The sequence below is a fragment of the Bradyrhizobium sp. sBnM-33 genome, from assembly GCF_032917945.1.
In the GTDB taxonomy this organism is placed as follows: Bacteria; Pseudomonadota; Alphaproteobacteria; order Rhizobiales; family Xanthobacteraceae; genus Bradyrhizobium.
The window spans coordinates 3,720,195-3,777,865 of sequence record NZ_CP136624.1 but is presented as its reverse complement, the minus strand read 5'-3'; the positions used below and the strand labels follow the sequence as shown (position 1 = coordinate 3,777,865).

Annotated in this window: 43 protein-coding genes and 2 pseudogenes (1 of these 45 only partly in view); 26 read left to right on the top strand and 19 right to left on the bottom strand. The window is 56.0% G+C overall.

All coding sequences use genetic code 11. The features are described 5' to 3' along the window. Nucleotides 1–472, top strand: the 3' portion of a protein-coding gene (locus tag RX328_RS17270; protein ID WP_317258803.1) for a cache domain-containing protein. The gene continues 605 nt to the left of window position 1, outside the view; only the last 472 of its 1,077 coding nucleotides appear in the window; the start codon falls outside the window, past its left edge; it ends in the stop codon at nt 470–472. Nucleotides 473–2,052: 1,580 nt separating this feature from the next. Next, nucleotides 2,053–2,816, top strand: a protein-coding gene (locus RX328_RS17265) for an IS5 family transposase (RefSeq protein WP_317258502.1) whose coding sequence is annotated in 2 segments (ribosomal slippage) — nt 2,053–2,388 and nt 2,391–2,816 — 762 coding nt in all. Because the reading frame shifts where the segments join, the coding sequence is not laid out codon by codon here. A gap of 1,830 nt (nt 2,817–4,646) precedes the next feature. Here the strand turns inward: RX328_RS17265 and RX328_RS17260 are convergent. From RX328_RS17260 to RX328_RS17250, 3 genes are all read right to left on the bottom strand, one after another. Further along, nucleotides 4,647–4,910, bottom strand: a complete 264-nt coding sequence (locus RX328_RS17260) for a hypothetical protein (RefSeq protein ID WP_213256530.1) — start codon at nt 4,908–4,910, stop codon at nt 4,647–4,649. 47 nt (nt 4,911–4,957) lie between these two features. Further along, a complete protein-coding gene (locus tag RX328_RS17255; RefSeq protein ID WP_213256528.1) occupies nt 4,958–5,185 on the bottom strand; it encodes a cold-shock protein in 228 nt (75 codons plus the stop codon). Nucleotides 5,186–6,050: 865 nt separating this feature from the next. Next, entirely contained in the window at nt 6,051–6,395 is a 345-nt protein-coding gene (locus RX328_RS17250; RefSeq protein WP_213256526.1) for a hypothetical protein, read from the bottom strand. A 1,756-nt stretch (nt 6,396–8,151) separates the two neighbouring features. Here RX328_RS17250 and RX328_RS17245 point away from each other — a divergent pair. Further along, nucleotides 8,152–9,099 (top strand): DUF707 domain-containing protein, encoded by a 948-nt coding sequence (locus RX328_RS17245; protein WP_213256524.1) that lies wholly within the window; start codon nt 8,152–8,154, stop codon nt 9,097–9,099. A gap of 120 nt (nt 9,100–9,219) precedes the next feature. Here RX328_RS17245 and RX328_RS17240 read toward each other — a convergent pair whose 3' ends face one another. The 7 genes from RX328_RS17240 to RX328_RS17210 all read right to left on the bottom strand — a co-directional run bounded on the left by RX328_RS17240 (nt 9,220) and on the right by RX328_RS17210 (nt 17,052). Next, on the bottom strand, nt 9,220–10,503 hold the full coding sequence (locus RX328_RS17240) for a protoporphyrinogen/coproporphyrinogen oxidase (RefSeq protein ID WP_213256522.1): 1,284 nt from the start codon (nt 10,501–10,503) through the stop codon (nt 9,220–9,222). A 71-nt stretch (nt 10,504–10,574) separates the two neighbouring features. Beyond that, complete coding sequence (locus RX328_RS17235; protein ID WP_213256520.1) at nt 10,575–11,624, bottom strand: NAD-dependent epimerase/dehydratase family protein; 1,050 nt, start codon at nt 11,622–11,624, stop codon at nt 10,575–10,577. Beyond that, nucleotides 11,624–12,886 carry a class I SAM-dependent methyltransferase gene (locus tag RX328_RS17230; protein WP_249727225.1) on the bottom strand — a complete coding sequence of 421 codons (1,263 nt, stop codon included), beginning with the start codon at nt 12,884–12,886 and terminating at the stop codon, nt 11,624–11,626. Before RX328_RS17230 ends, RX328_RS17235 begins: the two co-directional genes overlap by 1 nt. A gap of 67 nt (nt 12,887–12,953) precedes the next feature. After that, nucleotides 12,954–14,255, bottom strand: coding sequence for a DUF4910 domain-containing protein (locus RX328_RS17225; RefSeq protein ID WP_213256518.1), 1,302 nt, complete (start codon nt 14,253–14,255; stop codon nt 12,954–12,956). Beyond that, the gene (locus RX328_RS17220; RefSeq protein WP_317258754.1) at nt 14,252–14,908 is read right to left on the bottom strand and encodes a dTDP-4-dehydrorhamnose 3,5-epimerase family protein; all 657 of its coding nucleotides are present in this window, start codon (nt 14,906–14,908) and stop codon (nt 14,252–14,254) included. Before RX328_RS17220 ends, RX328_RS17225 begins: the two co-directional genes overlap by 4 nt. Continuing rightward, nucleotides 14,898–15,680, bottom strand: coding sequence for a glucose-1-phosphate cytidylyltransferase (gene rfbF / locus RX328_RS17215; RefSeq protein ID WP_213256517.1), 783 nt, complete (start codon nt 15,678–15,680; stop codon nt 14,898–14,900). Before rfbF ends, RX328_RS17220 begins: the two co-directional genes overlap by 11 nt. Nucleotides 15,681–15,876: 196 nt before the next feature. Continuing rightward, entirely contained in the window at nt 15,877–17,052 is a 1,176-nt protein-coding gene (locus RX328_RS17210) for a glycosyltransferase (protein ID WP_213256515.1), read from the bottom strand. Nucleotides 17,053–17,754: 702 nt separating this feature from the next. Here RX328_RS17210 and RX328_RS17205 point away from each other — a divergent pair. The 6 genes from RX328_RS17205 (at nt 17,755) to RX328_RS17175 (ending at nt 26,355) form a co-directional block, all read left to right on the top strand. Next, nucleotides 17,755–19,161, top strand: a complete 1,407-nt coding sequence (locus RX328_RS17205) for a hypothetical protein (protein WP_213256513.1) — start codon at nt 17,755–17,757, stop codon at nt 19,159–19,161. Then, nucleotides 19,158–21,188, top strand: a complete 2,031-nt coding sequence (locus RX328_RS17200) for a glycosyltransferase family 4 protein (protein WP_213256511.1) — start codon at nt 19,158–19,160, stop codon at nt 21,186–21,188. Before RX328_RS17205 ends, RX328_RS17200 begins: the two co-directional genes overlap by 4 nt. Nucleotides 21,189–21,256: 68 nt before the next feature. After that, nucleotides 21,257–22,303 (top strand): glycosyltransferase family 2 protein, encoded by a 1,047-nt coding sequence (locus RX328_RS17195; RefSeq protein WP_213256510.1) that lies wholly within the window; start codon nt 21,257–21,259, stop codon nt 22,301–22,303. A 5-nt stretch (nt 22,304–22,308) separates the two neighbouring features. Then, nucleotides 22,309–23,775 (top strand): flippase, encoded by a 1,467-nt coding sequence (locus RX328_RS17190; protein WP_213256508.1) that lies wholly within the window; start codon nt 22,309–22,311, stop codon nt 23,773–23,775. Between the two features lie 758 nt (nt 23,776–24,533). Next, nucleotides 24,534–25,316: a class I SAM-dependent methyltransferase gene (locus tag RX328_RS17180; protein WP_213256506.1), complete on the top strand. Its 783-nt coding sequence runs from the start codon at nt 24,534–24,536 to the stop codon at nt 25,314–25,316. 73 nt (nt 25,317–25,389) lie between these two features. Then, entirely contained in the window at nt 25,390–26,355 is a 966-nt protein-coding gene (locus RX328_RS17175) for an IS481 family transposase (protein WP_317258655.1), read from the top strand. Between the two features lie 13 nt (nt 26,356–26,368). Here RX328_RS17175 and RX328_RS17170 read toward each other — a convergent pair. The 3 genes and pseudogenes from RX328_RS17170 to RX328_RS17160 form a co-directional block, all read right to left on the bottom strand. Beyond that, a pseudogene (locus RX328_RS17170) lies at nt 26,369–27,102 on the bottom strand (IS5 family transposase). Nucleotides 27,103–27,374: 272 nt separating this feature from the next. Further along, nucleotides 27,375–27,539, bottom strand: a complete 165-nt coding sequence (locus RX328_RS17165; protein ID WP_409410863.1) for a DUF3551 domain-containing protein — start codon at nt 27,537–27,539, stop codon at nt 27,375–27,377. A gap of 403 nt (nt 27,540–27,942) precedes the next feature. Beyond that, on the bottom strand, nt 27,943–28,707 hold the full coding sequence (locus tag RX328_RS17160; protein WP_213253523.1) for an FkbM family methyltransferase: 765 nt from the start codon (nt 28,705–28,707) through the stop codon (nt 27,943–27,945). 501 nt (nt 28,708–29,208) lie between these two features. Here RX328_RS17160 and RX328_RS17155 point away from each other — a divergent pair. From RX328_RS17155 to RX328_RS17145, 3 genes are all read left to right on the top strand, one after another. Next, a complete protein-coding gene (locus RX328_RS17155; protein ID WP_249726750.1) occupies nt 29,209–30,321 on the top strand; it encodes a glycoside hydrolase family 16 protein in 1,113 nt (370 codons plus the stop codon). Between the two features lie 376 nt (nt 30,322–30,697). Further along, the gene (locus RX328_RS17150; RefSeq protein WP_213253522.1) at nt 30,698–31,780 is read left to right on the top strand and encodes a glycosyltransferase family 4 protein; all 1,083 of its coding nucleotides are present in this window, start codon (nt 30,698–30,700) and stop codon (nt 31,778–31,780) included. A gap of 245 nt (nt 31,781–32,025) precedes the next feature. Next, nucleotides 32,026–33,057: a glycosyltransferase family 2 protein gene (locus RX328_RS17145; RefSeq protein WP_213253521.1), complete on the top strand. Its 1,032-nt coding sequence runs from the start codon at nt 32,026–32,028 to the stop codon at nt 33,055–33,057. 11 nt (nt 33,058–33,068) lie between these two features. Here the strand turns inward: RX328_RS17145 and RX328_RS17140 are convergent, their stop codons facing one another. Next, on the bottom strand, nt 33,069–34,451 hold the full coding sequence (locus RX328_RS17140) for an NAD(P)-binding protein (RefSeq protein ID WP_249726748.1): 1,383 nt from the start codon (nt 34,449–34,451) through the stop codon (nt 33,069–33,071). A 369-nt stretch (nt 34,452–34,820) separates the two neighbouring features. On the opposite strand from RX328_RS17140, the gene RX328_RS17135 reads away from it, so the two are divergent. Beyond that, complete coding sequence (locus tag RX328_RS17135; RefSeq protein WP_213253519.1) at nt 34,821–35,924, top strand: glycosyltransferase; 1,104 nt, start codon at nt 34,821–34,823, stop codon at nt 35,922–35,924. Between the two features lie 41 nt (nt 35,925–35,965). Here RX328_RS17135 and RX328_RS17130 read toward each other — a convergent pair whose 3' ends face one another. Beyond that, entirely contained in the window at nt 35,966–36,736 is a 771-nt protein-coding gene (locus RX328_RS17130; RefSeq protein WP_312018066.1) for a metallophosphoesterase family protein, read from the bottom strand. Nucleotides 36,737–37,117: 381 nt separating this feature from the next. On the opposite strand from RX328_RS17130, the gene RX328_RS17125 reads away from it, so the two are divergent. The 7 genes from RX328_RS17125 (at nt 37,118) to RX328_RS17095 (ending at nt 44,756) form a co-directional block, all read left to right on the top strand. Beyond that, nucleotides 37,118–37,732: a hypothetical protein gene (locus RX328_RS17125; RefSeq protein ID WP_213253518.1), complete on the top strand. Its 615-nt coding sequence runs from the start codon at nt 37,118–37,120 to the stop codon at nt 37,730–37,732. A gap of 67 nt (nt 37,733–37,799) precedes the next feature. Then, entirely contained in the window at nt 37,800–40,058 is a 2,259-nt protein-coding gene (locus RX328_RS17120; RefSeq protein WP_213253517.1) for a polysaccharide biosynthesis tyrosine autokinase, read from the top strand. A 3-nt stretch (nt 40,059–40,061) separates the two neighbouring features. Further along, complete coding sequence (locus tag RX328_RS17115; protein ID WP_213253516.1) at nt 40,062–40,781, top strand: hypothetical protein; 720 nt, start codon at nt 40,062–40,064, stop codon at nt 40,779–40,781. Nucleotides 40,782–40,858: 77 nt separating this feature from the next. Continuing rightward, the gene (locus RX328_RS17110; protein ID WP_213253515.1) at nt 40,859–41,224 is read left to right on the top strand and encodes a hypothetical protein; all 366 of its coding nucleotides are present in this window, start codon (nt 40,859–40,861) and stop codon (nt 41,222–41,224) included. A 397-nt stretch (nt 41,225–41,621) separates the two neighbouring features. Further along, entirely contained in the window at nt 41,622–42,287 is a 666-nt protein-coding gene (locus RX328_RS17105) for a sugar transferase (RefSeq protein WP_213253514.1), read from the top strand. A 685-nt stretch (nt 42,288–42,972) separates the two neighbouring features. Further along, entirely contained in the window at nt 42,973–43,950 is a 978-nt protein-coding gene (gene galE / locus RX328_RS17100; RefSeq protein ID WP_213253513.1) for a UDP-glucose 4-epimerase GalE, read from the top strand. Nucleotides 43,951–44,102: 152 nt separating this feature from the next. Beyond that, nucleotides 44,103–44,756 (top strand): transglutaminase-like cysteine peptidase, encoded by a 654-nt coding sequence (locus tag RX328_RS17095; protein WP_213253512.1) that lies wholly within the window; start codon nt 44,103–44,105, stop codon nt 44,754–44,756. 86 nt (nt 44,757–44,842) lie between these two features. On the opposite strand, the gene RX328_RS17090 is transcribed toward RX328_RS17095, so the two are convergent. From RX328_RS17090 to RX328_RS17080, 3 genes are all read right to left on the bottom strand, one after another. Continuing rightward, nucleotides 44,843–46,234, bottom strand: coding sequence for an O-antigen ligase family protein (locus RX328_RS17090; RefSeq protein WP_213253511.1), 1,392 nt, complete (start codon nt 46,232–46,234; stop codon nt 44,843–44,845). A gap of 39 nt (nt 46,235–46,273) precedes the next feature. Continuing rightward, nucleotides 46,274–47,476, bottom strand: coding sequence for a polysaccharide biosynthesis/export family protein (locus RX328_RS17085; protein WP_213253510.1), 1,203 nt, complete (start codon nt 47,474–47,476; stop codon nt 46,274–46,276). A 1,220-nt stretch (nt 47,477–48,696) separates the two neighbouring features. Further along, entirely contained in the window at nt 48,697–49,878 is a 1,182-nt protein-coding gene (locus RX328_RS17080) for a hypothetical protein (protein WP_213253509.1), read from the bottom strand. A 1,066-nt stretch (nt 49,879–50,944) separates the two neighbouring features. Here RX328_RS17080 and RX328_RS17075 point away from each other — a divergent pair. The 4 genes and pseudogenes from RX328_RS17075 to RX328_RS43690 all read left to right on the top strand — a co-directional run bounded on the left by RX328_RS17075 (nt 50,945) and on the right by RX328_RS43690 (nt 54,165). Further along, nucleotides 50,945–51,151: a hypothetical protein gene (locus RX328_RS17075; RefSeq protein ID WP_213253508.1), complete on the top strand. Its 207-nt coding sequence runs from the start codon at nt 50,945–50,947 to the stop codon at nt 51,149–51,151. A 1,466-nt stretch (nt 51,152–52,617) separates the two neighbouring features. After that, nucleotides 52,618–52,893, top strand: a complete 276-nt coding sequence (locus tag RX328_RS17070) for a hypothetical protein (RefSeq protein WP_213253506.1) — start codon at nt 52,618–52,620, stop codon at nt 52,891–52,893. A gap of 722 nt (nt 52,894–53,615) precedes the next feature. After that, a complete protein-coding gene (locus tag RX328_RS43695; protein WP_409410862.1) occupies nt 53,616–53,858 on the top strand; it encodes an ATP-binding protein in 243 nt (80 codons plus the stop codon). Further along, nucleotides 53,810–54,165 (top strand): annotated as a pseudogene (locus RX328_RS43690) (ATP-binding protein). Before RX328_RS43695 ends, RX328_RS43690 begins: the two are co-directional and overlap by 49 nt. 720 nt (nt 54,166–54,885) lie before the next feature. Here the strand turns inward: RX328_RS43690 and RX328_RS17060 are convergent. Further along, nucleotides 54,886–55,068, bottom strand: coding sequence for a hypothetical protein (locus RX328_RS17060; protein WP_213253505.1), 183 nt, complete (start codon nt 55,066–55,068; stop codon nt 54,886–54,888). A gap of 1,575 nt (nt 55,069–56,643) precedes the next feature. Between RX328_RS17060 and RX328_RS17055 the strand changes: the two genes are divergently transcribed. After that, on the top strand, nt 56,644–57,018 hold the full coding sequence (locus RX328_RS17055) for a DUF6894 family protein (RefSeq protein WP_213253504.1): 375 nt from the start codon (nt 56,644–56,646) through the stop codon (nt 57,016–57,018). 161 nt (nt 57,019–57,179) lie between these two features. After that, complete coding sequence (locus RX328_RS17050) at nt 57,180–57,446, top strand: hypothetical protein (RefSeq protein WP_213253503.1); 267 nt, start codon at nt 57,180–57,182, stop codon at nt 57,444–57,446. The last annotated feature ends 225 nt before the right edge of the window (nt 57,447–57,671 follow it).

The following is a 57,671-nucleotide window of genomic DNA, read 5'->3' as shown; positions in this document are numbered from 1 at the left end:
GAAAGGCCCGGACGAGCAGGGTCACGAGATTGCCGCCGCCGCTGCTCATATTGCGGGTCCTGACTGGACCGTCGTGGTCGAACAATCCCTGTCCGAAGCTTCGGGCCTAGCCTTGTGGCGGACTGCAGAGCTTCTCCTCGTCGGCACCATCTTCTCTGGCTTGCTCGCATATGCGCTGGCGCATCGGATGACCGGGCCGATCCGGCTGCTCGAGGAGGAGACGGAGCGCATCGGAGTTCAAGCTTTCGATCACCGCATCACCATCGAGACAGGAGATAAGTTTCAGCGACTGGCCGAAAGTTTCAACAGGATGGCTGCCGACTTGGCTCTCGCTCAGGAGCACCAGGAGCGCATTGCGAGCCTCAAGCGGTTCCGCGCCCCGCAGGTCGCGGATCTTGTCGATGGAACAGGCGACGACAGCGTATTGGAGGGCCGCCGCACGGAAGTGGTTCCACCACCCAGGCAGGGCTAATTAACGTAAGGGCGACTCAGAACCGGATACAGTTAGAGGCAAGGACATCACGCGCGACAGGTCAATCTTCGCTCGTGCATCCCGAGCATAGTTTCAGAATTAGAAGGACATCCAAGTTTGCTGCTTCTGCTAATTTGGTCCGATGCTGAAAGCTTTGTCAGGCGGCCTGTTTTTGGTGGCTCCCCAGCCGACATCCGGACAAGAGGATTGGAATGATCCGTCAACGCTTAGCCGGGATACCCACACAAGTTGTTGTGCCATCCGTTTCTCGGGCAGCCGTGCTGCACGGCTTGGCGGGAACTATCTTTGTGCCAATACCGTCTGCTGCGGGCTTTGCAAGTCCTGTTGATGAACTGGGCGACTGCTCAGCAATCCCGCGAACTTCAGCCGGCGCCGCCGGTGGTTGAGTTTGGCCCGAAATCGGTGGGGAGGGATGCGTCCCTCCGATATCATTGTTGTTGGCGCCAGGCGGCTTGCCCACCCCGGTGTAGCCGCCTATCACACCGCCCGTCGTCGGAGGATTGGCGGCCGGTGAAGCCGGACTAGCACTGTTCGTAGGTGCTCCGCCTCCCATCGGCCCTGCTGGAGCTCCTCCGCCTACAGCTCCGGCCGGCGGGCCGCCTCCAACGGCACTACCCGAACCAGCTGATGTGCCCACCCCCACACCGCCTCGTCCATCGCCCACTCCAGCCGCACCTGCACCGGCCGTGCCTGCGCCTGCTGCACCCGCGCTTCCATCACTGCCCGCCCCCTGACCTAAGGCGGTTCCGATCGGAAGCAAGGCGATGCAAGCGGCTAGTACGAGTGAATGAGGAAAACGCATGACCGGCTCCCTTCGTTGATTTCACAACGGGAACCCAAGGGATTTGTTCCTTGTAGTATGCCTTCACAACCCTCGATGCAGGCGCGCCGAACCTCTGTTGGGGTTCGCGTCGCATGTCCCCATTCGCAATTCAAGAACATACCGGAGGCTTCTGGCTCCGAGGCTTTTGAGGAGCAGCCAGGCCACGTAAGGCGATGCGAGCACGGCTTGACCGCATCGGAGGCGTTATCTCTCTACAGCGTTAAGGGACCAAGCGGGATCCCGGGCGCAAAATGAAAACCACTGAACCGTCACTGTCGGATCTGCGAATTCGGCGTACCCTTCTGGGACAGCTAATCCGTGACGTCCGCAAGATCGCCGGTTGTCAGGCTTTCGAGACGGCGTCACCCTTCGGCGGGCGCGTCAGTCAAATGAGGAAGCAGCACAGCGTCGGCGAAGCTGGAAGCTGTGTTTCCTACATGCCGTGAGACTGAGTGCATTGGCAAGGCCAATGTTAACGAGCTCGGCGTAGACGCCACTTCGCCAGCAAGCCATGATCGTGTCGCAACCCTGTCGGTCCTACACCCACCCTTGATTAACGATCAATTTTCCTCAAACCTTTTCAATCATCGCTGGTTCGCAATTGTCTTTCTCGGCTCCGCTTTGCTGCGAGCCGCCAAAAGACGGCTGACGCCCGCTTAGCTCCTAGGTGGTGTGGACTCTAAGGATTCCTTTTTAGGAGCAAATCAGATTCAAGGCTGCTTTTGGGGAGGCAGCCTTGGGTGTGATGGACCGGTTGGTTTTGAGCGACGCGGCGTGGGAGCGGATGGCGCCGCTGATCATCGGCCGACCTGACCAGAAGGGTTCGACGGGCCGCGACAATCGGATGTTTGTGGAAGGTGTGCTGTGGATCGTGCGTACGGGCTCTCCCTGGCGTGATCTTCCGGAAGCGTTCGGGGAATGGAACAGTGTATTCCGTCGCTTCAGTAGATGGAGCGTCAAGGGTGTTTGGTGGCGCATCTTTGAGGCGATGTCCGATGATCCGGATTTCGAATATCTGATCGTCGACTCCACCATCGTCCGAGCCCACCAGCACGCTGCCGGGGCCAAAAAAGGGGGTCTGAAGATCAGGCGCTCGGCCGCTCGCGCGGTGGCCTGAGCACCAAGATACATCTGGCCGTTCGAGGCTTGGGATGTCCCGTGCGGTTCATCCTTACCGCAGGTCAGAAGGGCGATGCACCGCAAGCCGCCGCATTGATCGAGGGATTGGCCGCCGAAGTCGTCATGGCCGATACGGCCTATGACGCCGATCACTTGCGCCAGGCCATCGCTGCCAAAGGCGCGCTCGCCGTCATCCCTAACAATCCGTCACGCGCGCTCAAATATCCGCTCGACAAGCATCTCTATGCCCAGCGCCATCTCGTGGAATGCTGCTTCTCAAAACTCAAGCAATTCCGCCGCGTCGCAACCCGCTTCGAAAAGACTGCCCGAAACTACCGTGCCGTCGTCACTCTCGCAGCCATCATCTTATGGATGCGGTAAGTGTCCACACCACCTAGACCATCGACGGCAAGCTTTCCATTAGATCCGATCTGCATGTGTCCAAACTTGCAACTTCTGATTGTCTGTTGTCTTTCATGTCACCCAGCATCATTTTTCCTAAACGCGTCCATGCAGGCCAAGAAGCCATCGTAGCCGTAGCCCAAGCTTTGCACCGCGATGAGGCGCTGCATTGGTCATCTACAATTTGCTTCACCGTACTTTATGTAGTCAAAAAATTGACGGCGCATCACCCAGTAGCCACCATTGATGTACAGCCCAAGCTGTCGTGCGGGTGTAACGCTCTTTGAGTCTCCGTTCGCAGCATACTCAACGGCGTGGAAAGCTCATACTTGGCTTCACCGCAATCAAACTCATGACGTTCTCAGGTTTCACGAACCCATCGACCATATCATTCAGCGGAGCGTAATCTTCCAATCATCGATATCCGGCGAAAGAAGCTTCAGCGCTTGACCTCCCTTCGTCAGAACAAAATCGTTGCTCACCGCCTCGCTTTAATTCACACAGAAATCTTGATATGGCCGGCTCTATAGCCAACGCGAGAATGAACTCCGTGTGGCCATAACGCGCGTAATACTTCATTGTGTGCCGGATGATCGGCCTAAGACCCAGCGGAAATCATTGGCTTTGGATATCCTGTGAAAAATCGCGCGGCCGAAGATCTTCCTCCGCAGAATATTACTACTTCCAGTGACTGACTTCGCATTGCTCTGAACTGACGTGAGGTTCAGTTCTATAAGCGAAGCTAGTAAGGGTCATGGCGCCACAATCTTGTTCACCAATTAACCTAAATGGGTAGGATAATACGGCCAAGGCTACCCCATGCGTTCTATGGCAAGAACGGTAGGTCGCAACTCCTCAAACCCTAAACTGCGTGTGCGCAACTCAGTTAGCTCGCCGCGGCCAAGCTGCTGCACGGCCGCGATCAGGCTTCCCCCTGATCACCAAGCGCGGGGCTATGGCAATGCTACCTCGCATCGCCAAACGCGCGACGATGATGGCCGGTCGGCACGTCCGAGCCAGGTAGTTCAACCACCAGCGCGATCTCGGGCGCAAGTTAGCTCGTAACAAGGGCACATGGGCGCCTCGGCGTGCAATTGAGATTGGGAAATCCGAAGAGCATGTTTACGACCAGTTTCACCTGTTCAGCTCGGATTTGGTGCGGGCCAATTCTGCTTCGGTTCCCGATTTAACTTTTCTCTTCACATCAATCTTAACGGGGGAATTTCGTTGCACCTCGTCCAGGACAAAATAACTTGGCGCACGTTTCCGAATCCATCTTGGCGAGCCTTCCAGTAAAACAAATGCCCCTGGCGGCTCTTTCGCAGCGAGCTTTACAGATGATTGCACAAGGCGAGAACAACCGTTTGCCGGGGAGCTTAGATCCAGCTGCGTCATGGATGCAGGTCTGGCATCTATGGGCCATCGTCATGCCGCGAAGATCGATTACGGGCCGACTAGTGCATGGAAAAGTTTGGCGACGCCACGACGGCCGGCATTGGATCTACAAGAAGTTCGTCGAGTTCGCGGAAGAGCGAGCTGATTGAGAAACGCCTGGTTGGCAGAACTACAATGTCGAAGACGGCACTGTTGTTCTTTAGCGCTAAACCCGGTGTATTTGCTTGCCAGGTGAGAAACATCACCAATGCGGGCGCACGGATTGAACTAGCTCGCGTCAATCTACTGCCGCTGAAGTTTGAACTTTCCTTATAATTTTCATACCGTGCGCAAGTGCCGTCTTGTTTGGCGGTGGCGCGGTTCTACCGGCATAGCCTTCGAAAATTGATCCCGGAGGGCGCACGGCGGCGGATATCAATCCGAGATTTCGAACTCGAGTTGGCTCTCTTCGGTACAACGAGCGATCGCAATGTTGCATTGATCGCGCTCCGCTTTCCCATATTTTACGCCTTTGACGGTCCAATTTGCACCGCCGTGCGATACCGGAACAACACGCTCAACAAAGATTTCTAGGAAACCCTCGCACCTTGGATCACTGGCTCTGATCCTTTCCGCAAGAGCTCTCTCCAAAGCCGCGCGCCGAATCAGCGTGCGTTTTGGGCTGGCCTTCTTTATCATTGCAAATCTCATTTCGCTCCCCCGGTTTCGAGGATCGCACTCTGGATCTACCGTTCCGAGGCGACCTTAATCACCGGTTCAGCCTCAGATTCTTGCCAGCCCCTTACCCTGACTGTCGTAGATGTCAAATATACTTTCTGACCTTGGCGTAGGCCTGCCAGGCCGGCCTGCCGCCCGCGCGAAATATGAACAAAAATGTCCCGACCATCCGCATCTAATCGAATAAAACCATATCGCTTGGACGGGCTAAATGGTTTGACAGTGCCGGTTGTCATGATTTTCCTAGCGCGTCGCCTCATTACACGGCAAGGCAGGTGGCGATCTCGCTTTCTTACCAGGCGATCAGAAACCGGTTTGAGATGCTCGATGTGCTAGCCTCGCAATTTTGTGGCTGAAACAGCGGCCAAAAAAGCGCAGAGATTGCCGATAAGCCGTAAAACCGTCAGCCTGATGTACTCGAAAAGCGTTGGTCCGAGCCGTCCTCTCAAAATGGCCCGATATCGGCCGCGCCTGGAACATTTTGTTTACGCTTTAGTTTTCCCCTTGACTGACAAAGCTTGTGCGGCGAGGGACGGCCGATGTCAGAGTCTAAATTCGGCTATTTCGATGCTCGATCAGCAATCAGCGTTGTTGATCAAGCCGACGGTGTGATCGTAACGAAAGCCCGACGCGCGCCCGGCCTCCGATACTCGTCACCATGGCCGTGGATCCAGGCCCTCGCCATCAGCATTTCGGTGTGGGCAATAATCGCTTGGCTTGTGTTGCTGAGGTAAATCAGACGCCGGCCCGGCTTTGCGGGGCAACCTCCCTTATTAGACGCATGATTTCCGCGAGATAGATTTGCGCACTGGATTTCCGGGAAAACAGCGCCGCCCTTTTTCGGCATTGTCGCACGACGGCCTTCAGTCCGTGACAAACTATGATCGCGGCCGCCAGCCATCGCCGTCGTCGGGCCACGTAAGCAATCGCATTCCCTCCGACGTTCATCAGACTTGCCGCATTGACACGAGATGACGGGGCAACAGCTGCCTTGCCTCCAACAGTGGAATCTTAAATCCCTCCGTGTTGGAAGGGAACGCCAGCCATAGCGCGCCTTCGAAGAGCGCGGCCAGATCGTCGTCGCCAAGAGGGCCGGCGTGATTAATGTTGGATCGCTGATAGTCGGGCGCATGCACAGAAAAAATGCTCGATGTCGCGCGATGACGACAGGTTCGCTGCCACCGTATCAAGTCCCCGAGCCTGCTCGAGGATGACATGGACGTTCTTGTGCTTCGCGCTGCTGCCGAGCAAAAGTATATAAGGACGCTTCAAAACCTTGAGGAGTGGAATTTCTGCCCGCTTCGCGTCCCATCGCAGCGCGTGCTCGTGGCCGTTGAGCGCGATGAAGATGTTTTCCCGTGATATATGACCAACATATCTGCGGAAAAGTACGACACGGTCGCGACCCTGCTGACTCGCCTGCCGATCAACGGCAGCAATGTGCAATAAGCCATGCCGACGGCGCGTGAGTAGCTTTCCGGCTGGATGAACGGATTTGCATCGTGAATGATATGATGTCGCGCCAGCGCCGGACCGAAATTTCCAAGGCTCAGGACGCCGGATGTTCCATACCAAGGCAGAACCAATTGGTCCTAGGCATGACCCGAGCGAATTTTGTTTGCCGAACATCGATCTGCGAAAGCGCACATCTTGCGTCCGCACGGGTATAAGTCGAAATCCAAGCCGCCTGGCGACATGGCGTCTTCGGAGGATATTCGTCAAGCGAGAGAACCATTTGATGCGCATAGCATTAATCGCCGGTCGTCCCTTGGGTCATGAAGCGGCCGTTGATGGTCCAAATCGACCTTCCGTCAACTCCGCCGTTAGAACTCTTCAAAGTTGAATCTCGATAGCAGGTTTGACGCTGAGCATCCCCCGTCTACTTTTCAGAAAGCAGATCGGACCAGAAACAAAGTAAGGTAAAGGCGGTCACATCGATCAAGGAATGACCGGAGTGCTGTTCTTGTTCATTTTCATTTTTCAAGCTGGAGTGTCAGCCAACAACCCGCTCCGCTTCAGCGATGGCGCAGGAGAACATGATAAAATAAAGAGGCCGGAATGAAGTCAACCAAGTTGGCCGTCCCCATCAAACTGGTCATACCAGCGACCCAAACGGGATGGCGCAGATAGTGTCCATACAGCGAGCAAGGGCCTCACGTGCTTCGTCAGCCCCCCTGCTCTCCCACTTGGCCTGGCGAGATCCACGCCATGGGATTTCCGTCTGAGGCCGGGTGAACTTACCGATATTCCCTTCTAAGTCGCCCTCGTCGAACACGCAGCCCGTCACATCATAGCGATATCGCAAGGCCGAGGTAAGCAGCTGCGAGAGATGCCGGGCGGCTGGACAGCTTGTGAACCGTTTTGAAACCGGTGAGCAGCCACCATTCCGCCTGATGCCCGGTTCAACATTGACGGGCTCTATTCTAGATGAGTCCTCCTCGAAATGTTCACCGAGAACCTGACGTCGTGCATCGTAGAGGTTTGCAGCGGAGCGCCGTGTAATTCGCCGGCGCGATCCCTGAACACTGGATCCCCGGTTGCGTCGAATTGCGATCATCTCCCGAACAGATGCATCTGCGGATTCTACCGGCGCGGCATCGTTGCTGAATTCCCTCGGTTAAGCCGCCATGCGAGGATCGCAAGCTGTCATCGAGGAAGCTAAAGCAGGGATCCGATCTCATTTCGAACCTGCGCATCGTTGGTCAACCGAAGCGTATAGAACACATCGTGGGTCATAGGTATCGCGCGCGGAATTGATCGCAGACCCATTCGGATCGAGCATATGAACAAAGCCAGGGCAGCGATCGCGGCCGTTGGCCTTCGCCAAAAGATCATCGAGCCCCTTCATTGCCATGTCCCGGCCTTGCGGATCCAGCCGAGGTCAGCGGCCCTTTGGCGAAGCAAAAGATCTGTCGCGCCTGAACGCGAACACGCCGGGATGCGGCCCGTCAGGCTGCCCTCAATATGGAGGCGCGCCACAAAGCGCTGCGCCCCATCCGGGGGGTGGTCTGATAGCCGGCAGACCAGCCAATCGGAAGATCTGCAAGCCGACATGTGCAGCAAGGCCTGTTTCCCTGGCCACGAGAAATCATGACAATAATGAAAAAAAGGTGAAACCTTGACCTTGGGTGTCAGCCACGCGTAGCATTGTTGCTGTGTGGCAGCCAAATGATGTTGTGAATGACGCGGAAGGGAGGCACAGTTGGAACTAGAAGGTTCAGGTTCCAAACGCGATCTCGTTTTTGCCCGCGTCGGAAAAGGCTCTCTGCACAGGAACTGGGCTCCACCGGATCTGAGCAATCGTAATTGGGATCTGCAGCTCAGCACTTATCTCGACGATAATGCTGCCTTCACTCAAGGAGACTTTCCTCTCTCGGTGGATCGCGGCACGAAGTGGGACAGCGTTTTCCGTTTCTTTCGCGACAGTCCCGGGCTACTGGACCAGTATGAATATGTGTTTTTTCCGGACGATGATCTGGTATTCCAGACCGGTGACATAGGCAGAATTTTTGGGCTTTGCCGTCATTACAATTTGTATATAGCGCAGCCCGCCTTGGACCCTTCCAGCTATTATTCCCATCCCATCCTGCTCAAGTGCCCCGCCTTCAAGCTGCGCTTCATCAACTACATCGAACCAATGGCGCCATGCATAAAGGCGTCGTACCTTCGCGATTTGCTGCCGTATGTCGAGAAGCACTTCACGGGTTGGGGCATCGATCACATCTGGGCGTTGCTGATGGCAGATCCTCCGTTTCGCGCCGCTGTTCTTGACGAAGTCTCCGTGGTGCACACGCGTCCGTTCGAGACGGGCGCAATATACGCCTCGTTCAAGGCGATGAAGGCCGATCCTCGGGTCGAACTGAAGGAGGTCATGGAACTGCACGGCAGCGAACTGGTGGGCATGGTGGTCTATGGCGGGGTGCTGCGCGGAGGGGGTTTCCTCGGTGGACCTTCTTCCCGCATCGTAAATGGTCTATCGCTCCTGGCTTCCTCATTCCGGGCCAGAAATGCACAGACGTTCCGCACCGCCATGGGATCGCTGCTGCGCGCGGCGACGATGATGGATTACCGGCCAAGACAACTTCGCGCCGCGAAGGACGGCATTGGCGAAGGCCGCACCTACATCGGAGTCGATGGTCCCGCCCATTGAGCCAATCCAGAGTTCGACCTTGTCGGGGGGATTGCAACGACACTGACGGTTCAAACCGGGCAAGCGTCAGTGACAAGATTGTTGATGTTTGCCGCGCAGACACTTTCACGCCGGACGAGGTCAAGTAACGGCTTCCGTTTTCACGCCTCGCAATGCGCCTTTAGCCGCGCGTTCGCCGCTGAGGAAGGCATGATCGGTCCAGATATAACCCCAGTCGCCGAAACGGCCGCAATAGCGCACGTCGACATCGTCGAGATACCCGTGCACGATCGCCAGCGCCTTTGGCCGGTCATGGTCGAAGATGATGTTGCCGAAGGGCAGCCACATGCAGCTTTTGTGGATGATCTCAGAGCGATCCTTGACGAGCCCGCATTTGATCAGGCCGTCAATCGCAGGCTCGATCCAGTCCTCCGGCTTGCCGGTCAGCGGGCGGTACTTGTCGCTGAAATAGATCTCGCACTGGAAGCCACTGCAGCCGGGCGGCACGTTGTTGGGCGAGAGGTTTCCACGATGGCTAACGCGGGCGAAGGGAATGTCCTCGTCATAGAAGTAGGACCATTGCGGCTTCACTTCAACCCGGCGGTTGAGACCGATGTTGACGACGGCCACCTGCGAACAGGCGAGAAGGGCGGCGGCGTCCAACACATCCTTCGGGGCGCCCTTGATCAGCGGCACGACCTTGGGAAGCGGGATCGAAGAGATCAGATTCTCGTACGGCGCTTTCGATCCATTGCGGAACGTCAGCTCGCGTTGCTTCGGATCGATTTGCGTCACTTCGTGATTGCACAAAATCTCGGCCATCGGGATGAAATGGTTCAGGAAGGACGCGAAGCCGCCGTGACTCGGGTAGCGGAATTCGTTTACGTAGAAAACATCTGAGGGCTCGTGCTGCAATGCGCCCTGCAGGACTTCCTCCAGCTTTGGCCTGTAGAGGCGTGGGCCGAGCCAGTCCGTCGTCATGTTCCTGGCTTCGGTGGTATGGTACTTGACCGTATATATAGCCGGGAAGTTCTCCGTAAACGTCCTGCCAAAGGCTGCGAGCAGCCAATCCTCGTAGTTCTGGATCACCGGCTTCGGATTGTTGCTAGCCTCAACAAAATCCTTGATGCAATTCACCACGAGGGCGACGGGCAGCCCGTGAAGATTGACCTGCGCGGGATGCTTGATCCAATGGCCCCGCCAATAATTGTTACAATAGACATGGCCGACTTCGTATTGGCCATCAACTGACTTGGCAAACAATTCTTTAACGCGGGGATTATCGGTGAAGGATATGTGGACACCTTCGTCGAATACGAACCCGTCGCCGCTGTCGAAGCTGGAGGTCAGGCCACCAGGCTTTGCGCGTGAATCATAGAGGCGCGGCCGGATACCTTCTTCGTTCAGCGCGTTCGCTGCTCCCAAGCCAGCCACTCCGCTGCCAAGAATGACAAATCCAGAATCCTTCATCGGTCGCATGCCCTTTGATCTAGCTCTTATGACTCAGCCCAGCGCAGATCTTGCGTCAGCTGGCCCGTGCCTACGTAGCGTTCAAGAGTTTTCAGCCGGACCAGATCGGAATTCCTGAATTCGCGATCTGCGAAGCCGATCTCGACGAGCCGGTCCCGCAAACCCTGGACCGTCTGCGGCAATGTCGCGATCGGCTGGTGTTTCGGCGCGAGCTCGGCGAAGCGCGAGAAATCGACCTGGTACGATCGCCGGTCGGGCTCGGCGTTCGGGTTCATCGACACGCTCGTTCCTGGAATCTCATGCGCGACGGCTTCGGCCAGCTGCGCAACTTGGTAGTTCCACACGTTGGATCCGACGTTGAGCGCAAGACACGGGCCGCCCGATGTCGCGGGTCTCTGCACAGCCCATTCGATCGCGCGGGCCATGTCTGACACGTTGATCAGTGGTCGCCATGGCGTTCCGTCGCTGAGCACCTTGATCTCGCCCGATGCGATCGCGCTCGCGACGAAGTCGTTGAGAACGAGGTCAAGGCGAATTCGGTCGGAGGCGCCGCATGCCGTCGCAAAACGCAGGCAGGTGACCACCATCTCGCCAAGCTTCGTATCGGCGAGAGCGCGCTCAGTTGCGATCTTCGATCGCGCATAGGCAGTCAAGGGATTCAGCTCGTCAGTTTCCGACATCGGCCGGCCGGCCGCGAAGCCGTAGACGCTGCAACTTGAGGCGAACACGAAATGCCCGACACTGGCTTGCTGCGCCATTTCGGCAATGCGGCGGCTTGCGCGGTAGTTGATCTGATCCGTCGGCTCCTCGAAGCTTTTGCCCATCGGATCGTTCGACACGGCGGCGAGGTGAACGACCGCATCAACGCCCTTGAGGATCGCGGCCGGCAACTCGCGCGTGTCCCCGAACTGCTGCGCCGTCAGATCGAGTTCTGGAAGCGGTCGCCGCGTGGTCAGGCAGCGCGCAAAATAGGCGTTATCGAAGCCAATCAGCTCCGCATCCGGCCAGCGCGACCGCAGATGGCGGACGACGACCGGGCCTACATAGCCCATGTTTCCGGTGATGAGGATTTTCATCATACGCTCGTCACGGGCTTCCTGGGGTCTTGGGGCGCCGGTCCATTGACGATGACTGCGCGGGGGATTGGGAGGATGAATTTACCTCCAGCCTCCGCAAAGCTGCATTGCTGAGTCATGATCTCGGCCCCGAAATTCCAGGCGAGGATGAGCAGATAATCCGGGCGATCCGTGGCAAGCGCCTCGACGGGGCGGACGGGGATGCGCAGGCCGGGCATGTATCTACCGACCTTGTGTGGATTCCGGTCCACCACATAGTCGATCACATCGCCGTCAATCCCGGCAAAGTTCAGAAGGGTTGCGCCCTTGGCCGCGGCACCGTACGCTGCCACGCGTTCACCCTTCGCGACTAGGCCATGCAGGAGCCCCCGCAGCTCATCGCGAAGTTCCGCGACCCGTTGTCCGAACCCCTTGTAATATTGCAGCGTGCTCATCCCGAGCTCCGCTTCCTCCCTCATCATGGCCTCGAGCCGGCTAGTCTTACCGGGCTTCCTGCCGACCGTAAGCCGAAGCGAGCCGCCGTGGATGCCGATGCGCTGCACGTCGTTGAGATGCAAGCCGTGACGTTCGAATAACGGGTCCAGCGCCCTCAGCGAATAATAGAAGACATGCTCGTGGTAGATAGTATCGAAGGCTCCCGCGTCGATCAGGTCGCGCAAGTATGGAAATTCGAACTCGGCGACGCCATCGTCAGCCAGCAGGATGGCGAAGCCTGCGACAAATGCGTTGATGTTCTCGACATGCGCAAGAACGTTGTTCGCCAGCATCACATCGGCCCGCTTTCCCTCCGCAACGAGCTGGTTCGCCGTATCAGCGCCGAAAAAGGCCTGCAGCGTTTCGACGCCGATGTCGCGCGCGGCCTGGGCCGGCCCCTGTGCGGGATCGATCCCCAGGACAGGCACGCCGGCAGCCAGGAAGTTCTTCAGCAGGTAGCCATCATTGCTGGCTACTTCCACGACCAGGCTGTCACGTCCAAGCGCATAAGTCTGCAGCAGTGCAAGCGCATGATGACGGCTATGCTCGAGAAGCTCCGGCAGAAAGGACGAGAAATAGGGATAATCCCTCCCAAATAAAACTTCCGGGGGGATCGTTTCGCTCACCTGAACGAGACTGCATGACTCGCAGAATATCACCTCAAGGGGGAACTTGTCTTCAGGCTGCCCGACGTTGCTCGGCTCAACGAGCGCATTGGCGAGCGGCTGAAGTCCCAGGTCGAGGATAAGGTGGAGACTGGAAGATCCACACGAGCGGCAATGGATCAAGCGTGTCATGGCCGGATCCGGAGCTCTCGCTGGCTTAATTTGCTGTAGGAATCGGCGAGCAATGCTGTCATCGGTTAGCCTCGATGATGAGATCGGCGTTTCGCGCAAGGTCGGCGGCGCTGCGGATCTGTTCGAAAGGCAGGCGCGACCGCTCGGCCATGTCTAGCAACGAATGCTGACCATCGGCAAGATTGAGCACCCAGAGCAGGGCGGCCTGCGGGATGTCCTTCTGGCCGCTGATTGCCCGGTATAGGCCACGTCTGCCCAGCTGTGGCTCGCCACGGCCGTCTGTACGCACGTACACTCTGTTCTCGTCAAGGAGATCGACGATGGCCCGGAGCATCTCATATGAGTCCGCAAGCGCGCCGGGTGTAATGAACGAGAGATCGTCCGCGGAGGTGTGATACTCCGGGAAGGTTCCGTTCGGAGACCGCATGAAGCATCCCACCGGCAGGTCGTATCCCGGCGAACAGTATTGGCGCTCGTCGTAGCCGATCGGGCTGAACGGCAAAATGTTGAACGCCTTGCCGCTCCGCTCGAGAATGTGGCTCACAGCGCCGTCGATCGCGGCGTCTGCGCGGCGGCTCTGCTTGTAGTTGAACGGACCCGGGTCTCCGACGCAGGTGAGGATCAGTCCGTGCTTGATCAGCTTGGCGCGGTCGCCATGCGCCGCGAGCCAAGTGATGGCGCCTATCGTCGCGGGAGCGAAAAGGAAACGGTAGCTCAGATGCCTTTTCCGGCTGCGCACGTGCGCGGCGAGCGCGGTGGCGACGACGATTCCCGAGAGATTGTCGTTGGCGAGGCTCGGATGACAGCAATGTGCCGAGATGAGCACTTCGTCGTCGATTTCGCCGGGAATATACAACTCGCCGTAGGTGAGTGACCCGGCTTCCAGCGTGCTGTCGATGACGACGCGATAGAGCCGATCCTGCATGCTTTCCCACTGAGTGTGAGCGAGACAGAATCCCCAGCTGTCCGCGTAATAGCCTGTTCTATAGGGGATGAGGCCGGGTTGCTCCGGAAGTGTATGGATGTGAGCGCTCAGCTCGTCCCGGCTGACGATCCGGTCCACAGGGCTGCTGTAGCCGACAAGATGCAGGTTGCAGGCGCTAAAGTCGACGAGAATGCGCCCGTCGAGATCCTCGATGCGTGCGCTTCGGACGTTCCACTCGCGGGGAACCTCCCAGTCGAGCACAGGCGTTCCGGTCGCGACCTCATGGATGCTGAGCGGAATCTCGCGCGCGATCCGGGCGAGCGTCTGGCGAACGCCGTCGCCGGTGAGGCTGCGGTTCATGGGAAACAGGTAGCTGGCGAGCGCGTAGAGGTCGCGGCCGTCCGGCACGTGTTCGGTCCGGGCGAGGCTTGTCATGTTTGCTCCCCGGGCCACCAGGGCAGTCGGAGCGAGAGATCAGGCCAGCACATGTCTCTTTCAGAAATGGCGGACGCGGGCAGCGGCCAGCGGATCGCAACGGCGGGATCATCGTGACGAAAGCCGTCGTAGAGTTCGGGGACGTATTTCTCTCCCATCAGATACTCAACTACCGCGGCATCCGTGAGCGTCTGGAAGCCATGAGCAAAACCTTTCGGGATGTAGACCATGAGATCGTCGTCGCCAGACAGTTCCTGCGCGAACCATCGGCCCCGTGTCTCAGACGTCGGACGCAGATCGACGATGACATCGTAAATGGCGCCTTGGCTGCAACGAACAATCTTGGCATCTGCGTGAGGCGCACGCTGGAAGTGCATGCCGCGAATGCTGCCGCGCCGCAGCGTGCGGGATGTGTTCCCCTGCACTGGTGCGAATGCGATCTTCTGGCTTCGGAACGTCTCCGAGCACCAGACGCGCGCGAACGAACCTCGGTCGTCTCTTACGGTGTTCAGGTGAATGAGCCAGGCGCCTGACTCGCCTATCTGTTCAAATCTCATGGCGGATCGCGGCGTGAAGCTATGGACCAAGCCCTTCCAGATAGGCGCGCACACCGGTCTCGCGGACTGCGAGGGGGCGGCGGCCTCATCTGCCACTCCAGGTTTTCCAGGGAGGAGATCCGCTGTCCCAGAGCTCGTTCAACACCGTCTTGTCTCTGAGGGTGTCCATCGGATGCCAGAATCCGGTATGCCGATAGGCGCATACCTGTCCCTGGCGTGCCATGCGGTTCATGGGATCATGTTCCCATATCGTGTCATCCCCATCGATATAGTCGATCACACCCGGTTCGGCGACGAAGAAGCCGCCGCTGATCCACGCGCCATCACCGCGTGGCTTTTCCGTGAAGGTGTGAACCGTGTCGTCGCCCTCGCGCAGGACCATGGTGCCGAACCGCCCGACCGGTTGGACCGCTGTGACGGTCAGCAACTTTCCATGCTGGCGGTGGAAGCTGGTCAGGGCGGTGATGTCGACGTTGCTGACGCCATCTCCATATGTGAAGCAGAAAGTCCCATCGCCGATATGCTCGCTGACGCGTCTCAGGCGCCCTCCCGTCATCGTGCTCACGCCGGTATCGATGAGGCAGACTCGCCAAGGATCGACATTGTCGGAGTGGAACGTTGCTGTATGGTTCTTCAGATCGTAAGTCACGTCGAGATGGCGCGACGAGTAGTTATGAAAATATTCCTTGATCACATGCGCCTTGTAACCGAGACAGATGATGAAATCGGTTATGCCGTGGACCCCGTAGCCTTTCAAAATGTGCCACAGGATCGGCTGGCCTCCTATTTCAACCATCGGCTTCGGGAGAACGCCAGTCTCCTCTGAGATCCGTGTTCCAAGTCCGCCTGCAAGTATTACGGCTTTCATAAAAAACGCTCCTGCCGACGCAAGACCTAGGGCGGACTATATTACCCAGCGATCGGAAAATGCCCACATCCTTAATGAGCTAACGCTCATGGTCTGGCGGATCTCGGAAGATAGGCCGGCGGAGCTGTGCGACGCAGCCCAGATATTCCCTCATTGATCTGAGGCCGTCAATTGGTTCAAAGCCACAAATTCATTATCAAGTTTTGTGCTGGTTAACGGATCTTCGCAGCGATTCCGCCAACTGAGAGTACAGAACGCGCGTATCATAAAGCGTCCGCACGGTATCTGACGCAGCCTTTCCCAATGACTCGCGATGTTCCCATGCGTTCATAATTCCGGCGGCCAAACCCTTCACATCGCCAACCGGCACGAGGCGACCATTTATGCCGTTAGTGACGAGTTGTTCAAAGGCTCGAATCTGGCTGAGCACGACGGCTGCGCCGCAGGCCATCGCCTCCAGGGCCGCCAAGGCGACGGCTTCATTGTCCGATGGCATCGCGTATACGCCACAGCGGCGGAAATAATCGCGTATCTCAGCACGACCGACAAAACCACGAAACCTTACGCGAGATGACAGAGCCAGATCAGCCGCAAGCCTCTCCAGCATGGGCTTGTCCGGTCCGGTGCCAACAATATCCAGGGTCCATTCCTCGGGTAACTCCGCCATGGCCTGGATGAGATCACTTGTGCGTTTCTGCTTATCGGTCAGCCGCGCTACGGTGAGTACGGTCTTGCTACGTTGCGTAGCGGGGTCGGGAAAGAAATTCGAAACATCACAGCCGTTGGGCTGCAACCTGGAACGGCCGCCGTATCTTTCGATCAATCGGCATTCGTCCTCTGTCTGACCGTAACACAGGACCGCCTTCTTGAACGCACTTGGCTTGCATAACTTCACTACACCTTGTGACAGTCCGCCATGATCGGCGCCCGTTACCGGCAGGCTAACGCGGTGTACGATGTGGTCGAACCTTCCGCTCCAGTGTTCTTGCACATATAGCAGATCTGCATCGTCGTGGATAAGCGCTTCTCCAAGGGACCTCATGAAGGCGATCGCATTAATCCGCTCTTCGGCATACAGAGACCAGCGCGTCTGCCGGCTGAGCCGTTTCAGCCATACCTGCTCGAACGGTCGGTACCAGCGTTCCATTTGAAGAAATCGAACAGCAATGCCTTCATCCGTTTCGTACTTCCCTGCCTCATACAATGCCGGGATATACAGGGTCGGATTGATGCCATTTTCCAATAGGCCACGCGCATAATACCACGACCAGTCGTTTCGATACGTTTCGAGATAGCTTTGTCGGGTCTGACCGAGTACCCCTCCAAAGAATCCTTCGAAGGTGCCGCAGCTCAGCAGCATTGCTACGTTCATGGTATTTCTCTCGATCGGTAAAATTACGTTCGGCCGTCCTTCGGATCCCGATGGCGCACCTCATTAGATGAAGCCCTCGGCCATTCGCTATAAACCGAATGGAAAGCACGGGGCTGCTGAGGCCGGTTTTACCATGGCTGCGAGTGCACCAACTTTAGGCATTGACCATTGAATGCGCGTCTCATAGACAGACCAGGGCATAAATGCTCGTTTATTGTCAAATGCCAGCAACAAATCAGCGCGATATAGCTAAGACGGAATAGCCTTGCTGGTTTAGTTAATGAGGTATACGGATCGAACTGTACTTCATGGACGTCTTCGACAGGTTGGCATCGCGCAGATTAGTTTCCTTCTGAATGCATGCCAATCGCGAAAATATGCGGTGGTCCTGTCAAGGCTAGGTCCGATCTCGTCGCGACCCCATATGGGCAGCGCGCGCGACGGAATATTTCGCCCAGCTGGGACACTGAGACAGATGAGCGTCGGGGCGACAGCTGCGCTGAGTACGCAATCCAATCTTGCGGCATCAGTGCGCCACGTGACCGCCCTGTCATCGAGTTCGGACTCGCAAACCCGAAGAGGCGTAGTCAAGGTAGGTTACCGGGGCGTGTTGGACGCGGTCGCAGTTTGGTATTGGTTACGTCCAGTTTCGCGCGGCGGTCACGCGGATCGAGCAACCTTGACACGGTCGGGTACTGCCTCATGAGCATTGAGCCGATCGGCCTGCTGACGGTCATAGCCGGCCTACTATGCCTACAGCTCGGATATCTTGCCACAGCTTCGACACTCGTGGTTACGACCCTGTTCGGAGCGGCCGCAGCTATCCTGATTGGCGGGGCCAACATCCAGCCTGCGCATCTTTTTCTGAGTTTTGTGGCAGCTACTGTCCTTACCCGCCGCCGCGAGGCGGCCGAGGCGCTTAGGGCCATCCGCATGCCAGAGCCAGGCTTTTGGCTCATGTGCCTGGTGATATACGGGATCATCACCGGCCTGCTAATGCCACGTCTGCTCGCAGGTACCACAGCAATCATTCCGCTTGGTGTTTCGGAACACGCCGACACTGGTTTTACCGTACCGCTTGGCCCCGTATCCAGCAACTTCACTCAGTCAGTATATCTAACAGCTGATCTTGTTTGCTTCACCATGATTGTAGCGGTTGCTTCGACTCAAGCCGGCTTCGTTGCCATCACCGGAGCACTCGTGGCATATGCCACGGGAAACGTGCTATTCGCGTTTCTGGACCTTGGTACCTACTTCTCCAACACACAGTGGCTCCTCGAGTTCATGCGGAACGCCCGGTACACACTCCACATTGAGGAGGAGGTGAGCGGGTTGAAACGTATTGTGGGATCTTTTACTGAAGCATCAGCCTTCGCGGGCTCGACACTCGGGGCACTAGGCTTCGTTGGGACATTGTGGCTGTGCGGCTACCGTCCGGTGCTGACCGGCACACTCGCAGCGGCTTCGCTTGTCCTTGTCGTTTTGTCGACGTCGTCCACGGGACTCGCTGGTACGCCACCTGTTCTCGCGATCCTGTACGCCACAGCCTTGATGCGCCGGGGCATTAACCTCAACAGGCCCTTTAGCTCTGCGGTTCTCATGTGCGCGCCGCTGCTGATTGTCATTGCGATCGTCGCCTTGCAACTGGATGAGGAGACGGCCAAACCAATACACGACTACATCGACACCTTGATCCTCAGTAAATCAACTTCGTCTTCGGGCGTTGACCGCGCTGCCTGGAACAGCTTCGCGCTGCAGAACTTCTTCGACTCTTATGGACTGGGCGTCGGACTCGGCACTGTACGCACGTCGAGCTTCCCCATGGCGCTTCTGTCAAACGTCGGGGTACCAGGAACTATCTTCTACCTGTTGTTTGCGGCCATGGCGTTCGGGCGCCGGCGCGGGACGTCGCACACGTTTCCCGCTGACGTCCGACTTGCGGCGCGCAACGCCTGCCTCGGCCTCTTGATAGGCGCGATTTTCTCGGGCGCGACTGTTGAACAAGGCCTGTTGTTTTACGTGCTCGCCGGCTTGGCCTGCGCCGAACCTGAGCGCAACACCCCAGGACGGTGGCCGGGACTTAGTCGACCAATTGGGACGAGAAAATGAGTTCGATCCCGCCCTTTGCGGTCAATGGCCGCTTCCTAACCCAGCCCATGACAGGGGTGCAGCGCTATGCGCGGAACGTGGTCACCGCGATGAACGCAGCTTTTTCAGAATTGGGTGCTAATGCACCAATCATTGCTCCACCGTCCGCCCCCGATCCGGGCCTCTCGATGATGCCGCTTATCAGTGCCGGCCCGCTCGCCGGGCACGCTTGGGAGCAGATTGTTCTACCATGGCAGTGGCGCGGCCGCCTGCTCAACCTGTGCAATACGGCACCTACCGTGAAGGCCGATCAGGTTGTGTGCATCCATGATGCCAATGTATTCATCGAACCTAAGAGCTACAGTCCTGCGTTCCGCGCCGTTTACCCTCCGCTTCAGCGCCTTATTGCCCATCGCTCGGCTAGGATTGCGACGGTTTCGACCTATTCTGCGCAACAGATCGCACAACATCTGCCAGTGCGTGCTGCGGATATTGCCGTGCTCCCTAACGGGCACGAGCACGCGCTCGCCTGGGATCCCGCTCTCGCACGCATCGGCCCTTCAGCAGTGGCGGGCCTCCGGGAGCATTCAGGGCGTAGCTTTGTGCTCGCGCTAGGGTCCCGTGCACGTCACAAGAACATGCAGCTATTGCTCGCTGCCGCTCCAGAATTTGCCGCGATGGGCTTCGACGTGATTGTCGCAGGTGGAGGCGCCGGCATTTTCGCTTCGCAGACCTTGCCCGCTGCTCCGAACGTGAAAGTAGTCGGCTATGTCACAGATCATGATTTAGCTTACTTGATGGAGCGGGCACTGTGCCTGGTGTTCCCATCTTGGACAGAGGGTTTTGGTCTCCCGATCGTTGAAGCGATGGCACGCGGCTGTCCGGTGGTCTCATCGAACCGCGCCAGCATGCCCGAGGTGTGCGGCGATGCGGCACTGTTGGCGGCGCCTGATGATCCGGCCGCATGGGTTCAGCACGTGCGTGCGCTCGCGCATGCACCGGATCTGAGGCAGGACCTCATTGGGCGGGGGCGCGAACGGGCCCGCCTGTTTTCCTGGGCTGATGCGGCTGCCGGCTACATCGAGCTTATGCGTGAGCCCAGGACTCGTTTGCCCGTGCACAGCGCTGGAGATCGGACGTTGCCCAACATTGCAGTTGTAATCGCAACCCTTGGGCGACCGGAAGTTGTCACCGCGACGCTGAACTATTTACTTGAGACACAGACTCTGAAACCGGCAGCCGTTATTGTGTCCTGCGCCGTTCGTGGAGATGCGGGCAACGCTGCCAATCTGCCGGCTGTCACAGTCGTAACCGGACCGCCTGGGCTGGCAGCACAGCGAAATACAGCCTTGGCGGCACTGCCGAACGGAATTGACGTGGTGGTTTTCTTTGATGATGATTTTGTGGCTGACGCGGACTGGTTGGCTGCGGCAGCCAGGATCTTCCGCGATGATCCGCAGGTGGTAGGCCTCACGGGACGTGTCCTCGCTGATGGCATCAAGGGACCGGGGTTGTGCTTCGAGGATGCCGTCCGCCTTGTGGAAGCCGCCGACCACTCAGCCAACTGGGAGCGCATAGAGCCATTCAGCCCCTACGGCTGTAATATGGCATTCCGTTTGTCCGCGATTGACGACCTACGGTTCGATGAACGTCTGGTGCTCTATGGTTGGCTTGAGGACCGCGATTTCGGCGCGGCCCTCGCGAAGCGCGGGGGCCTACTCATCAAGTGCGCAAGTGCTCGCGGGGTCCATATGGGTGTGAAGAGTGGCCGAGTCGCAGGGGACCGGCTTGGTTACTCGCAGGTCGTTAACCCAATCTATATGCTGCGCAAGGGGACTATGACCCCCGGACAGGTTGCCGGCCAACTCTTCAGGAATATCGCAAGCAATGTAGCGGGCGCGGTGAGGCCAGAGCCGTTCATCGACCGCAGAGGGCGGCTGAGAGGTAATCTCAGAGGATTAGGAGATGTGTTGCGGGGGCGCCTCGAGCCGGAGCGTGCGGTTACGATTAGGCCCGCAACTAAAGGCATCCCCGTGAGGTTGCCATGAGAAAAATAGATGCATCGGTACCGATTGGCCGGAGCAGGTCCGATCCGATCTCCGCACGCGCACACGCCATGAAAACCGTTTCGATAATAATGGCCACCTTCAACGGAGCCCGTTTCATAGGCGAACAACTCTCTAGCTTGGCGGCTCAAACCTACCCTTCCCTCGAACTTATAATATCAGATGACGGATCAAATGACGGTACGCTTGCCATTATAGACGAGTTCTGTCGCAACGCCCCTTTTCCCGTGATCGTTCGCCGCAACGAGACGCGGCTGGGATACGCTGAAAATTTTCTTAGCGCGTCGAAACTCGCTACAGGGGACTACATCGCGTTCTGTGATCAGGATGATCGGTGGACCTCTGAAAAAATAGAAGTCGCAGTAGAAGCGCTTTCTTCATCAGGCGCCGAATTATTTGTTCACTCGGCTAGCCTGATGGACGTATCCGGAAGTACAATCGGCCAATTCTCTCAAGGCATTAATAAAAGCCACGTTTACGAGCCACTCGAACTTGGCCCGTGGGCGGTTTTTTACGGATGCACCATGGTATTTTCGAGAAAGCTTTTGGATTTGGTCGATGGGGCTTACAGAGGGCCACATACTTTCGAATTTGAAGGCTTACTGTCCCACGATCTTTGGATTTACTTCCTTGCTACAAGTTTAGGAAAAGTGATCGTCGATGAGCGACCTTTGATCTGCTATCGGCAGCATCATGCCAACCAGACTCCACACGTGCAAACCCGACGGTTTCGCGCCTGGTGGATTTCCCTGGGAATCGCGGCGCATCCCAAGCTGAAGAGAAGCGAAATTGCGGATCATCGGTGCGGGCTAATGGAACACTTATGCATGTCGGCTAGCGACCCGGGCGTGAAATACGCGGCAACGCGTGCGGCACGATACTGGCGACAACTTGCAATTTACGAACTCGAGAGGGTGAAATTCTACTCAGCTAGAGGGCTTTTTCACCGCGCTCTAGGCTGCGGCATTTTGGCTTGGCGCGGCGGGTATAAATCCGTCGGCCGCGGAGGTCTTGGATGGCAGCTTTTAATAAAGGACTTACTTGTTGGAGTGTTCCGACTGGTTGCCGTGTTCCGAGCTTATCGCTCGTCGAGGTAAAATAGATGTCCGAGAGCTACCTAAAGCGGAACGTCGTTTACAACATCATTGGAGCCTCAATCCCTACATTGGTCGCTGTGCTGACTATTCCGATTTATCTGCGGGTGATTGGAGAAGCACGATACGGAGTTCTATCACTTATATGGCTGGTATTCGGCTATTTCGGGCTTTTTGATTTTGGCTTGTCACGCGCGACTGCACATCGCCTGTCGATGTTACGAAGCAGCGGAATTAAGACCAGAGCAAGCATCTTTTACACTGCGGCCTGCTTGAACGTTGCAACAGGGCTATCTGTGGCTGGGATATTTTATCTCGTTGCTGTCCCCATACTGAACATAACCATCAGCAAACATACGTCGCTCTACGGCGAAGTTTTTGCTTCGCTGCCCTGGATCGCAATTTTTTTTCCGATAGCGCTCTTAAATGGCGTGCTAGTCGGGTGTATGGAGGCCAACGAACGCTTTCTGCAACTTAATATTCAACAAGTGGTTGGCGCCATTTTGCTGCAATGCTTGCCTCTTGCTTTCGTGTATTGGTTAGGATCCAACCTGGAGGTTGCCGTGCTGGGGGCTATCGCAGCACGGACTTTCGCTATTGCTTGGTTGGCTTTCGAATGTATCCGCTGGGCATTTGCCGCAGGATGGCCACAGGTCGATAGGAGCCATATCAAAGAGCTCGTCCGATATGGAGGCTGGATCACCGTCACAAACAGCGTGAGCCCCGTTCTTACGAGTATAGACCAGTTCGTTATAGGTTTACTACTCGGCGCGCGTGCCGTGGCGCACTACTCCATTCCCTTCAGTCTGGCAGGGAAAGCGTTGATCGTGCCGGCTGCACTCACGCGGGCTTTGTTTCCGCGCCTGTGCTACTCGACAACTATCGAAGCCCAAGAACTAAGTCATAGATCACTGATAATTCTAAGCGCCACGATGGCCCTCATATGTGTCCCCGCTATACTGCTCACTAAGTTAGCCCTCGGGATGTGGGTTGGCGAAGACTTTGCTCTTGAGAGCCATCTGGTTGCGGAAATTTTACTGATAGGAGTATGGATTAACGGCCTCGCTTTGATTCCATTCACCCTGCTTCAAGCTCAAAATAGACCGGATCTCGTCGCCAAACTCCATGCGCTTGAAGTGATCCCCTTCGTACTTCTGCTTTCGCTATTCATCAAGATTTTTGGTCTTCCAGGAGCCGCAATGGCTTGGTGCCTGCGGGTAACCGCAGATGGCGTATTGATGTTTCTAGCTGCGGGCTTCAAAGGTGCTGGCTTGAAAGAACTTGGAGCACCAGCGCTCGCTGTCATAGCGGCGTTGCTGATAGCCGAACTTATTAGACCAGACATAGGAGCGGCACTCGCATGGGCTTTGGCGATACTCTCATGCCTGTCGGCGTGGATGCTTAGCCGCCGGGACCAAGTATTGATTTCCTATGTGCGGCCAATAATTTCGAGGATCGTGAATCTTATTTTCTAAGTTTCACTTTGGCGAGCGATCTATTGTCCAACGCTAACGAGTCCGTCGGTTCGAAAGTCGGTTGAGCGCTGATCGAATGATGAAGCAGTATCGTAATCATCAGGAATAGGCCGCAAGCTCAGCCATGAGGACGCGGCGGAAGTTGTGGCCGACCACGAAGAGGACGGCTTTGACGCCGTCTTTCGATAAGCGTCGTTTTGGTCCCACCTTTCACGGAGCATGGGATAGGCGAGTTTCACGATCTCTTTGAAGGGATCGGCTTGTGTCTATGCTTGACCATGCGCTTAAGTCAGACGTGACGACGGGCCGGCTGGAAGTGATCACCGTCTGATCGTCGCCGTCAGGTACGATCGACGGGGTCCAATTGGATCTACGCATAACGAACCCCACGCGACAACAATGCCTTCTCAAATTGGCGTTGATGGTTTCGTTCCCGCCTCTGCGAGTTCTGGAACTCGCCGATTACGTTGCTACCCGCAAAGGGAGGTATTGCAGGATGGCGAAGGCAAAGAGGCAATCTAGCAGCGGGCGCAGGCAAGATCGAGCGCGGGTCGCTGGCGGGCAGGACTACGAGGTCCGCTACGAAGCCGGGAAAACCCGGAAGTCTGCGGTGAAGAAGGCGTCAAGAGGTCGACACAAGCCGGAAGCGGATGGAGCGCCGGCTGGACGTTAGGAACCTCTCGCAGACCACTACATTGATTCGCATCCACGTCTCCCGATGCGACGCCTAGCGAAATCCAAAGAGTCGGAGTCGATCCATGAAGAAAGCATATTGGGGCTTTCCAATCATCCCGACAGCAAAGAATTTCGTACGCGGGCAATACTCTGTGGAAATGATGAGAAAGCTGCTCATCCGGCTTAAAGAACGAATCATCGCGCCTCCGTCATCGGATCCGATGCCGTGGCTTCTTAGCACGCGAACAAGCTTGGACGATTTTTGCAAGAAGATCGACGGACCTCTTTGGGAGGAGTCCAAAGACTCCAGTCAGAAAATACAGATTGCTGCCGATGCAAAAATGGAGAGTCTGGACATAGATCTTGGAGGCGGCGGAAATTTTCCGCTTTTGTATTTTCTCGTTCGCAAAATGAAACCTTCAAACGTCGTAGAAACAGGCGTCGCCGCGGGATTTTCCAGTCAAGCAATCTTGAAGGCCCTTAAAAAGAACGGAAGCGGTCGACTATACTCTAGCGATCTTCCTTATTTTCGTATTCAGGATCCCGAGAAATACATTGGATATGTAGTTGACGACGAACTCAAAGAAAACTGGACTTGTTTGCTCAAGGGAGACAGGAGCAACTTGCCAAACATACTTTCGCGAATTGATAACATAGATATCTTCCATTACGACTCGGACAAATCGTACTCCGGCAGAAAATGGGCGATCAAACTGATACTGCCGCGAATGCACAAAGGCGGCGCAGTCATTATGGACGACATCAATGACAATTGTTATTTTGAGGACTTTGTAAAAAGCAGCAAGGTTAAAGCGCATGTTTTTGAGTTTCATGGCAAATATGTGGGGCTTTTTTTTGTAGAATAGACTCGGTATGCCCTAGGTGTTTAGTCCCGAGCTTTGATGGTGCATTCTTATCGCACGATTCGAAGGATGCGCTATGGGACAAGTTTTACACGGCTGCGCCACCACGACGGAGGCAGTCCGTCGAGCAATACAGAATAGTCAAGAGAGCCTGAGGGCGCTCGCCAAGCGCTACGGGATCAACCAGAAGACCGTCGCGAAGTGGAAGGAGCGCGAGACTGTCGCCGATCTCCCGACAGGCCCGAAGGAAGCCAAATCGACCGTGCTTTCCATCGAGGAGGAGGCGATCATCGTCGCTTTCCGGCGGCATACGCTATTGCCGCTCGATGATTGCCTCTATGCGCTCCAGCCGACCATCCCGCATCTGACGCGATCATCCCTGCATCGCTGTCTCCAGCGCCACGGCATCAGCCGATTGCCGGAGGTCGAAGGCAGCAAGCCTCCGAAGAAAAAGTTCAAGGCTTACCCGATCGGTTATTTCCACATCGACATTGCTGAGCTCCAGACCGCTGAAGGCAAGCTCTACCTCTACGTCGCCATCGATCGCACCAGCAAGTTCGCCTTCGTGCAACTGGTCAGGAAGACGGGAAGGACCTCCGCCGCGGCCTTCCTCGAAGCTCTGATTGCGGCTGTCCCCTACAAGATCCACACGGTTCTCACCGACAATGGGATCCAGTTCACTTTCCCGCCGCGCTACGCAGACGGCCCGACGGCAAGATACGTGACACATATGTTCGATATGCGCTGCCAAGAGAATGGCATCGAACATCGGCTAACCAAGATCAAGCATCCCTGGACCAATGGCCAGGTCGAGCGCATGAACCGCACGATCAAGGAAGCGACCGTCCAACGCTACCATTACGATCGACACGATCAGCTCGAAGCACACCTTGCCGACTTCATTAACGCCTACAACTGCGCTCGGCGGCTGAAGACCCTGAAGGGTCTCACGCCCTACGAATACATCTGCAAATGCTGGACTTCCCAGCCAGAACGATTCAAACTTAATCCGCTCCAGAAAATGCCGGGACTAAACACCTAGGTGGTGTGGACACTTATCGCATCCATAGCATGATGGCCGCGAGGGTGATGACGGCCCGGTAATCTCGGGCGGTCCTTTCAAAGCGGGTTGCGACGCGGCGGAACTGCTTGAGTTTGGAGAAGCAGCATTCGACGAGATAGCGCTGGGCATAGAGATGCTTGTCGAGCGGATATTTGAGCGCGCGTGACGGGTTGTTGGGTATGACGGCGAGCGCGCCCTTGCTATGGCCTGGCGCAAGTGATCGGCGTCATAGGCCGTATCGGCCATGACGACCTCGGCAGGTAATCCCTCGATCAATGCGGCGGCTTGCGGTGCATCGCCCCACGTGAACCGCACGGGACACCCCAAGCCACGAACGGCCATATGTATCTTGGTGCTCAGGCCGCCGCGCGAGCGGCCGAGCGCCTGATCTTCAGACCCTCTTTTTTGGCCCCGGCAGCGTGCTGGTGGGCTCGGACGATGGTGGAATCGACGATCAGATATTCGAAGTCCAGATCATCGGACATCGCCTCGAATATCCGCCACCAAACACCCTTGATGCTCCATCGGCTGAAGCGCCGGAACACGCTGTTCCAATCTCCAAACGCCTCCGGAAGATCACGCCAGGGAGAGCCCGTGCGCACGATCCACAGCACACGAACATCCGATTGTCGCGGCCGGTCGAACCCCCTTCTGGTCAGGCCGGCCCATGAGCAGCGGCGCCATCCGCTCCCACGCCGCCAAAACCAACCGCTCCATCACACCCAAGACCGCTCCCCAAAAGAAGCCTTGAATCTGATTTGCTCCTAAAAGGGAATCCCTTGAGTCCACACCACCTAGCGCGTCCTTATCAATTCGCGCTCGACGTTGCGGACGACCGGTGCGGGATTCTGGAAACGCCAAGCCCCGGCCGGCGGCTGGCGGCCCCGGTCCAGCGGAGAAAGCCGGGGCCGCTACAGCGATCCCATGACGTGCCAGACGATCGGTTAGCACCAGGATCACCAGCATGGCGTACGTGGTCCTGCGGCCGATCCGGTCACCTAGTAGACCCCGCGATGCCGCCGATAACCCGCGCGGTCTTGCGTGCCCCCGAAATAGGGATTGATGACGCACTGCGCCGAGCGGCCCGATGCCGGAACGTTGCATTGAGGCAGCGACGTGTAGCGGCATTCGTAATAGGTGGCCGGGCCGTATCCCGCAGGCAAACCGGATAAGCCGGATCGTACATCTGGGCGGCCGCCGGCCCTTGCAGACTATCAGATCGCCAAAATCGCCAACGTCTTTCGCGAGTTTGCGTTAACAGTGGCCGAGGTGTCCCTGGGCTCTCACCTGGCCGATCACGGGATCAATGGGGGAGCATCACGGCGGTCGTACTTGATGACGCCGAAGATGCCGCGCATTTCTCCCTAGCTTACACGGGGCGTATTCTCCGTGTCGTCAAACCACGGTAAGCCCTCTCGTCATCGCACGCTCGATCTCGCTATTGCGCGAGGTCTTTGAGTCAGTTGAACCAGTAATTTGAGTCAGTTGAACCAGTGAACTGCAGCAGGCGAACTCTTCCATGGACGTGAGCAGCCGGCATTAATGAGGATCCGGTGCAGTTAAGCGTCAACCTGAGGCAACCGAGTCTTTGCTCGCAACGAGTACTCTGATGTCCCAGTCGATGCAATCGTCTAGTCGTGAGGGCTCCGACCAACCGAGATCATCGACGCTATATCCTCTTGATTCCAAAAGCCGGCGCACATCTGCGGTAGCTGAACCAAGGAAACCGTGGGTTTCCACTACTATCACGCGCGGATCGATGGTCATCTCTCGCAGAATGTTTGTTTCCGCCCCCTCACAGTCTAATTCTAGAACGTCACACGCGGGCAGTTCATCTGGACGTACGATGGTTCGCGAAACTTCCGACCCATATACCCCGATGGCCTCACTTACGACTGCGTGGACAACTGTGAGATGGGCCTCGACGCCGTTTAGGCTGGCCGCACGACGCACCGCCCTCACCCCAGCAAGATCTCCCTCAAAACACGTGACGCTCCCTTTGTGGGTCGTCGCCAAAGCTGCGGTGACAGCAGTCACTCCCAACCCTCCACCCACGATGACAACTCTATCGCTTTGACGAACATTTTTCTTCAAAGCAGTCACAAGGCCGAGTTCATAGTTTGGCTGATCGCCAATCGGAAAATACAGCCTCGAAAACATTACTCTGTCGCCAACCTTGCGAGGTAAGCCAACTAGTACATCCCCAAAGACCAAATAACCGTCGGAGGGCATTAATGGTCGGATAGCCCTCTTATAACAATAAGAGAGTACGCGGCCACCCAGCTCTGAAATGCCGCGACTCCGGTAAACATTGATAAGTTTATCGAACATGCCTTCAGTCCTCGGCGGGTGAACCCGTCAAGCAATATCGAGAGTTTGAGCGAATTGTGGCGCATCAGTTCCGTCTAGCCCGCCTCCATGACCTTCCGCTTAACAGGAGCGGAACTTCACTTCTTGAGCGCTGCGGTTAAAGTCAAGTACCGCAACTCGGCACGCCCCCGAGGGACGCAAGCGCATCTGGTTCAGGGGTTAAGAGCCGTCGGGTTGCAGGCGACCGGCTGGATTAAGGCCATTTTGCGAAAGGAATGGGACCATCGGTTGTTATCTGTCGTTTCCAGAACATCACGAGCTGACGTCATCAACGACACTATTGTTCGCCAGTGTCAGCCTGTTACTCTCCCCATCACCCTCTACATCTTGGAGATCCGTCCCCCTGTTGCTGCGATTGGTTGCGAGCCGGAGATATTCTAGCGAGTGGGGCAGCTTGTTCCGCTGCTAATGGAAGATAAAATAAACCCGTGAAAGCCATGCTATAGTAACTTGAGTGTTGAGATGGCCTATTCAGACAGAAAGGGTACATGGATGGACTCAGCGCGGAAAATGTTGTGCATGTTCGTGCGGACGTTCGCACGCTTACGTCTAGAACGGCAGTTCGGAGCAAGGCCATTCTCCCCCACCAAACAGCTCCTTGCGTCGCGCGATGTCGAACGGGCGACCAATCCACGGCGGCATGAGCAAATAGTGGAACTAACTCAACGCTCAAATCAACATCGCACCGCTTGCCAGATGAATAATTTTCCTCTTGGCTTGTGGGCCGCTGCCTTCATCACTCTAAATGTTCCAGCCGCATACGCGGCGTCAGAGGAGAGGTCCGGTTCCTGCGAATTCCGTCCAGTGATGATCGAGAACTTCGACGAGGAGACCGCCCCCAACCGTCGAATCGAAAGTATCTCTTCCAGCCGAATTGGCCCGGCACGCTGGACCGCGCACACCCCTTGGGGCGGTGATTTTGGCGACGCCACTTTCATAGACCCGGGGCCGGGAGGCCCGTTCAAAATCAAGGACGGAATCCTGTCCATTACGGCCTCCAAGAATCAAGAAGGGCGGTGGACTTCGGGCCTGATCGCAGCAGCCGATGCCAGAGGGGTGGGCACAGGGACGCGCTACGGGTATTTCGAAGCGCGCATGAAGATGCCGCCGGGGCCTGGCACTTGGCCGGCCTTTTGGCTCGCAGCGCTGAAGCCCGCCGACCAACGGGACGGCAACGTGGAAGTCGACGTCGTCGAATATTATGGCCAGTTCACGGACAGCTATCGGTCTGTCGTGCATGTCTGGTTCAATGACCCAGCCAAAAAAAGAGGCAAGGACGAGAAGATCGACGTGCCGAATAATTCCCTGGTCGAGGACTTTCACACATTCGGGGTCGATGTTTCTCCCCAGGCCATCGTTTTCTTTCTCGACGGCAAACGGGTCTGGAGTCATCCAACCCCGCCCGAGCTCACCTATCCGCTGTACCCGCTCGTTAACCTTGCGCTCGGTAGCGGGTGGCCTATCGATAGAACGCCGAACCCGTCTACACTCCTTGTCGACTACGTCCACGTATACGGACGGGATGCTGGCCCGCCAGAGGGTTGCCCGCCAGGTCCACCGCCTGTCCCACGTTGATGGTGATAGGGCCACCTACCAGGCGTCATCGGCAGCCTCCCGATATGCTATGAAGCTTGCATCTTATCGGCAGCTGTTTTGTTGACCCCTTGATGACGAACTCACCAGGCCTAGTCCCGGCTGCAGGATCGTTTCCGCGCGCTAAAATCAACAATTATCCATCTTTGAAAATCATTATTATCACCTACGATTTCTGCGCGCTATATGCTTCGTGACGCGTTTTAGCAGAAACAGGCGCTCGTACGAGATCAGGCATCGGGACGCACTCGGCGAGAAATGGCTGTCGTATGCAGGGGAAGCCCTGTTCAAAGGTCCATGCTTGCCTGGAATAACGTAACCTTTCTATCATCTTTCGAATGCGACAGGAATTTCATCAATGCGCGTTCTGCACCTGCTCAATCATACCAATCGCCTCAACGGACACGTTCACGCTGCCATCGACCTCGCATGCGCACAGGTTAAGTTGGGCCATAGCGTTGCGGTGGCGAGCGGAGGTGGAGACTTTGACGCTCTGCTTGCCGCCAACAAAGTGGACACCATGCTGCTCAGCCACGAGCGTCGGCCTGCAACGCTTATGAAGGGGTTGGGAGTACTTTACCGCCAGGCTCGCGATTGGCGCGCAGACGTTGTGCACGCTCACATGATGACGAGCGCTGTTCTGGCGTGGCCCGTTTGCAAAATACTGGGTATTCCGCTCGTCACGACCGTCCACAATGAGTTTCAAAGAAGCTCAATTCTGATGGGTCTTGGTACGCGCGTGATCGCGGTGAGCGCGGCCGTTGCTCGCTCAATGCAAAGGCGAGGCATCCCCAAGTCGAGACTGAATGTCGTATTAAACGGAACCATTGGATCGGTTCGATTCGAAGGAAAGGATCGAACACCGCGTCATCTCGACTCTCCTGCAATCATCTTTGTGGGCGGCCAGCATCCTCGGAAGGGTCTTCCGGATCTTTTTGCAGCCTTCAGTACAGTCTACAAGAAAAACTCCGGGGCACGATTATACGTTGTTGGCGCGGGTCCGTACCTCGATACATACATTAACCTGGTAAGCACGATGGAGTGCGCAAGTGCCGTGACTTTCATGGGAGCCCAGGATGATCCCTTTCCTTTCCTGTTGGGCGCAGATGTTTTTGTGCTGCCTTCGCATGCTGATCCAGCGCCCCTTGTATTATCGGAAGCTCGCGAGGCTGGGTGCGCGATTGTGGCAACAGACGTCGATGGAATACCCGAGCTGTTAGAGCACGGAAAGGCGGGCATTCTCGTTCCGTCCCGCGAGCCTGCCAGGCTATCAGAAGTGCTCTGCTCGCTCGTTGAGAATTCGGGAACTCTTCTAGAGTGGAGGAAGAATAGTCAATTTAACCTTGAGCATTTACGTATCGAGCGGGTCGCTCGAGAGACGCTGGAGGTTTACGCAGCCGCCTCTCGCCGAAGTCGCGGACAACCTGCAAAACGCGCCTGAAAGGCAGATCGCACGATGACGAAGCCAGTCGATGGCTTGCCTTACGAACGCGACAATTCGCCTCACGCTTGCACCTCAACATAAGGATTCCACCGATATTCTCTAGAAACTCCAATGATTGCAAAGGGACTTGCCGATGGTGAAAAGCGTCACTAGTTTCGGCTTTCCTTAGAGTCAGGACCTTCCTGTATATGACCAGACCCGACACCCTAGCGCCGCCGCCGAGACCTCGGTCGGAGATTTGAATGCCCGACAGTCCGAAGCTGGCCGTGGTCATCTCCTGCTACAACTACGAGCCTTTCGTCGAGCGCGCCATTCGAAGCGTCCTCAATCAGACCCGTGGTGACTGCGAGGTCGTCGTGGTCGATGACGGATCAACGGACGGTTCATGGGAGGTCATTAGCCGCACCGGCGTGACAGCCTTCAGGATCGAGAACAGTGGCGCACGGCTAGCGTGCTTGTTTGGCCTTGACAGGACACGAGCGCCGTTCGTCCTTTTCCTTGACGCCGACGATGAACTCAAGCCGGCCGCCCTTGGCAAGATTATCGATCGGCTCGACCCCGACGTGGCAAAGCTCCAATTTCCTCTTACGCGGATCGACGCAGACGGCAATGTCATTAGTGGCGCTGTTCCGTCACTTGAAACATTTCGCGATCGCGATGTCCTCGCTCGTCAGGTTCTCAGGAGCAGCGTCTACAAGTCCCCACCCACATCGGGAAACGTATTCCGCCGAGATTTGTGCGAACTGCTCCGCGAAGCCGATTATGACAAGTTTGTCGACGGTGTTATTCTGTTCGCCGCGCCCTTTTTAGGCGATGTTGTCAGTATTTCCGAGGAGCTTGGATGCTATCGCATTCACGGCCGCAACGATTCGGGCCTCGGGCGTATGCCCGACGCCGGCTCTCTTGAGCGCGATATTAATCGCTTTTTAGCCAGGATGGAGCATCTGCGCACGATCTTACAGCGGCTTGAGCCGGGCCAAGAACTGGTGGATCCGCGTGAGTCTTTCTATTTTCGCGAACAGAGGTTCCATCTGCAAGTTGCGTCTGGACAACGTCCGCGGCTAACTGCCCTGCCGGGACTGGTCGCGAAGTTGTTGGGCGAGCCGATTTCGATGAAGAACAAGCTAGCTATGGCCGTTTACTTCATTCTCGCATCGATGCTTCCGAACGACAGAGGCAAGGCTCTTCTCGCCTATCGACTCAAAACCGGGCAGCGCACAGCTCTCGGTTTCGCGAAGGAGATAATTGGAAGGGGAGCTCCGCTCCGAAATTGATCGCGCTCCCTTCAGGAGCCGCGGCTGGTTTGCCGAAGGTCTTGCGCCACACTCGATTGATGCGCACTCTCTGGCTCAGCGGAATTGCCGCCGAGTGAGGCCTCAACCTGTAGAGTAGAAACACGGGCCGTTGGTTGGTAGTCAAAGCCACCTTGGCGGCCGAACGATTCAATTCCAAACTCGCGGAGTGCGGCAATGGCGGTGGCGGCCTGCTCGTCTGCGTCTTCCGTATAGACCGGGTAAGCGTTCGAAACGATGTGACTACCCTCGAGCTTTAGATCTCCGACGAACAATCCGTTTTCAGAGACATGCCGCCTGAAGTCCTGCTCTGCTGTTTCAACGGAACCGAAAACATGATCGGCATTAACCTCGACCGCAAAGAACTCCCGGCTACCAGATTGTCCGTAGAAATCTGAATACATTGTCAGGCGCTTCCACGACCCGGCGTGGGAGAAATTGTAGAGTATGGAATCCGTGAAGCCTCGATCACCCAAAAAGCTAAAAAATAAGCTGATCAGAGTTACCGTCATAAGTTTTTCGTCAGAGCGCAAACCGCATAACTTCTGAATGCGCTCAAGCGGTATGGTCGATACCACGCGACGTGCAGCAACGCGTCGGCTGCCTGTATTGAGGAAAAATTCTCCATCCTTTTTTTCCAAGCTTTGCAGTTTCGCTCCAAGGAGGAAGGTGACGCCGTCGCGCTCTAGCCGCTGCGCCGCACCTTGATAAAGGCGGGCGAAGCCTTCCCTCGGGCGCGCTAATTGCTGATTTGGAGCTGATTTGGGTGCAGGCATTACCCAGCGACGGAAAGCGCCGCGCAGCGAAGCGTGCTCTTTGATCCAAAGCATTCGCTTCTGCGCAAAATTTATGTCGATCTTCTCCGCTGGAAGACCGTAGAAGCGCTTCATGTAATTTCCCAATCCAGAGCGGTGCAGCAGCCGGGCGCCGATCCAGTACTGAGCAAAATCCCTCGCGTTCCGCAGACGGCTCCGGAAGATGCGCGCAAACAAAACAGACGATAAGATGCGGAGCCACTCGACAGGACCGGCGGCTATCAGATCATCTTTGATCGAAATAGGATATTTCGTAACCATACCCTGTGGGTTCAGTCGACCCCAGCTCGGGTTGATCGGAACGTAAAGCGGCAGGAGCTCCGGCAGGTGCGCTAGCAGGGGTGAGTCATCTTGGAATATGAAGCTCCCGATATCGAACGTATATTCTCCAATGCTGCGGTCGATGTGGTTGCCTCCGATATGCGCGTACTCGTCGACGACAAGCACATTTTGATGACCCTGCTTTAAAAGGATAGACGCAGAGACAAGTCCACTAATACCAGCTCCCAAGATAATGACGTCAAAAGTAACCTCGCTGCTGCCATCAGTTGCTTTGAGCATATGACTTTCGTTCATAAAAAAGGGACGGCCGCGAAAAAGATCAGAACGCGCAATACAGACTCGCGTCGGACCGCGAGATGATGACGCAATTGAGGTAATCTAGCATCGTTGAAGCCATTACGCCAACTGCACGGCTGCTGAAAATGTGGCGTCCAAGTCACTACTTCTGCATTTCTTCCTCGGACGGGACTGCATCACGCCGGCTTTACGGCGGGTGCGCACTCCGTTAACAATGTTCGAAGATTTCCCGAAGCGACACCAACCGGCAATCGTCGCCCGTTGTCACCCAAAGCGCCGCGGAATATGGTTTTTCGAGATTTTTCAGCATAAAAATTTACCGGTCCCAACAGCGCCGAAGGTGATAATTCCGTGAAGGTCGCAATCATTCACTACTGGCTCGTCGGCATGCGCGGCGGCGAGAAGGTGATCGAGGCGCTTTGCGAGATGTATCCACAGGCCGACATTTTTACCCACGTCTACGTGCCGGAGATGGTCTCAGACCGGATTCGCCAGCATCGCATCATTCCGACGTTCATCAATTCGCTGCCTCGCGCGAGTAAGATGTACAAGACATATCTTCCACTGATGCCGCTTGCGCTCGAACAGCTTGATCTACGCGGCTACGACCTCATCATCAGCAGCGAATCCGGGCCGTCCAAGGGCATCATTGCGCCCTCAGACGCGCTGCACGTTTGCTATTGCCACACCCCGATGCGCTACATCTGGAACATGTATCACGACTACCGGAATAGCGCCGGCCGGGTGGCACGGCTGATGATGCCGCCGCTCACTCATTACCTGCGAACCTGGGACGTGACATCGGCCGCCCGGGTCGACAGCTTTGTTGCGAACTCGGCGACGGTTGCGAGGCGCATTCACCGGTATTACGGAGCACCTTCCGTCGTCATTCACCCACCCGTTGACACCGGTGCGTTTTCGATCGCCGCGCCCTCCGAACTTGATGAATATTATTTGATGGCTGGTGAACTCGTATCCTACAAGCGACCGGATCTCGCGGTGCGCGCCTTCAACGAAATGAAGTTAAGGCTCGTCGTGATCGGCGGTGGCGAGATGCTCGATGAACTTCACCGCCTTGCGGGGCCTACCGTCAAGATCCTGGGTTCACAGCCATTCGATGTCTTGAAGCAACATTATGCGCGATGCCGTGCATTGATCTTTCCCGGCGAGGAAGATTTCGGGATGGTGCCGGTTGAGGCAATGGCGAGCGGCCGTCCCGTCGTCGCCTTTGGTCGGGGCGGCGCTACTGAAACCGTTGCAACTGGTCTGTCGGGTGTTTTCTTTGCCGAACAATCGGTCGAGGCCATCTCGTCGGCCGTCAGAAGTCTGGCAGATATGGAAATCGATCCCGAAAAGATCGCCGCACACGCGCACCAATTCGGCCGAGATCAGTTCTTTAAGAAAATGCGCTCGCACATTGATGGCCTGCTGGCCGCAAAATCGGGCGCGCACTGATGGCGCAAGCCGCGCGAAGAATTTTGACGCTCGCCGGCTCGTCAGTAATCGAGAGAGGTATCGATCACCGACAAGTCTTCCCCCTCAAGTACAAGGCATGACAAGCGGCCAGTCGCAAAGGCGCCCGTATCGATATTGATTCGATTTGGCCCGACTTCTATTTCGCGGGTGGGGGTATGTCCGTGAACGATGATCTTGCCGAACTCGTGCTTTGAAGACAAAAATTCCCGCCTTATCCAAAGCAGGTCATTTTCCTTTTGGCGCGACAGCGCGACGTTGGGTTTCACGCCGGCATGAGCAAAGAAGAAATCGCCGCACTCGAATGAATTTCTCAAATCTCTGAAAAAACGAAAATGCGCTGGTGGCAAAGCGCTGTGAAAATCCGATTGAAGCTTGGCGATCTGGCTTCCGTTCACCGGGGTTTCAGCAGGCACGCCGTACGAGATTAGAGTCTCCAGACCACCCAAACGCAACCATTGGTCGAACAGGACCGGATCGCTCAGGCATTTGATTGCGATCAGTTCATGGTTGCCCTTCAAGAATACGGATTGATGCGTGTTCCTATGTTCGACCAATCTATCGATCGTTTCGCGCGACGATGGCCCGCGATCGATATAATCACCCAAAAACACGTAGAGCGGTCTTGGTGTGGGGCGGAGCGCGATATCGTTACTGATCCGAGCCAGCAACTTGTTGAGCAGGTCAAGGCGACCATGAATGTCGCCGATGGCATATATCCTCAGCTCTGCCGGTACCGATGGACGCCGCCCCCGCACTCGGAGTTCGCTAAGACCCGGAACAAGCGCCAGCACTTGTCAACCCACCATTGCCGAACGGATTCCACAGCGGTGGAACATCAACTTGGGCATCTTGAACCTTTCAATCACGCAAATCGCAATCCTTGCAATGCCTTTTTGACAGCGTCGCTATGGTCTTACTTTGCGTGGAACAATGGCCCGCGCAACGGTTTTGTCATCTTATCTTGTTCTGAACATTGTGTGAGACGCCTCGAATAGATCATGCTTGGCTGGACGTGCCAAGCCAAAAGATCAACCATATCAGCATGTTAAGAAGAGATAGAACGCTGACGATCGGGATCAACCATAGCGGTAAGGCGCGCTTGCTGGGTTTTGTAGTCTAATGTAGTTTAAGAAACAATTTTCAATCAGAAACAAACATTTGGCGGCGTTCTCATGACCACTCCAATTACATCGACGGCGCTTTTTGGTGCGGTGTTTCTTGCCATTTCCGCTACCCAGGGTTTTGCAGCGTGCCTCAACCCGAGCGCCTCCCTCGAATCGATCGGTCAGTTCCGAGCCAACCCTCAGGGGCTGGTCGCCCCGGGTTCCGATACCCGTACCATCGAGGGGACGACGCGAGATCTTGCGGGAACAGACGCATCGCTTGTCGGGGAGCTTATCAGGGTTGCGGCAGGCACGGCCCCCCGGTTTCAGACCGCGATCGCTGCCGGTCTCGCCCAAGCCGCAATAGCTTGTTCGACCGTTGACGAGCAAGCGGCCCAGCTCATTCAGCAAGCCGTAGCCGGCTTCCAGGACGGACAGTTCCAGGCTGCGTTTGCCGCGGTTGCGGGAGATCTCTCGACGGCCGCGACGGAGGCTGCGAACGCTTCTGCAGCCAGTTCGGTCGGCAGCGTGGTTGTGGTCAATCCGAACACATCATCTCGCTCGACGCTAAGGCCAGGCGGCGGCGGGGGCGTTTCGGCGCTTATCCAGATCTCGTCTCCCAGCGTCGGCAACCTCGGTAGTCCATCATCGACTGCGGCAGGTCCGGTGAGCCCGACACGTTGACACCGAATTCACCTAGCGATGCGCCAGCTTTGGCCGAACGGACAGGGGTCAGTTTGAGGAATTACGCATGAACATTGCCGGGCAATTTTCACCCTACACGCCGGCGATAGATAACGATCCCAGCTCCGGAACGTTGTCCATGCTTCAGATCCGCGACTTTCTGGGCCGCGGCTGGCGTTTAATTGCCTTGGTTACCGCCCTCTCCACTGTGGTTGGAGTAGCCTACATCGCAACTTCGCCGTTCAGGTACACTGCGCGCGCGGACATGATCATCGATACAAAGAGGGTTACCTGGACACAGAGCGAAATGGCCTCTGAAAATCGCACGATTGAAGATGCATCGGTCGAGAGCGAGATAGAGACTACCAAGTCCGAAAAAGTCGTGGAAGCCGTTATTCGTCGCTTGCGTTTGACGGAGGATCCCGAGTTCGTCGGATCCGGACCGGGGCTCAGGCGCCGTATCTTTTCGTTATTCAAGCTGAGTTCAGCACCAGAACAGGAGCCGTCGAAAGACGAAGTGATGCGCCGCGTCGTAGACACCGTTAAGGCCAATCTGCGCGTTACCCGTCTCGGACGCAGCTACATCGAGCAGATCGCCTATACCTCGCTTGATCGTGAGAAGGCTGCCATCATCGCCAACGCCTTTGCGGATGCCTATATTGAAGATCAACTACAGGCGAAGTTTGAAGCGACTCGTCGTGCCACCGCATGGCTTGAGCAGCGAATTGGCGAGCTGCGCCAGCAAGCCAGTAACGCCTATAAGGAAGTTCAAGATTTCAAATCCGAAAACAGCATCATCATCGGTGTCGATGGCAAGCTGGCGAGCGAAGTGGAACTTGATCAGCTTGGCATAGCCTTGGCCAAGGCCCGTGCCGATACCAGCCAAGCCCGTGCCAAACTGGATCGCATCACCAGAGTTCTGGAACAACGGTCGGAGAAGGAAAGCTTCAAAATTCCTGATCCAGTTGTCACGGACGCGCTAAGCAATCCCGTGATCACAAAACTTAGACAGCAGTTTCTTGACAATCAAAACAAGGAATCCGAGTGGAGCGCCCGCTACGGTGCCGATCACCAGGCTGCCAGAAATCTGCGGGCTGAAATGGCGGCTCTGCAGCGGGCGATCTGGGATGAGATTTCCCGCATTGCCGAAAGTTACAAGAGTGAACTGCAGATCGCAAAAAGCCAGGAAGAATCGATCGACAGGCGTATGATCGAGGTTTTCCAAAGGTCCGCGTCAACGCGACAGTCACAGGTCCGTTTGCGCGAGCTTGAGACTGCCGCGAATACCTATCGCGGTATTTACGAGACATTCCTCTCACGCTTCACTCAATCGGTGCAGCAACAATCGTTTCCTTCGACTGAGGCCCGAGTTGTCACGGCAGCCACCCCTCCCCGTACGCCAAGTTCGCCAAAGATAGGCTTGACGCTTGCGTTGGCATCGCTTTCCGGACTGGCGCTTGGAATAATGGCAGCGTTTGGCCGCGAACAAATGAATCGGCAGGTCCACACCCGTGCGCAACTCGAGAAACTGCTGGGAGTTAGTTGTCTCGCCGTTCTGCCGGCATTTCCTCAGAAAAAACCTGTCCTGCGCAAGCTGCAGGCGACTCGGGATTCAAGCGCATTTCGACAGATCAGCGAGGTTGCGCCATTTTCCGCAACGGCCGAAGCTCTGCGCTACATCAAAGTCGCCATCGACCTTCACCCCACTGGGGGCAAGGTGATTGGGATAGTTTCGGCGCTCCCCGGCGAAGGAAAAACCACGGTAGCAACAGGTTTTGCGGCCTTCGTTGCAAAGAGCGGCGCACGCACCTTGCTGATTGACGCCGACTTGCGAAACCCGTCGATGAGCCGGGCCCTTGGCTATACAAATGCGCCAGGCTTGGTCAACATGGTTGCGGACAAATCGGACTTTGACGATCTGGTCATCACAGACTCGAAGTTTAAATTTGATTTCTTGCCATCTTCAACCCGGATGAAGCCCTCCAACAGTTCTGATATCCTGAACTCGCCAGCGATGAAGGATATGCTCAAAGCCGCCAAGAACAATTACGACTATGTCCTTGTCGACCTGCCACCAATCCTTCCGGTGGTTGATGTCAAGGCTGTGGCCCATCTGTTCGATGGCTTTGTATTGGTCGTTGAGTGGGGCAGCACATCCACCGACGAAGTTCTCAAGGCGCTCCACGCCTCCCCCATCCTCTCTGAGCGACTTCTGGGTGGCGTCCTCAACAAAGCCGATGAAGCCGTCATGCGCCGCTTCGAGGGTTATTCCGATCGGCGATATACTTATTACACAAATGAACCCGCATCGGCGGAAACTGTCTAGCTCTTGGCCCTGGCAAAGACCCCTCTCGCGTTGGTTGTTGGACGAGCGCTGACCTTTGCACTTGGCTGCCTGGGGCTGGTGTGGGGGATTTTCGCGCTTGCCCACAGCGAGGCGGCTGATGATTTTCGAGAAATCGAAGGTCGTCTGTTGCGCTCAGAGACGTTGAATCGGACGATCTCAACCCAGACGTTGGAAAGTCGCGCTGCGCAGAGCCTCAGCGCGTGCGATACCCATTCTCAAAGGGCAATGTTGCTCCTGGAAATGCCGTTGGCGGAATCCGCGCTACGGACGGGCTTCGCTCAGGAGTTCGACCGCCACGTCCGGTCTCTTGAGACTCGTTCGAGACTGATCCTGAGCTGCACGCCGCGAGATTCGTTCGTATGGCTCCTGGTATTCAACCTGGAGGCCCTGCACGGTCTGTTGAACCACCGATCTTTTGATGCGCTCTCCATGTCCTATGATACCTCGCCAAACGAAGCATGGATCTCAATCCGTCGGACCATCGTTGCGACGCCTCTACTACTTATCGCGCCCGAAGCTCTCCGGCTCAAAATCATCAAAGAATTTCAACAGCTTATAACCAATGGATTGCCGGACAGTGCGGCCCGCAGCTATTTGGCTGCTCCTCCGGCAATTCGTTCGCTACTACTCGCTCACGTCCAGCAGCTCAATCCTTCCCAACAGAAAAGCTTTTCGGACGCGTTGCACAAATTTCGATCTTGACTATCGTCTCTTGCAAGAGAGCGAATTCCGTTGCGCGATATCTTTGCCTGATCTACCGAACTCGGGAAGTTGCCATGATGTATCGGACGCCGGTTCTGGTGGTTGCCTTCTCGCTGCTCGGATCGCCCGTGAGCTGCCTGGAAGAATTGGAAAGCCTTCCCGCCGCCACGCTTACGGCCGATCAGTGGCAGCAACGTGTCATGGAGGCGCGTCGCCGCTCCGAGGAATACGTCGCGAAAGCGCGCACGCGAACCGCAAGTCCTCCCCAAACGGACCAGGAGGATGCTGAAGCCGCCGATCAACGAGCCATGAACGACCCAAGCCTGCAGCGAGGCGACGTGATTGCCACCAGCAAGGGCTTTTTTGTCTTCACCGGACATGATCGCGACGAGCGTACGCCTGCGGACTTCTCGCCGGTCCTCGCACCGCCACTCCCTCGATGAGGATCATTCGAGGGGACTGATGGCCCCTGCACGATGGCCAAATGGCGAGCCGATCACGTCAGGTTGATGCCGATCATTCCCAAAACATGTTGTCGAACACATAAAATTCGAACAAACATTTAAATTGAGGATCTCGGCTCTCTCCGACGGAACTCACGATATTGACCCCGCACTGCAGCATAACATGGAGGCACAGCTGCTTCAATCTGGAGCGGAACTAATAAACAGCCGAAACTAGTCAACGTGTTCAATGCTTCATTTGATTAAGGTTTATCAAAAAATGCGTATAATAGAGCCTTGCGTGATCTCTGAAGTGGGCGCATTGATCTGTTAAAAATCAGTAAATTTTAACGACTAAGATGAATCGTTTTTGAAGTGCCTTCTTAAGGAGTACCAAATGAACAATTTGGTCGACACTTTCCGATTTGCAGCAAACGCCTCGCCCCGTCCTGTCGGACTTACTGCAAAGCGGACAATCGATATTGTGCTGGCAGTCTCTGGAATTGTGTTACTCGCGCCTTTGCTAATCATTTGTTTCATCGCCACAATTATGACGTCGCCTGGACCGGCTCTGTTCCGACACCGACGGGTCGGCTTTGGGGGGAAATATTTCGATTGCCTGAAATTCCGCACGATGGCGACCGACGCATCGGCGCGACTGCGCGACCTTCTTGACTCGGATCCTAGAGCGGCGGCGGAGTGGGCGACCACACGCAAGCTGCGGCACGACCCGCGGGTGACCCCGATCGGAGCTATTCTACGCAAATCCAGTCTGGACGAGCTGCCCCAATTATTTAACGTCCTGAAGGGCGACATGAGCATTGTTGGGCCTCGTCCGGTTACCGATGAAGAACTGGTTAGATATTCCGACGCCATAGGGGCCTACCTTTCATGCCGGCCGGGCATAACCGGACTCTGGCAGGTGAGCGGGCGTAGCACCACGACCTATGAGAAACGCGTCAAATATGATGAATTTTATGCACGGAACTGGTCCATGGCTTTGGACGCGAAGATAATAATTGTTACAATCCCTGTTGTCCTGCTCTCGGATAGCGGCTTTTGAACGTCGCCCGTGCGCCGGGAAGCCGCCGAAAAATGAGGAAGGTTACCCGCTCCACGTCTAAACCGATCGGACAAGACACAACGCGTCGATCCAGCGGCGCTTCATGTCCCAGAATACGTCGCGTTGCGTCTAGCGGCGGCTCGCTGCGACTCTTCATTGATCGTCTCCAGCTTTGCTAACGGGTAAGGATAGCGGGTCTACATTTAATGAGATGCCAGCAACCTCCTTTACGTTAATTTGGCATTGAGATTGCTGATTGCGTTCGTTGTGTTTACTCATCGCTTGTCTCAGAGCGGTAACGACGAATGAATCATCTCCAGCGGTCGACAAAAGCCGACAGCGAATTGCGGGATTCGTCGGCCCAACTCCGCGGTGGGCGGAGGAGCAGGAAAGTCGCCATCTGGCTGCTTGCCACAATCATTATAGGGGCAATGCTTGCATGGCTCGCCTTTCTGGGGTGGGGAATGATCACTTTATGGCAGAGGGTGTTCACATACTAGTTAACCCTAGGCGCCTCTGGACGGCCTAGGTTTTTTGCACATCGCGCTTTGTTTGAAGACGAGGCTGAAGTTTAATCCTTCAAAATTCCAGCCGGCCTTCAGGCATAAGCAAGGCATTCGCAACAATCGCGTCCTTCAATCGCAGCGGAACTGACGACGCGAGCGCCCCCGGGAAATTCAACTGAATGGGAAACATTCTTGTCGCTGGCGGAGCAGGATACATCGGGGCGCACACCTGCCTCGATCTATTCAATAAGGGCTTCACCCCAATCGTGTATGATAATCTCTCAAATGGTCATGCTGAATTCGTCAAGTGGGGTCCTCTTGAAATCGGCGACATTCGGGACCGTGGCAGGCTCGATGACGTGCTCAGGAAACACAAGCCGCTCGCCATTGTGCATTTCGCCGCATCGATCGAGGTGGGCCAGTCGGTTCTGGACCCGGCCAGCTACTACGAGAACAATGTCGTCGGCACGATAACGTTGCTTCGAGCGGCGCAAGCTGCAGGAATCGACAAGATCGTGTTCTCCTCGACATGCGCGACGTACGGCGTTCCGTCCTCAATACCGATCAATGAGGCCCACCCTCAAGCGCCGATCAATCCTTACGGCCGCAGTAAACTCATTGTCGAGCAGATATTGAAGGACTTGGATCTGTACCAGGGCTTTCGATCGCTAATTCTGCGCTATTTCAACGCGGCTGGAGCAGATCCAGAAGGACGAATCGGGGAATGGCATTCGCCGGAAACTCACGCCCTCCCGATCGCGATCGAGACCGCCTTGGGTCGCCGGCCACATTTTGAAGTTCTGGGAACGGACTATGAAACGCGGGATGGATCGTGCGTGCGCGACTTCGTCCACGTGCTGGATCTTGCCGACGCGCATGCCCGCGCGATCGAGCATCTCTTGAATAATGGCACCAGCCACGCGCTCAATCTTGGCACCGGTCATGGGACAACCGTGAAGGAACTGCTTGAGACCGTTCAGCACATTGCAGGCAAGAGCATTAGCGTCAAATATGGGCCACGCCGGGAAGGCGACTCACCGATTTTGGTAGCAGACAATGCTCTGGCGAAACAAACGATCGGGTGGTCTCCGCGGCATGACCTCCGGTCGATTGTCGGTACCGCCTGGAACTGGCACTCAAATTGCTTGTCGATTTGACCCGGCGCTTGACCACCGCGGGCTGCAGGATGAAGACCATAAGAGTTCGTTAATCCCGTTTGATAGAGAAGATTTAACCTCGCAGCCGGACAATCCGCCGATTGATTGCGCGCGCACACGCGGTCGCATCATCCTCGGTCAGTGGTTGTCTCATGGCACGACACTTATATTCGATGGCGGCTGCAATCCTTGCAGGCGCGCTGTTCGCTGGCCTCGCCGAAGCTCGCAGTCGGTCCCCACAGGACTCAAATGTGTCTCCAGGGATTGTGGAAGCTTCTCCGACATTAGCTCCGTTTCAGCATGTCCGCTTTTGCCTTCGATATCCTTCTGATTGCAAGACAAGCGCGGCGGAAAGCGATCGCATCGAATTCAGCACGGAGACTTCGGAGTTGCTGAAGCGTGTGAATCACAGCGTCAACATGTCCATTATTCCAGCCTCCAAGAACTATGGTTCCAACCTTGAGGACAGCTGGACGATTGCGCCAGATATGGGAGACTGCAACGACTACGCCGTAACCAAGCGGCACGAGCTCCTCGGAAGCGGTCTGCCCTCAAGGGCTCTGCGGCTATCGGTGGTCAAGACGGCCTCCGGAATTGGTCACCTGGTGCTCGTCGTCGCGACGACACGGGGTGACCTCGTTATGGACAATTTGACTGAGGCAATTCGCCCCTGGCAGAGCACGGGCTACCAATGGCTCAAGATACAATCAGCCGCCGACGCCAAGTTTTGGTATGAGGTGAAGTATCCTGCAGGCGGCCCGTCCATCTCGCAAGCCGATAAAAAACTTCGCCTGGCGGATCGATAGCCAGTTCATAACGTCGTGCATAGTTCTGGGAGGCATAAGCATCTTGACCGGTTTGCTCCCAATGCCGGCGTGCGGCTCCTCTCAAATCAAAGAGATTGCGTGATCGCGCGTTGCTTGGGCTCGCAGGTTGAGCAGGCTCGGGCGAGCCCGCAACCGAGCAGAATACCGAACACGATAAGATAGCCAGGAATTTGCAGTGAAAAATCGACGAGCGAGTGCAAATAGCTAAGGACCACAATGCCGGCGATTGCAGCCAGCGAGCTCCGGCTCCGATCCTGAGACATGAGGGCAGCGCGAGCAAGGAAAAAAAAGGATGCAACCGCCGCGATGACAACCATGGCTGCCACAGGAATTCCCATCTCGACCGCAATTTCTAGAATTGTGGAGTGAGCGTAGTCCCATACGCCCCCACTAGGGAAGTCCTTGCTCCGCAGCGATGGAAACAGATCCGCAAAGCTGCCAAGTCCGGCACCAAGAAGAGGTCGTTGCCGGATAGCCTCAACGCAAAACTCATAGACTGACCATCGCGCCTCATCCAACAACCCACGGGAAATAATTTGGCCCATTCGACTGAGCAACAGGACAACGAGCGCAATAGCCGCACTTCCTGATACCAGGATGAGCCAAAGTCTCACCTTGCGCCTGTTAGCGACCATCAGCGTGATCGCCACCATCAATCCGAAGCAGGCAGAAATCAATCCGGCGCGTGAGCCCGTCAAAAGAAGTGCAAAAAAGCACAGTAGCGCAGCTGCGGATCGAAGAATGATCTTGAACGCAAGGTCCTCATTCAATTTGGACAGCAATAGCAGCCGTAGCGAGGAAAATTGAACGGATTGTATCGAGAAAAAGGCTGAGCAGGACCACAGGATCACGCCGGCACCCACGAATGTGGCGGCGGTATTGCGATTAATAAACGTCGCGGTCAGACTTCCGCGGTAGGCGAGCTTAGGTGCCCATAACACCATGTTCGGCGTAAATGCAAAAGCAGCGAGACCATAAACCACGTAAGCAAGAATTGAGTAGTGTGCGAACCGGACAAATATTTCGAAATTGCGTTGCGAGACACCCAGGCAGAAGGCGCTGACGAAAGACGTTGTAAAGAGTAGAAAATGTCCTGCCGCAATCGTTGGAATCTCGGCTCGGCTAGAGATCCGGGGCAACGCATTAAGGCTAAGAATCTCGTTGGCCCGCTGCCAACTTGGATCGTTGAGCTGGTTGATCGCATTAGGAACGACCTGAACGATCGCCACCAGCGCATAGATTCCACATAAAGCAAGGAAGCCAAGTAACACCCGGCTCTGACCGGTGCTCATTGGCGTCACTACACCGCACAACGCACTTGTTGAGAGCAGAATAGTCCAGACCACGATCCAGAAAAGATCCACTGACCCGAAGAACAGCGGGGCCAGCACGAGCACAAAGACGGTGATCCACAGCTGGACCGAGCTGGCCGTCACACCGAAAATCCCGGTTGCCATCGATCTATGGCCGAATCGCTGATCCGATCGGGGCCGCGCCTAGTTAATCGGCGTGGCCACTTCATGAACGGCTGCATTGACGTTTCTGACGGTCGAGGTCGTGTTGTTAATCAGCAAGAGGAGCTTGTAGTAGTCCACAACCTTGGCGTTCGCGACGTACATGACATCCTTGGATCGCATCTGGAAGCCGGCAGCGAGCAGCATACCCGATGGATCCCGCAGATTCAGACGATAGATCGTTGGCACCCTGTCAAAGGTGAATCTCGTTGTATCGACACCAAGCTTTTCCAGGAAATGACGGTCCTCGTAGCGATAGACGTAAAGTTCACTGGGGTCAGATTGATTGTCGTTGAGTCCGCCAGCCTTGCCCATCGCTTGAGCCAGCGTCAGCGTTTCAACATCGAACGGAATTTCTGAATTGAAACCGAACACATTTTGATTGAGCGCACCTAGTGCCGTGAATGTCGGCGACTCACGCGTCAGGAAAATCACGTCGTTCGGTCTTATGAAGATATTTTCGCGCGGGTCGTGCACCACACGGCTTAGCAGCACCTTCACGCGCTTACCGTCCCGCTGCAAGGTAACGTAGCTTTCGATCGCCTCGTACTTAGGCCCCCCGGCGCGCGCAATCAGCGCCAGTAATCTTTCGCCGACGCTGTTCAGAGCCAGGACGCCAGGTGTATTCACGTCACCCAATACACTGACGACACTCGAGTGCTGCTGATTGAGGCTGACGACGACCTGCGGCTCGATGGCGCGGTTCCGCAACCGAGCAACGATTGCCTGCTGGATTTCCGGAATGGTTCGCGCGGCGGAAGGTATTTCGCCAGCATAAGGAACATAAATGCTCCCCTTCTGATCCACCGCCTGGGGCGGCAAATCGACGAAGTTTCCCGGACGAGCGCCGGCAGCTTGGCCGGGCGTAAATAGGCCGCCCGGAGCAGCTTCAAAGATCGATACATTCAGGACGTCGCCCACACCGACCACCTGCGTAGGCTTGGCGCGCTTGTCAGGAAACTGCCCTTTGAATGTGATCAGGTTAGGTTGCGACAGAAAGCCGATGGTATCAGCGCTAATGTCGACCAGCGCATAGGGCAAAGCCGTCTTAGACCGGATGCCAGCGGTTGCATTTGCATTTACCGCGTCACTTGAGGGACCGGTCCCGGGAAGAATCGAGCATGCCGGCAGCATAATCGCCAAAACAACTGCAGAGACAACTCCAAACAGCGGTTGCTTCCGCATGCCGACGCGTGCGCCCCATCGCCAGCACCGCCACCCAACTGTGTCGAGACCTAAACGCGAACGACCGCCCAGATTTGGCCGGTCTTCGGTCATCTTAGCACTAGGTGTCGCCCTCAATTCCAACGCCCTGCCCTCGGATCCTGCGTTTTCGAGTTTTTCCCGTCAATTGGCGGGACAGCTCGCGGACGCTTCCAAACCGAACCTACAGGGGGAGTCGCTCGTATCAAACAGCGCAGTGGCGCCTAGCCTCTGTTTTAGGCGGTCCGTTGCCTCTGCGCCACACCCATGTAAAGCGCTGAATATTGGAGGTGTTGCCTCCGATGGGATAACAAAAGTTGAAAAAAGGATTAACAACTTAAACCATCCATCGCGTCAGTCGGGCTGGTCGGCGACTCTGAGGCCGAGAGTAATCCCTCCCGGAAGACCTCTGGCGCCCAACCCACCCACGCGCCATCCAGAAGTCGCTAGTGTGCCTTTTAAAGCGCAACTGAACACGATTCCTGAGATTTCCCCTACATTCACATTCAACTAAGAGCCGATGAAAATACATATACAACCGATAAGAGTACCGCGACTGGCGGCGCAGAAGTCTGTTTTTGGCTCACCATCCTTGGAAAAAGTATCGTCGCTTCAACAACTTACCGGCGTGGCTCGCAACCGCTTAACAGACAAACAATTCTCTTTCGAACGCCTGCAAAACCTGGCCAAGTCAGTGCTGACCCTTTTGTAATTGCAGCTGCTTTCTTCAAAGGCTCGTGATCCAATCGCAAGTGACGATTCGCTCACGCTGGATGGGTGAGCCAGCCCGATGACGGGCGCATAAAGGCGAACAGTGGCGATACTAGGCTTTGTGTTCGCAAGTCCCACCTGTTGAGTGCTTTCTGCGCGTACCGCGGTATCTGTCACAAGCGACGGGGACATTGGCATGACGTATGCTGCAGTCGCGTTAGCCCTATCGGGGTTTGTGGTTGGCGTAGCGTTCCGCCTCAGAGCGCTCCTTTGGTTCTTGGCTCTGCTTCTGTTGGCCTCTGTTGTCTTTTCCTTCACCTATGGGTTTAGCTTTCTGAACGCCGCTCTGGCCGTGATGGCGGTGCAAGCTATCGTACAAGGCAGCTACTTTGTAGGACTGCTGGTCAGGGCTGCCTTAACTACAGCTCTCCGGGAGCGCGGAGTACTGAGATTCTGGGGTTCTCGATAGTGCAGCTTTTCTAAAAGCTCGCTTACGGCTTTTGGCAATCAGAATAAAACGTCCCGTTGGCGGCGTCGGTCCTTTCCAGGCACTGCGCAAGATCTGTCACTTGGCCGGCGATCGTGAAGTCGTATCCCTGGCTTCTTAGAACCAGCGCGTAGCGGCCAGCAGGCAGGGTGAAGTCAGCATGCTCTGGTTGTACCAGGAGCATTTCGGGATTCCCGGCAATCGGCCGCACTCTGAATTCATATGACAAATTTCGCATGTTCCAAGCATCCGACACCGGTGAAAAACTAGGTTTTCCCTTGGCATCGAATTTCAGGGCACGCACTACCCGTGCGACCACGCGAACCTCAATCCTATCGGGCGTGTTGCCTGCGAGATCGCGCCGGAACACCACGAACTTTGCTTTTCCGTCGGGAAGAACCGTGCTGCTGGATTGACCGATAGGTGTCGAAATCGCGACCCGCTTATCGGGCACCTGCTCTGGCAGAAGATGAAGTTCGCTCAAGCCGTTGTTGCTTAAAGCGTACACGCCATAATCATTGGGCAGCGGAAAAGGCTGCGTGGGTGCAACCGCGGTCTTCGCGTCAGGAGCAGCGGATTGTGGCTGAGGGGGAACCGGCGCCGGAGCTGCAGGCTTTGCGACCGCCAACGCCTCCATGCCGCCACGCAATGCAGATGTCTGTTGAATGGCCGTGTAGATAGCAAAGCCCGCCACTGCAATGAATAACGTCGTCCCGATCCAGTACCGGCTCGGCGCAGAAAGCAGCCGCCTGGCTTGAAATTCTAGCACCGGCGAGCTGTGCGCCCACGAATAAGTTCCATCGGCAGCCACGGTTCTTGGTGGCGGCTCTGGGCGGTGGATCTCCACCACCGAACGGGCCGGTGGCTCGTCTTGGGAGCTGCTGATCCCAATTTGCACAGATGGCGTCGGAGCGTGCAGACGATCCGTGTCGCGTGCCGAGAACTGCTCAACTCCTCGGATTGCCGTTTCGAGGGCAGACAAAAGCCGCGTTCGCTCCGCCTCGTCTGCCCATGACGCATCTATTTTCAGCCGAGCCCGGGCGAACTCGTAGATCGCAAGGCGCATCTGTGAAGGATCGTCCTTCACGGTGTTTATCATCCGCGAGAGGATCAGGGCGAATTCAACCGCCTGCTCATGAGGAGCGGCAGCCTTGTCCTGGTCGTGCGCTGGGAATTCTGGCTTCATGGTCCCGTGGGATTGCCTCTACCGATCTTGGGCAAGATATTGAAATAGCACAATATTAGGTTTCAGACGCTCGCGGCCGGTCCCGTGCACTTTCATGGTACACGCGGCAATCTCGGGAAAAAGCTGTTTCAGGACTTTCCTAAGACGGCAAGGTCGAACTGGTCTCTCAGGCATATGCCTTGGCCAACCGATCCGCACAGTTTATTGTCCGCATTTGCCTAGTGTCATCGTCCAAGGGATCAGGGATCATAAAATGCCGTACGCCATCAAGATCGCCCTCGTTGCTACGATCCTCGTAACACTGGGCGGCACATCAGACGAGGCGTCGGCTCGCGGACGCCTGTATCCCTTGACTCGCTGCGGGCCTGATCTCGCCTATCTCTGTCCCATCCGTGGCTACTTCGATCAGCCACCCTTCCATTACAATCTTGCTATCCACCCTGGTTGCATCAAGGTTGTCCGGGTCGAAACACCCTATGGGTCCGAACGTCGCCGTGCGATCGTTTGCGGAGCACCTGAAAGGCCGATGGTCTGGTGGTAAGACTAAAGGTCAACTTGGCGTGGGCATGCCGCGAGGTCCGCGTTACTTGCCCGGTCTCCTATTCACGTTTGGATTTGGAGACGGCACCAGATTTGGATTATTCCTGATCGGCCCGTTCAAATTGTTAACGGGCGCGCGGTCCCAGCTCCGTCCCGGATTCATGCCGGAATTGCGGATGAGATTGCCATAACCGTCCCTGGCGTTGGATACGCCATATTGCGCTAGTGCCGAATTGCTGCATGCAACCAGACAAAGAACCGCCAACGTGATTTTCATGGGCCCTCGCGTCGTTCAATGATTCTTATAGTCTAGAACGCGCAAAAATGCATCCCCAATCGGCGACATGGACCGCATCACCAAGCTCGAACCGCCTGTTGCAGGGCCTTCTCAGCCCTCGTCGCGGTTTGCACAGTTCCCCCACGATCCGCTAACAGCGGCTGGGCCACAAACATCCACCAGCAGGTATTCACCAACCTAAGCGGTGCTGGGATGATATGACGTTCCACAGCAGGATGGAGATACCGCATGGAATGGGTTCTTTTCGTTTCGTTACAATGGATCGTTCTTGGAAGCGCTACTCAGCCTACCACGCAGCTCATTCAACCATTTGCTTCAGAAGAGCTCTGTAACAAGGCAGCAGACGCAATCAGGGCTGAAATAAATGCACCAATTCCAAGCCAGCGGGTTCAAACGCTGGGACGAGTAGTTTGTCTCGTCCGCAAAGAAAAATGACAAAAAGACAAAGCCGAGCCGCCGCGATTGCTTGAGAACAAACTGACTGGCAAAGCCGCTCTATGGATCCTGCATCGCCTGTTGCTCTAGGCGTTCTTTTCAATCGAACGTAACAGACGCTGTCGGCACGCTATGTGACTTTGATTGCAAGGCCCTATAGGCGGCGCAGCCTGAAGAGAGACAATGCAGCCAAGCCTAAGCAATCACTTTTAAGCAGATACTTTTGAGGTCGTGGACGCCGCAACCTCTACTTTACAAGTGGTATCGTCTTGCCTTCTCGGCACGACCGACGATGTCCATCGTACGCCCTATAGGTTCCTGACGTTGCGTCGTACGTCCGGAAATTCGTGCAACCGGGCGGACCAACGATGCGGTTGCGGGCACGTTTCGGTACCGAGGCAGTTGTAGCCGGTCCTGCCCCAGAATTGCTGGTCTCGCTTGGTCCTCCCGGAGCTTGATTGGCTACGGCCTTTTGTTCTTCGTTCGTCGACCCTTGTGCGGCAGTGGGCTTCGCTTCTTTAGCGTCAGCTTTGTCATCATCAGCAGCAGTTGACTTCGCCTCCGCGGCGCTAGAATCGCGGTCCAAAGCCTTATGCCGTTCAATGAAACCCTTGCAGGTCATCGGGAAAACAGTTTCGCCCGAAGCGGTGAGCCCGATGGGGTTGCATCCACCAGGTGGCGGCTCGTTTTCATCAGAAGATTTTGCTGGCTGCTGCGTGTCTATCGGTTGGGCAAGCCCAGCGATACTCATCGCTGACAAAACGGACAACGTGGCGACGAAAGTCAGATGAATTGCAGACAAACGTCTCATTGCTATCAACTCAAGGAAACTGGACTAAGCTATACCAGGACCGATACAGCGCCTGTTCTAGGCAAGCTGATGGCATCATAAAGGACGCGACGCGGCCAATACATGGCACTAAACGGCTAACATTTTGCTGGCCGCATAGTGCCGGTCTTTCCAAGCCAAGCGATCGCGGCTGGATTTGCATTCTATTCTACTGGGACATCGCGGCAACGACCGAGATCAAACCAAACCCGCCGGGTCAGTGAGCCTCGATAAACAACGGGGTTCGACATTTAGCCCTTCATCCTCCGAGGCCCTTTGACCGCCGGCATTGGTAAGGCGACGACCTGGATAATCATGTTATTGTCTGTTTTTTCTATGCTTTTTGGCGCAAGCTGCGTACATATTGAACCTTTGGAATCAGCTACATGCGACGGCAATTAGTAAGACAAGCCGGCGGCCGATCAGTTCTCACCGCAACGCCTTGATCTTTGCGCGCCACTGAAGGGACACTTGTCCACCTGACCTCGAACAATCCGCCCGCAAGAGCGCTTCCTCCAATCCCGGAGCTTGCTTATACATTAATTAAACGAGACTGCAGCTGACGCCCGGAAGAAATTGTTCCACTAGTCCTACACGGGATTTCATGGCAATATCGATCGGCAAGGAATCTAGATCCATGAAAAATATCAAACTGATATTGACCTCCTCGTTGGTTGTCGCGGCGACCGCGGTAGCCACGATGAATTCGGCTGAAGCCCGCCGCATCCGGCACTTTTCCAACGAGTATGTGGTGAGTGCGGGCGTCTGTGGCGCTCCAACGTCAGGTGCCACTTACATTTATCCGGCGCCAAATTGGGAGCCGTTCTTTCAACGGCATGTCTACCGTTACGGCCCAATTTTGATTTGCGAGCCGACTTTTCAGACCACAAAAATCTTGTCCGTTCGTTACTAGCTGGCTGCGACATTCAGGTTGGTCAGCACTGGTCCGACAGCGGCGCGTGAAAGATATAGGTTCTAGACAGATGCCGGCGTTGGGAGTTTACTTCCAACCCACTCCAATATTCCCAAAATTGTGTCCCGGATTCCGACAATTTCGTGCGCGGAAGTTTCCGGGTTCCTCTGATTTGCGCTTGAGTCAGCATCGGACGTGTCGCTGCTGCGCCACGGCCCTCTGAAGTAACGGGAAGCTTTTCGCCTCCTCCGCGAGGCCCGCCTTCCCTGCAAGGATGTAGCGGCCAAAGGATCTTTCCGGCGTAGCTCGGTTATCTGCTGGCGGGCATGGATTGGCGCCATCCGCAGGAAAGTGTCGCTGCAGCAGGAAACACTCCCTTCAACAAGCTCAGTAGCCCGCCAGGATGGCAATGGCGTCCCCTCAGTCCTTCTTGAGCCTCTCGGCGAGGACCTCGATGGAAAACGCCCCGACCGGCTTCTTTTGCGCGTGGCACCCCGAAATGGACATCAGAATATTGGTGCCGCCGGCGCTTTTTGCGTTGCTGGATGATAAGCCCCCGGCATCCACCAACAGTCAGCTCAGCCTGCCATTTAGGCGAGTTTAACTGCGCCTTCCGAACAATTACTGAATGTGTACTGCTCTCTATTTTTAAGCTGATCGGTTTATTTGAATATTTCGGGAGCTTGATTTATTCGTCGGATCGATTTTCAGCTGCCTCGTAGATGACGCTCAAACTTGCTCGCTTCCCATTCGTTCGCGATCTGTCGGGGTTCGACTTCTCGGCCCAGCCCTCGCTGGGTCCCAAGCAGATATGCGAGCTTGCGAGCGCCCGCTGGATCGCGAATGGTGAGAACGTGCCGCTTGGGCACCTGGCGTTGGCAAGAAGTACCTTGCGGTCGCTCTTGGGCGCGAAGCGATCCTGGCTGGGCATTCCGTTCAGTTCGTCGCAGCCACGACTGTCGTAGCGCAGCTTGCCAAAGGTCGCAGCGAAGGTCGGCTCGAGGAGCGACTCGCGCAATTTGCCAAGCGAAAGCTCCTGATCATCGACGAACTCGGGTATCTGCCCTTTGAACCCAATGCCGCACATTGTTCTTCCAGATCGTTAGCCGTCGTACGAGAGGGGCGCGATCCTGCCGACCAGCAACCGCAGCGTCGGCGAGTGGGGCTCGGTCTTTCAGCGACCCCATGGTCGCCACCGCTATCCTTGATCGTCTGCTGCACCACAGTCACGTAATCACGATCCGCGGCGACAGCTATCGCTTGAAGGAGTAGCGCTGCAGCGGACTTCTGCAGAAACCCGCTGCACCAGAAGCCAAATCGGAGAAGAAGTCGTGAAGCAAGCCGCTCGCTCGCTACAGCGCTACGAGGGCGCGCTTCGCGAGCGGCTTGCTTCAGTCCTGCAAAAAACAAGGGAGTCACTTGCTCATGTCGCTGCGGGGTCAAATCCGGACGTCGCTTGACACGTAGTACTCGAAAGCACTGTGCCCCAGTCTACCTTTTGGCCGAACACCGGGCCGTATGGACGTAAAAGAAAAACTACGGTCGACACCTTAGCAGCCAGAAATACAGGCAATTACGCTGACTGGCCCTTTCTGAATCTCCGCCTGGCGAGCAACAGGTTTGGCCAATTGGTCGCCATTCTGGAAACGAGTTCGTCAGCTATATTTCCTCAATGTCGACGGTAGGCTTCGCAGTCAATTCGCAAGCGCCCGGAGTTTAGAGCGATGCATTCGGTTTCACGCACATCCGGCCCACCGCGAGGCACTGGCACTATATTCGGCAAGGGTTATGCTAGTCCGCCGTAGCCTTCCATGCAGAACCCTTTCAGCCTCACTGACGGAAGCCTCCTGGCGGGCCGGCTTGGCGCTTATATTCGCACCCATTTATCCTGCCGCACAAACATTACCTCGCGCAATTTCGTGCGCATCGGCTTTGAGGCCGGGAACGAACTGGCCACAATACATGCTGGTGGCCAGTCCTATTCCAGGCAACCTAGGGGCGCATTGAAAGTGATACGCCAAGCTTTGCAGCCATCACGCTCGTAGCGCCCGGAGTTCTTTTCAGAGACTTCGCTATATTTTTGACGCCAGCTTTTGCTTTCGCCATTGCCTTCATTTGCTTTACATCCGCTTTGGTCCACTCGCGGCGAACAATCTTCTTCTTAGCCTTAGCCATAGTTACTCCAGTTTTGAGGGAGCGGCCTTGTACCAAAATGCTGAGCCATGACAATGTCACAGGCAAGCTGACTCGCAATGAAATAACCAAGAATCGGCGCATGTGACGATCGCGTGAGGCGGCATGTTGTGCGCGTGTCAGCATCGGAAGGCAGGCCAGGTGGCCAGCGTTAGCTCTGGGCCATGGCTGGCCGGAACGTCCACAACACACGCCGCCCTGTAAAGCTTTTTGAAGGCCTCGGAAAACCAGCTAGCACCTAGCTGCCGGAATGCCTGCCGATGCGCACGTCTAAAACGTAGCTTATACAGTATCCCTGCGATCATCACGGGGTGGCTACACTTGTAGCCGATCGGCAAAAATTGGCCGCAAAGCTGTCAACGCCGGGCTGGATCGAACGATGCAGTAAGAGAGCAGCATTTCTTATCTGCTGCGGTTGCAGGTTTCGTGGCAGAAAAGCCACCCATCCAAATCTTCCACAAACGAGCCAGACGCAATGAGCCCACCTTGGAGCCGGTGGGGATCAGTCGTTTGTTCAAATCGCTTGATAAGATAAAGGAATCAGACCGACTGAGATCAGCTACGGCCACCGATCGCCGCGCTTGCTGGTACCATCATCTTTGAGTTTTTTGCAAGTGCTACCGCTTTTGAAAGGAATTCAAACTCCTCCCGGTGGCGAAATTACGCGTTATCGCATGACAAAGATTAAACCATTAGGGCCAGGTCATGCAATATCGCCACGCGGGTACTGTATGCGCCTCTGTCCGACAGTGCGGGCCGAGATGAGTTTGTCGGTCCAGGATGGATCGAGAGACTTGAAAGCTGCAAGCAAAGCTGCAAGCTAACTCTGTCCTAGTACGATCGTGGGCGTACCGCATTGGTAAGACTTCAGCCATGCAGCGTTCCATTGCATGGGCTTTGCGTCACTGGAGCCTCGGCGGCGCTTGATGGACGCATTTCCCTCAGCCGCGGAATTTTCCAGCGTCCGGCGACATCGTTGTTTGCAGCATCGACGGATTGAAGTCGGCCGCATATATTGTTTGGCAGAGGACCTGATCAGAAACTCAAAAATGTAAGTCTCTCGGAGGCTATCATGGATGGCTGTCGAAGCGAACGCGCACGTGCGCGGGCGCAATACCTTTTGGCTCAGATCGCACCGTTACCAGATGACTCTGAACTCCAGCGCTTGCGCGAACTCTCTATGATTTACATTCTTGAGGCCGAAAGGCTCGAACGAAAAACTGTCACCGCGCGGGAGGCTACGGAGCAGACCTCCGCAGCCTTAGATGCGATAGCCCGCGATTTTCTGCTCGGGCTCTTCGCAATAAGTCGAAAGGCTAGTTGGACGCGATGACCGTCGTTACCTGACCCTGAAGCCGCGAGGTCGCGCCGCGAGGGGGGCGGCGGCACTTGGCATTTGCGGAGTGAAACCGCGTCATAAACGTTCCTCGGTGAAACGAAACAATACTGGTAGGCGCTCTGCCGATCCGGGTGCAAAGTGCATTCATCACCGCACGATTTCGGCTGCGGGTGACTGAGAGACGCTACCGCGCTCCCGCCACAACTGGGAGCATTGGCATGACGCGATACTTTTTTGACGTCCTCACTGATGGCAAGATAATGCCCGAAGAAGGTATGATCCTGCCCAACATGGATGCGGCACGAACAGAAGCGACCTGCGCCATCGCCGATCTTGCGCGCGATACGCTTCGCTCGGGAGGCTTCCCACGCGAAGGCGTCGAAGTGCGAACGTCTGACGGACCGGCGTTCGAAGCAGCTTTGCTATGGAATTATGGCAGAGTCGTTGAGCCGCCTCAGACGCGGATTCTAATCGCGCTCGAATGTCGCCTCTTGGCACGTTTGAGACATGGCGACGGGCCTGACAATGTCCGTTTTCCAGGGGAAGACCGGAAGTGGTCGGTCGACGACCAAACTAACGCAATTGACCCATAACAAATGAAGGCGATAAGCTGACATTTACGCTGTGAGTTTGGGCTTTCTAATTTGCCCGGCCTCTGACGCGGCGCTTCCATCGATGTGTTAGTCTACGCTGTTCCGCTTGCTGGGAACGAGCGGCCACCCGATATGCGGTTGCGGATTGGCTGGAGGCGTAGGTGATTTTCTTAGATTTCATTCTTGACATCGTAGGGTACACGACAACGCGATTATTGCTTCCAACCTTGACCTTTCAGAAAGTCAAAGTTGACGTTCTTTCTTCAGACGAAGCCTGCTTCAACTGGTTGGGCTTTAAACGCTTGCCCAACGGCGCATTGCTGTGCGACGCAGATTCGGCCGGATGGATAGGCGCATTCTTGGCTGATCGTCCTCGCCGGGGCTTCAGCCAGCTTGATGCCAGCGGGACGGTTCGGCGCAGTCCCTGATTTGGTGTGCCCGTCGATTTCGACGCACCATTTCCATTTCCCGCCGATGCTCAGGATGACACTGTACTGCTTGCCCGATATTTCATTCGCGCACCTTGACCCGACCTATAGGGCCGTGCCCGCCATCTTTTCCTAGCGCGATTGCCCGTCCTCGCAAGAGCCGCTGTAATCCTCGCCATGGCCAACAAATCGCGCGAGGTAATCTGGGGCGGCAGATGGGCGCGA

Coding starts and splice junctions, on each gene's coding strand:
- RX328_RS17070 (WP_213253506.1), top strand. CDS start 52,618: ATGAAAAATATCAAACTGATATTGACCTCCTCGTTGGTTGTCGCGGCG.
- RX328_RS43695 (WP_409410862.1), top strand. CDS start 53,616: ATGACGCTCAAACTTGCTCGCTTCCCATTCGTTCGCGATCTGTCGGGG.
- RX328_RS17235 (WP_213256520.1), bottom strand. CDS start 11,624: ATGAAAATCCTCATCACCGGAAACATGGGCTATGTAGGCCCGGTCGTC.
- RX328_RS17090 (WP_213253511.1), bottom strand. CDS start 46,234: ATGGCAACCGGGATTTTCGGTGTGACGGCCAGCTCGGTCCAGCTGTGG.
- RX328_RS17145 (WP_213253521.1), top strand. CDS start 32,026: ATGCCCGACAGTCCGAAGCTGGCCGTGGTCATCTCCTGCTACAACTAC.
- RX328_RS17105 (WP_213253514.1), top strand. CDS start 41,622: ATGAACAATTTGGTCGACACTTTCCGATTTGCAGCAAACGCCTCGCCC.
- RX328_RS17055 (WP_213253504.1), top strand. CDS start 56,644: ATGACGCGATACTTTTTTGACGTCCTCACTGATGGCAAGATAATGCCC.
- RX328_RS17255 (WP_213256528.1), bottom strand. CDS start 5,185: ATGACAACCGGCACTGTCAAACCATTTAGCCCGTCCAAGCGATATGGT.
- RX328_RS17125 (WP_213253518.1), top strand. CDS start 37,118: ATGACCACTCCAATTACATCGACGGCGCTTTTTGGTGCGGTGTTTCTT.
- RX328_RS17075 (WP_213253508.1), top strand. CDS start 50,945: ATGGAATGGGTTCTTTTCGTTTCGTTACAATGGATCGTTCTTGGAAGC.
- RX328_RS17080 (WP_213253509.1), bottom strand. CDS start 49,878: ATGAAGCCAGAATTCCCAGCGCACGACCAGGACAAGGCTGCCGCTCCT.
- RX328_RS17195 (WP_213256510.1), top strand. CDS start 21,257: ATGAAAACCGTTTCGATAATAATGGCCACCTTCAACGGAGCCCGTTTC.
- RX328_RS17190 (WP_213256508.1), top strand. CDS start 22,309: ATGTCCGAGAGCTACCTAAAGCGGAACGTCGTTTACAACATCATTGGA.
- RX328_RS17120 (WP_213253517.1), top strand. CDS start 37,800: ATGAACATTGCCGGGCAATTTTCACCCTACACGCCGGCGATAGATAAC.
- RX328_RS17160 (WP_213253523.1), bottom strand. CDS start 28,707: ATGTTCGATAAACTTATCAATGTTTACCGGAGTCGCGGCATTTCAGAG.
- galE (WP_213253513.1), top strand. CDS start 42,973: ATGGGAAACATTCTTGTCGCTGGCGGAGCAGGATACATCGGGGCGCAC.
- RX328_RS17260 (WP_213256530.1), bottom strand. CDS start 4,910: ATGATAAAGAAGGCCAGCCCAAAACGCACGCTGATTCGGCGCGCGGCT.
- RX328_RS17150 (WP_213253522.1), top strand. CDS start 30,698: ATGCGCGTTCTGCACCTGCTCAATCATACCAATCGCCTCAACGGACAC.
- RX328_RS17110 (WP_213253515.1), top strand. CDS start 40,859: ATGTATCGGACGCCGGTTCTGGTGGTTGCCTTCTCGCTGCTCGGATCG.
- RX328_RS17210 (WP_213256515.1), bottom strand. CDS start 17,052: ATGAACGTAGCAATGCTGCTGAGCTGCGGCACCTTCGAAGGATTCTTT.
- RX328_RS17085 (WP_213253510.1), bottom strand. CDS start 47,476: ATGCGGAAGCAACCGCTGTTTGGAGTTGTCTCTGCAGTTGTTTTGGCG.
- RX328_RS17175 (WP_317258655.1), top strand. CDS start 25,390: ATGGGACAAGTTTTACACGGCTGCGCCACCACGACGGAGGCAGTCCGT.
- RX328_RS17225 (WP_213256518.1), bottom strand. CDS start 14,255: ATGACAAGCCTCGCCCGGACCGAACACGTGCCGGACGGCCGCGACCTC.
- RX328_RS17095 (WP_213253512.1), top strand. CDS start 44,103: ATGGCACGACACTTATATTCGATGGCGGCTGCAATCCTTGCAGGCGCG.
- rfbF (WP_213256517.1), bottom strand. CDS start 15,680: ATGAAAGCCGTAATACTTGCAGGCGGACTTGGAACACGGATCTCAGAG.
- RX328_RS17155 (WP_249726750.1), top strand. CDS start 29,209: ATGGCCTATTCAGACAGAAAGGGTACATGGATGGACTCAGCGCGGAAA.
- RX328_RS17140 (WP_249726748.1), bottom strand. CDS start 34,451: ATGCTCAAAGCAACTGATGGCAGCAGCGAGGTTACTTTTGACGTCATT.
- RX328_RS17180 (WP_213256506.1), top strand. CDS start 24,534: ATGAAGAAAGCATATTGGGGCTTTCCAATCATCCCGACAGCAAAGAAT.
- RX328_RS17205 (WP_213256513.1), top strand. CDS start 17,755: ATGAGCATTGAGCCGATCGGCCTGCTGACGGTCATAGCCGGCCTACTA.
- RX328_RS17060 (WP_213253505.1), bottom strand. CDS start 55,068: ATGGCTAAGGCTAAGAAGAAGATTGTTCGCCGCGAGTGGACCAAAGCG.
- RX328_RS17200 (WP_213256511.1), top strand. CDS start 19,158: ATGAGTTCGATCCCGCCCTTTGCGGTCAATGGCCGCTTCCTAACCCAG.